At 57.8% G+C, this 49,282-nt stretch carries 46 protein-coding genes and 1 riboswitch; of the genes, 29 read left to right on the forward strand and 17 right to left on the reverse strand.

The features are described from left to right. The 6 genes from Q0650_RS18545 to Q0650_RS18570 all read left to right on the forward strand — a co-directional run. Positions 1 to 630: glycosyltransferase family 2 protein (locus Q0650_RS18545; RefSeq protein WP_298821729.1), on the forward strand; the 630-nt coding region annotated here is incomplete at its 5' end. Between the two features lie 147 nt (positions 631 to 777). Continuing rightward, positions 778 to 2,058, forward strand: a complete 1,281-nt coding sequence (locus Q0650_RS18550) for a glycosyltransferase (protein ID WP_298821731.1) — start codon at positions 778 to 780, stop codon at positions 2,056 to 2,058. After that, the gene (locus Q0650_RS18555; protein ID WP_298821733.1) at positions 2,055 to 3,218 is read left to right on the forward strand and encodes a sugar MFS transporter; all 1,164 of its coding nucleotides are present in this window, start codon (positions 2,055 to 2,057) and stop codon (positions 3,216 to 3,218) included. Before Q0650_RS18550 ends, Q0650_RS18555 begins: the two co-directional genes overlap by 4 nt. A gap of 39 nt (positions 3,219 to 3,257) precedes the next feature. After that, positions 3,258 to 4,019 carry a LamB/YcsF family protein gene (locus Q0650_RS18560; protein ID WP_298821735.1) on the forward strand — a complete coding sequence of 254 codons (762 nt, stop codon included), beginning with the start codon at positions 3,258 to 3,260 and terminating at the stop codon, positions 4,017 to 4,019. Beyond that, the gene (gene pxpB / locus Q0650_RS18565) at positions 4,016 to 4,657 is read left to right on the forward strand and encodes a 5-oxoprolinase subunit PxpB (protein ID WP_298821736.1); all 642 of its coding nucleotides are present in this window, start codon (positions 4,016 to 4,018) and stop codon (positions 4,655 to 4,657) included. Before Q0650_RS18560 ends, pxpB begins: the two co-directional genes overlap by 4 nt. A gap of 54 nt (positions 4,658 to 4,711) precedes the next feature. Continuing rightward, positions 4,712 to 5,713: a biotin-dependent carboxyltransferase family protein gene (locus Q0650_RS18570; RefSeq protein WP_298821737.1), complete on the forward strand. Its 1,002-nt coding sequence runs from the start codon at positions 4,712 to 4,714 to the stop codon at positions 5,711 to 5,713. A 6-nt stretch (positions 5,714 to 5,719) separates the two neighbouring features. On the opposite strand, the gene Q0650_RS18575 is transcribed toward Q0650_RS18570, so the two are convergent. After that, positions 5,720 to 6,127, reverse strand: a complete 408-nt coding sequence (locus tag Q0650_RS18575) for a hypothetical protein (protein ID WP_298821740.1) — start codon at positions 6,125 to 6,127, stop codon at positions 5,720 to 5,722. Between the two features lie 217 nt (positions 6,128 to 6,344). Continuing rightward, the gene (locus Q0650_RS18580) at positions 6,345 to 9,491 is read right to left on the reverse strand and encodes a BTAD domain-containing putative transcriptional regulator (protein WP_298821742.1); all 3,147 of its coding nucleotides are present in this window, start codon (positions 9,489 to 9,491) and stop codon (positions 6,345 to 6,347) included. 196 nt (positions 9,492 to 9,687) lie between these two features. Here Q0650_RS18580 and Q0650_RS18585 point away from each other — a divergent pair, with 196 nt between their 5' ends. After that, positions 9,688 to 9,939 (forward strand): hypothetical protein, encoded by a 252-nt coding sequence (locus Q0650_RS18585; protein WP_298821744.1) that lies wholly within the window; start codon positions 9,688 to 9,690, stop codon positions 9,937 to 9,939. A gap of 26 nt (positions 9,940 to 9,965) precedes the next feature. On the opposite strand, the gene fabG is transcribed toward Q0650_RS18585, so the two are convergent. Further along, positions 9,966 to 10,709, reverse strand: a complete 744-nt coding sequence (fabG, locus tag Q0650_RS18590) for a 3-oxoacyl-[acyl-carrier-protein] reductase (protein WP_298821747.1) — start codon at positions 10,707 to 10,709, stop codon at positions 9,966 to 9,968. 98 nt (positions 10,710 to 10,807) lie between these two features. Further along, positions 10,808 to 11,995, reverse strand: a complete 1,188-nt coding sequence (locus tag Q0650_RS18595; protein WP_298821749.1) for an acetyl-CoA C-acyltransferase family protein — start codon at positions 11,993 to 11,995, stop codon at positions 10,808 to 10,810. A gap of 222 nt (positions 11,996 to 12,217) precedes the next feature. Here Q0650_RS18595 and Q0650_RS18600 point away from each other — a divergent pair, with 222 nt between their 5' ends. The 5 genes from Q0650_RS18600 to Q0650_RS18620 all read left to right on the forward strand — a co-directional run bounded on the left by Q0650_RS18600 (position 12,218) and on the right by Q0650_RS18620 (position 16,800). Continuing rightward, the gene (locus tag Q0650_RS18600; protein ID WP_298821751.1) at positions 12,218 to 12,766 is read left to right on the forward strand and encodes a GNAT family N-acetyltransferase; all 549 of its coding nucleotides are present in this window, start codon (positions 12,218 to 12,220) and stop codon (positions 12,764 to 12,766) included. Positions 12,767 to 12,916: 150 nt separating this feature from the next. Next, positions 12,917 to 13,022, forward strand: a riboswitch (SAM riboswitch). A gap of 75 nt (positions 13,023 to 13,097) precedes the next feature. Further along, positions 13,098 to 14,294, forward strand: a complete 1,197-nt coding sequence (locus tag Q0650_RS18605) for a PLP-dependent aspartate aminotransferase family protein (protein WP_298821753.1) — start codon at positions 13,098 to 13,100, stop codon at positions 14,292 to 14,294. 2 nt (positions 14,295 to 14,296) lie between these two features. Beyond that, the gene (locus Q0650_RS18610; RefSeq protein ID WP_298821755.1) at positions 14,297 to 15,226 is read left to right on the forward strand and encodes a methylenetetrahydrofolate reductase; all 930 of its coding nucleotides are present in this window, start codon (positions 14,297 to 14,299) and stop codon (positions 15,224 to 15,226) included. A gap of 442 nt (positions 15,227 to 15,668) precedes the next feature. After that, a complete protein-coding gene (gene map / locus Q0650_RS18615; RefSeq protein ID WP_298821757.1) occupies positions 15,669 to 16,445 on the forward strand; it encodes a type I methionyl aminopeptidase in 777 nt (258 codons plus the stop codon). Positions 16,446 to 16,536: 91 nt separating this feature from the next. Then, positions 16,537 to 16,800 (forward strand): hypothetical protein, encoded by a 264-nt coding sequence (locus Q0650_RS18620; RefSeq protein ID WP_298821759.1) that lies wholly within the window; start codon positions 16,537 to 16,539, stop codon positions 16,798 to 16,800. 72 nt (positions 16,801 to 16,872) lie between these two features. Here the strand turns inward: Q0650_RS18620 and Q0650_RS18625 are convergent, their stop codons facing one another. From Q0650_RS18625 to Q0650_RS18635, 3 genes are all read right to left on the reverse strand, one after another. Then, complete coding sequence (locus Q0650_RS18625; protein ID WP_298821761.1) at positions 16,873 to 17,316, reverse strand: hypothetical protein; 444 nt, start codon at positions 17,314 to 17,316, stop codon at positions 16,873 to 16,875. Further along, positions 17,313 to 18,662 (reverse strand): RNA-guided endonuclease TnpB family protein, encoded by a 1,350-nt coding sequence (locus Q0650_RS18630; RefSeq protein ID WP_298821762.1) that lies wholly within the window; start codon positions 18,660 to 18,662, stop codon positions 17,313 to 17,315. Before Q0650_RS18630 ends, Q0650_RS18625 begins: the two co-directional genes overlap by 4 nt. A gap of 103 nt (positions 18,663 to 18,765) precedes the next feature. After that, positions 18,766 to 18,996 carry a recombinase family protein gene (locus tag Q0650_RS18635; protein WP_298821764.1) on the reverse strand — a complete coding sequence of 77 codons (231 nt, stop codon included), beginning with the start codon at positions 18,994 to 18,996 and terminating at the stop codon, positions 18,766 to 18,768. A gap of 526 nt (positions 18,997 to 19,522) precedes the next feature. Between Q0650_RS18635 and Q0650_RS18640 the strand changes: the two genes are divergently transcribed. Together Q0650_RS18640 and Q0650_RS18645 are read left to right on the forward strand one after the other, a co-directional pair. Continuing rightward, positions 19,523 to 19,819 carry a YggT family protein gene (locus tag Q0650_RS18640; protein WP_298821766.1) on the forward strand — a complete coding sequence of 99 codons (297 nt, stop codon included), beginning with the start codon at positions 19,523 to 19,525 and terminating at the stop codon, positions 19,817 to 19,819. After that, positions 19,816 to 20,205, forward strand: coding sequence for a hypothetical protein (locus Q0650_RS18645; protein WP_298821768.1), 390 nt, complete (start codon positions 19,816 to 19,818; stop codon positions 20,203 to 20,205). The genes Q0650_RS18640 and Q0650_RS18645 overlap by 4 nt, the downstream gene beginning before the upstream one ends. Positions 20,206 to 20,262: 57 nt before the next feature. Here the strand turns inward: Q0650_RS18645 and Q0650_RS18650 are convergent, their stop codons facing one another. Continuing rightward, positions 20,263 to 20,673, reverse strand: coding sequence for an META domain-containing protein (locus tag Q0650_RS18650; protein ID WP_298821770.1), 411 nt, complete (start codon positions 20,671 to 20,673; stop codon positions 20,263 to 20,265). 170 nt (positions 20,674 to 20,843) lie between these two features. On the opposite strand from Q0650_RS18650, the gene csx15 reads away from it, so the two are divergent. From csx15 to Q0650_RS18665, 3 genes are all read left to right on the forward strand, one after another. After that, a complete protein-coding gene (csx15, locus tag Q0650_RS18655; protein WP_298821771.1) occupies positions 20,844 to 21,230 on the forward strand; it encodes a CRISPR-associated protein Csx15 in 387 nt (128 codons plus the stop codon). Between the two features lie 10 nt (positions 21,231 to 21,240). After that, positions 21,241 to 22,407: a cysteine desulfurase family protein gene (locus Q0650_RS18660; RefSeq protein WP_298821773.1), complete on the forward strand. Its 1,167-nt coding sequence runs from the start codon at positions 21,241 to 21,243 to the stop codon at positions 22,405 to 22,407. Between the two features lie 93 nt (positions 22,408 to 22,500). Further along, entirely contained in the window at positions 22,501 to 23,667 is a 1,167-nt protein-coding gene (locus Q0650_RS18665) for a C45 family peptidase (protein WP_298821775.1), read from the forward strand. 45 nt (positions 23,668 to 23,712) lie between these two features. Here Q0650_RS18665 and mutL read toward each other — a convergent pair whose 3' ends face one another. Both mutL and Q0650_RS18675 read right to left on the reverse strand, forming a co-directional pair. Further along, positions 23,713 to 25,566 carry a DNA mismatch repair endonuclease MutL gene (mutL, locus tag Q0650_RS18670; protein WP_298821777.1) on the reverse strand — a complete coding sequence of 618 codons (1,854 nt, stop codon included), beginning with the start codon at positions 25,564 to 25,566 and terminating at the stop codon, positions 23,713 to 23,715. Between the two features lie 82 nt (positions 25,567 to 25,648). Continuing rightward, positions 25,649 to 26,608, reverse strand: a complete 960-nt coding sequence (locus Q0650_RS18675) for a PP2C family serine/threonine-protein phosphatase (protein WP_298821779.1) — start codon at positions 26,606 to 26,608, stop codon at positions 25,649 to 25,651. Between the two features lie 230 nt (positions 26,609 to 26,838). Between Q0650_RS18675 and Q0650_RS18680 the strand changes: the two genes are divergently transcribed. Next, complete coding sequence (locus Q0650_RS18680; protein ID WP_298821781.1) at positions 26,839 to 28,515, forward strand: M14 family metallopeptidase; 1,677 nt, start codon at positions 26,839 to 26,841, stop codon at positions 28,513 to 28,515. Positions 28,516 to 28,784: 269 nt separating this feature from the next. On the opposite strand, the gene Q0650_RS18685 is transcribed toward Q0650_RS18680, so the two are convergent. The 6 genes from Q0650_RS18685 to Q0650_RS18710 form a co-directional block, all read right to left on the reverse strand. After that, the gene (locus Q0650_RS18685; protein ID WP_298821783.1) at positions 28,785 to 29,534 is read right to left on the reverse strand and encodes an E3 ubiquitin ligase family protein; all 750 of its coding nucleotides are present in this window, start codon (positions 29,532 to 29,534) and stop codon (positions 28,785 to 28,787) included. Positions 29,535 to 29,847: 313 nt separating this feature from the next. Beyond that, positions 29,848 to 30,081 carry a DUF2267 domain-containing protein gene (locus Q0650_RS18690; RefSeq protein ID WP_298821785.1) on the reverse strand — a complete coding sequence of 78 codons (234 nt, stop codon included), beginning with the start codon at positions 30,079 to 30,081 and terminating at the stop codon, positions 29,848 to 29,850. A 97-nt stretch (positions 30,082 to 30,178) separates the two neighbouring features. Continuing rightward, positions 30,179 to 30,946, reverse strand: a complete 768-nt coding sequence (locus Q0650_RS18695) for a hypothetical protein (RefSeq protein ID WP_298821787.1) — start codon at positions 30,944 to 30,946, stop codon at positions 30,179 to 30,181. 119 nt (positions 30,947 to 31,065) lie between these two features. Further along, entirely contained in the window at positions 31,066 to 32,418 is a 1,353-nt protein-coding gene (locus Q0650_RS18700) for an ABC transporter substrate-binding protein (RefSeq protein WP_298821789.1), read from the reverse strand. 190 nt (positions 32,419 to 32,608) lie between these two features. Then, entirely contained in the window at positions 32,609 to 33,469 is an 861-nt protein-coding gene (locus Q0650_RS18705) for a carbohydrate ABC transporter permease (protein WP_298821792.1), read from the reverse strand. A gap of 159 nt (positions 33,470 to 33,628) precedes the next feature. Continuing rightward, complete coding sequence (locus Q0650_RS18710; protein ID WP_298821794.1) at positions 33,629 to 34,549, reverse strand: carbohydrate ABC transporter permease; 921 nt, start codon at positions 34,547 to 34,549, stop codon at positions 33,629 to 33,631. A gap of 307 nt (positions 34,550 to 34,856) precedes the next feature. Between Q0650_RS18710 and Q0650_RS18715 the strand changes: the two genes are divergently transcribed. The 10 genes from Q0650_RS18715 (at position 34,857) to Q0650_RS18760 (ending at position 45,586) form a co-directional block, all read left to right on the forward strand. Then, a complete protein-coding gene (locus tag Q0650_RS18715; protein WP_298821796.1) occupies positions 34,857 to 35,951 on the forward strand; it encodes a substrate-binding domain-containing protein in 1,095 nt (364 codons plus the stop codon). Between the two features lie 40 nt (positions 35,952 to 35,991). Beyond that, a complete protein-coding gene (locus Q0650_RS18720; protein ID WP_298821798.1) occupies positions 35,992 to 37,632 on the forward strand; it encodes a VWA domain-containing protein in 1,641 nt (546 codons plus the stop codon). 185 nt (positions 37,633 to 37,817) lie between these two features. Next, positions 37,818 to 38,543, forward strand: coding sequence for a hypothetical protein (locus Q0650_RS18725; protein WP_298821800.1), 726 nt, complete (start codon positions 37,818 to 37,820; stop codon positions 38,541 to 38,543). Positions 38,544 to 38,652: 109 nt separating this feature from the next. Further along, the gene (locus Q0650_RS18730) at positions 38,653 to 40,080 is read left to right on the forward strand and encodes a cell wall metabolism sensor histidine kinase WalK (protein ID WP_298821802.1); all 1,428 of its coding nucleotides are present in this window, start codon (positions 38,653 to 38,655) and stop codon (positions 40,078 to 40,080) included. Positions 40,081 to 40,161: 81 nt separating this feature from the next. Beyond that, positions 40,162 to 40,521, forward strand: a complete 360-nt coding sequence (locus Q0650_RS18735) for a response regulator (protein WP_298821804.1) — start codon at positions 40,162 to 40,164, stop codon at positions 40,519 to 40,521. 99 nt (positions 40,522 to 40,620) lie between these two features. After that, positions 40,621 to 42,060: an ATP phosphoribosyltransferase regulatory subunit gene (gene hisZ, locus Q0650_RS18740; protein ID WP_298821806.1), complete on the forward strand. Its 1,440-nt coding sequence runs from the start codon at positions 40,621 to 40,623 to the stop codon at positions 42,058 to 42,060. Further along, on the forward strand, positions 42,057 to 42,743 hold the full coding sequence (locus tag Q0650_RS18745; RefSeq protein WP_298821809.1) for a creatininase family protein: 687 nt from the start codon (positions 42,057 to 42,059) through the stop codon (positions 42,741 to 42,743). Before hisZ ends, Q0650_RS18745 begins: the two co-directional genes overlap by 4 nt. Beyond that, positions 42,740 to 43,753 carry an ATP phosphoribosyltransferase gene (gene hisG / locus Q0650_RS18750; protein WP_298821811.1) on the forward strand — a complete coding sequence of 338 codons (1,014 nt, stop codon included), beginning with the start codon at positions 42,740 to 42,742 and terminating at the stop codon, positions 43,751 to 43,753. The genes Q0650_RS18745 and hisG overlap by 4 nt, the downstream gene beginning before the upstream one ends. Next, complete coding sequence (gene purM, locus Q0650_RS18755; protein WP_298821813.1) at positions 43,750 to 44,781, forward strand: phosphoribosylformylglycinamidine cyclo-ligase; 1,032 nt, start codon at positions 43,750 to 43,752, stop codon at positions 44,779 to 44,781. The genes hisG and purM overlap by 4 nt, the downstream gene beginning before the upstream one ends. A gap of 52 nt (positions 44,782 to 44,833) precedes the next feature. Beyond that, a complete protein-coding gene (locus Q0650_RS18760; protein WP_298821816.1) occupies positions 44,834 to 45,586 on the forward strand; it encodes a phosphoribosylaminoimidazolesuccinocarboxamide synthase in 753 nt (250 codons plus the stop codon). 141 nt (positions 45,587 to 45,727) lie between these two features. On the opposite strand, the gene Q0650_RS18765 is transcribed toward Q0650_RS18760, so the two are convergent. Next, the gene (locus Q0650_RS18765) at positions 45,728 to 47,680 is read right to left on the reverse strand and encodes a hypothetical protein (protein WP_298821818.1); all 1,953 of its coding nucleotides are present in this window, start codon (positions 47,678 to 47,680) and stop codon (positions 45,728 to 45,730) included. Between the two features lie 370 nt (positions 47,681 to 48,050). Between Q0650_RS18765 and Q0650_RS18770 the strand changes: the two genes are divergently transcribed. Continuing rightward, positions 48,051 to 49,282, forward strand: a 1,232-nt coding sequence (locus tag Q0650_RS18770) for a SulP family inorganic anion transporter (protein ID WP_298821820.1), incomplete at its 3' end; no start/stop codon positions are given.

The following is a 49,282-nucleotide window of genomic DNA, read 5'->3' on the forward strand; positions in this document are numbered from 1 at the left end:
ATCCTTGCTCAAGTCGAGACAGTTAACCTCGATAAAGAAATTATCATCGTTGATGATCATTCAACTGATGAAACGCCGGTCATTTTGGCCGATTTGCTCCGCTCGCGCCCATACCTCACTGTCATACGACATCCCCAAAACCGCGGGAAAGGCGCCGCAGTGCGGAGCGGCTTGGCCCACGCTCGCGGCGAGATTACCATCATTCAAGACGCCGATCTGGAGTACGATCCGCAAGACTATTACGAACTGGTCAAGCCGATTGCCAGCGGGCGGGTCGATGTCGTCTTCGGCAGCCGCTTCCTCGGTCGCCATACCGGGATGTACTTCTGGAATGCGCTCGGCAATAAGTTCCTCACGTTTTTGACCAATTTTCTCTTCAACTGCTGGATCTCCGATATGGAGACCTGCTACAAAGTAGTGCGCACCGATGTTTTGCGCAGCCTTCAGCTCGAGAGCAACGATTTCCGCATTGAGCCAGAGATCGCGGCAAAAGTGTTGCGACGTGGCTACCGCATCTATGAAGTGCCGGTGAGTTACCTGGGGCGAACATATGAAGAGGGCAAAAAGATGAAGCCTATCCAGGGCATCTATGCCATCTTTGCCCTCCTGAAGTATCGGTTCTGGATGTAATCCGATTGAACAATACTTGTGCAATCAGATAATTTGTGATACAACACTCAGGGAAGACGGGTAAAATACCCGTTACCATTCCGCGGAGGGGCGGGCAGCGCGGGATTTTTCCCGGCGCGCTCGCTCTTCATTCGTGATGAGGAACGCATGCGGATTGCAATGCTGAGTGTTCATAGTAGCCCGCTGGCCCGGCTCGGAAGTAAAGAGGCTGGCGGCATGAATGTCTACGTGCGCGAATTAGCCCGCGAGTTGGGGCAGCGTGGGATTCTCATTGACATTTTCACCCGTAGCCAGGATCGGACGACACCGACCGTGATACCTCTCGGGCGCGGTGTTCGCCTGGTCAGTCTGCACGCTGGTCCTGCCGCACCCTATGACAAGAATTTGCTCTTGACCTACCTGCCCGAATTTGTCAGCCGGGTGCGCTGTTTTGCCGATGGGGAAGATTTGAGTTACGATCTCATCCACAGCCACTACTGGCTCTCGGGTGAAGCAGCGTTGCGGCTGCGCCGGGTGTGGCGGGCGCCGATTGTGCAGATGTTTCATACGTTGGGCGCAATGAAGAATAGCGTGGCTCGCTCTGAAGAAGAAGTGGAAACCAGGCGACGAATTGTCATCGAGCGACGGTTGATGCGCGAGGTAGATGCGGTAGTGGCCGCTACTCCGCTCGACCGGGCACAGATGGTCTGGCACTATGGCGCTGATGCTAGCCGGATCAGGGTCATTCCGTGTGGGGTAGACTTACGTCGGTTTCAGCCGGGCGATCGGGCAGCGGCGCGCGCCGAATTGGGGCTGTCTGATGATACCATTCTGCTGGTTTGTGTTGGCCGCATCGAGCCACTCAAAGGCATGGATGCCTTGATTCGGGCAGCCGCGCGCCTCTTGAACCAATACCCTCACTGGCGCGATCGGTTGCAGGTGATGCTGATCGGCGGCGATGATGAACGACAATCGGCGCGCTGGAATAACGAACAACGTCGCCTCGATGCGCTGCGCCGCGAGCTGGGTATCGCAGCGCAGGTACGCTTCGTCGGCGCGCAGCCACAAGAGCGCTTGCCGCTGTACTATGTGGCCGCCGATGTTGTAGCCGCGCCATCGCATTACGAATCGTTTGGTCTGGCAGCGCTCGAAGCGCTGGCCTGTGGCGCCGCAGTGGTGGCGTCGAATGTCGGTGGATTGGCACTGACGATAGAGGATCGACGCAATGGTTTGCTGGTGCCACCTGACGATGATGCAACGCTGGCCGCGCAGATTGAGCGAATCCTGACCGATGCAGCGCTGGCCGCGCGGCTGCGATCGGCGGCAGTAGAGCGCGCGGCTGAATATGGCTGGCCGGCAATTGCCCGCCGTGTTGCCATCCTCTACGATGAATTGGTGGCAACAAATGCAGCAGTCTGGTCGGCACAGCGATTGGTGCGAGTATCGTGAGTAGAACACGAGCACTATTCATTGTTGGCGCACTCTATCTGGGCGTCGGCTGGATATTGTCAGCTATTGGACCAAGCCTGCCTGGGCTGGCAGCGCAGGTCGGCCACGAAGTAACCGACCTGGGCGCTATCTTTACCGCGTTTTCGCTCGGTGGAGTGCTGGCATCGATCGGCGTGGGAACTGCTATTGAGCGCTGGGGTATGCGAACCGTGATCGCGACCGGCGCAGGGCTGATGGGTAGCGGCATGCTGCTGACCGGATTTAGCCCTTTTTTGACTGGTATGCTGGCCGGAACCTTATTGGCCGGCTTTGGCTATGGCGGTATGCTGGCCGGTGGTAATCTCTTGATTGCGCGACTGTATCACGGCGCTGCCGGGGCAATCAATGCGCTTAACCTCTTTTTCAGCGTAGGGTCAATCGGCGGCCCGTTGCTGGTAGCGGCGATGATCGCCCTCATCAACCGCCCCCAAGCTGCCATCTGGTTCGGCGCAATGCTCATGCTGGCCCTGGTCTGGCCAACCATTCGCTTGCGCGAACCAATTCAGGCTCCAGTGGCGCAGATGGCAGGCGCGCCGCGCTGGCTGGCAGCAGTGATGTTTGGCTTGCTGATGTTTACCTACATCGGCACTGAGATCGGTATCGGCGGCTGGATCACATTAATCCTGGAGCGAGGCGCCGGCCTTGCTGCTCCGGTAGCTGCTCTCAGCACCAGTCTCTTTTGGGGAATGTTAACCATTGGTCGGCTGGCGGCAACTGTCTGGGGCGATCGGATTGGGCCGCTGCGCACGCTGTTACTGTGTATCAGCGGACTTGGATCGGGTGGTATCCTCTTGACGCTGGGATCACACCAGACAGAACTCGCCCTGGCAGCAGTGGCGCTGATGGGCCTGGCCTGTGGACCAATCTTCCCCACCACTATGTTGATGATCACCCACGCAGCCGGGCGCAGCGGCGCTGCGCTCAGCCTGGCCCTGACGATTGGCACCGGCGGCGGCCTGTTTCTGCCAGCACTGTTTGGGTTGTTGATCGGCTGGTTTGGCCCGGCAACTGGCTCGCTACTGGTCGTTGTTGACGCAAGTTTGATGCTGGTGATGCTCATCATAGCGCGCCGTGGTATGATGCGTTCGCCAGCATTCGCAGAATCCTCGGCAAGACCATAACATCGCTCCTATTGATACGAAAACGCAGGCAACAAACCGATGATCACGATCGATCTCAACTGTGATTGCGGCGAGAGCTACGGCGCGTTTCAGATCGGTGATGACGATGGCATCCTGCCCTTTGTTAGCTCGGCCAACGTGGCTTGTGGCGGTCACGCTGGCGATCCCCAGGTGATGCGCCGCACAGTGCGGCGCTGTCGTGAATTAGGGGTAGCAGTAGGCGCTCACCCCGGGTATCCCGATCTGCACGGATTTGGGCGACGGGTATTGCCGATGTCACCCTCTGAAATCGAAGATTGGGTACTGGGCCAGATCGGCGCACTCGCCGCCATCGCTCGCGCCGAAGGGGTTGAATTGCGCCATGTGAAACCGCATGGCGCGCTCTACAATGTGGCTGCGCGCGATACTGCCATTGCAACGGCGATTGCTCGCGCCGTTGCCGCATTTAGTCGCAACCTGGCTCTGGTTGGTCTGGCCGGCTCAGCACTGATCGCAGCCGGTATTGAAGCAGGGCTGCCGGTACTGGCCGAAGCCTTTGCCGATCGAGCCTATGAAGCCGATGGTCGGCTGCGAGATCGTCGCCATCCCGATGCGTTGATCGTTGAGCCAACAGCCTGCCTGACCCAAACGCTGAGTATCGTCCGGGATAGAGTGGTGATCGCTCAGGACGGCACTCCGGTGCCGTTGCAGGCCGATACTATCTGCCTGCACAGCGACACACCGGGAGCCGCAGCGCGCGCCGCCATTCTGCGACAAGGATTAACGGCAGCAGGCATTAGCGTGCGAGCGCCTGAACGATGAGCGGATGGATCGATCTAATGGGAGAAGCGGCCCTGCTGGTGCGCTGGCCGGCCACGATCGCCGCAGCCGGCGCACCGTTGGCAGCAATGGCTGTGTTGCAACGTGATCCATTGCCGGGTGTGATCGATCTGGTGCCGGCAATCGACTCGCTCCTGGTCTGTTTTGATCCGCTGACCACTGATTATGAGCGGCTCAGCGCCCGGCTAACCGAGCTGGCAAGACAACCGCCATTAGCTGCTTTGCCGGCAGGACGCGAGTTTGTCATCCCGGTGCGCTACGGTGGCGAAGATGGCCCCGATCTGGTAGAGGTGGCCGAACGAACAGGGCTTACCCCTGCCGAAGTGATCTCGCTCCACACTGCAACTGAGCAGCGGGTCATTATGATCGGTTTTGCCCCCGGCTACCCCTACCTGGGCTGGCTACCACCGCTGTTACATCTCCCCCGCCGCGCAACCCCACGAGTAGCGGTACCGGCTGGCTCGGTAGCTATTGCTGCCGGTATGACCGGGATCTATCCAACCACGCTACCCGGAGGCTGGCACCTGATTGGACGCACCACAGTGCAGTTGTTTGATCCAGCCGCCGATCCTCCAGCGCTGCTCCAGCCGGGAGATCGGGTGCGATTTGTCGCCTTGTAGAGCCAACCAGACATCGATGCACAGCAGCTATGACACTGGAATGGCGGGACACAAATGGGTTCACTACCAGAGACGGCTGTTATCGAAGTTATTGCCGGCGGTCCGCTGCTCACAATCCAAGACGGCGGACGGCTGACAGCGCGGCGCTACGGCGTACCGGTTGGGGGGGCGATGGATCGGTTTGCGCTGGCAGCGGCTAACCGATTGGTTGGCAACTCGTTAAACGCGCCGGCACTGGAGTTAACCGCTGGCGGTATTCAGCTCCGTTTTGGCGCGCGGATGACCATTGCGCTTACCGGCGCTGATGTACAGGCTCACCTCGATGGCACTCCTCTGGCGCCCTGGCAGAGTGTGCTTGTGCCGGCTGGCAGCACACTAAGCCTGCACGGACGACGCGGAATGTGGGGCGGACGGAACTATTTAGCGGTGGCAGGCGAACTGGCTGCTGAGTGGGCAATCGGGAGCGCCAGCACCTGTCTGGCCGGCGGTTTTGGCGGATATGAAGGGCGCGCCTTACGGAGCGGTGATCGAATTCCCGTCCGCCCACGCCTGGGCACGGTAGTGGAAGGAGTGCGCTGGTGGCCCGCGGATCGCCGTCCTTCGTACCGCGCGCAGCCGTGCCTGCGGGTACTGCCAGGACCACAACGCTCGGTACTACCTGAAGCATGGGAAAAACTACTGAGCGCAACCTTCCAGATCGATCAAGCTGCGAGTCGCCAGGGCTATCGATTGAGTGGCGCTCTCCTGCCAGCGCGCGACCTCTCGCTCCCATCATTTGGCGTCGTACCAGGAGCAATTCAGCTTCCTCCTGACGGACAGCCGATCTTGCTGATGGCCGATGCCCAAACGACCGGTGGCTATCCGGTCATTGCCGTCGTGATTGGGGCCGATCTGCCACTGGCCGCACAACTGTTACCCGGCGATCAACTCAGCTTCACCGAAACAGACCTGACAACCGCACAGGCGGCATTGGCCCAGCAGTCAGCATGGCTGACTACCGGGCCAGAAGACGACGAAGCTGACTGGTTACTATCGCAAGCCGGAGCCATTGGCTAACGACTGCTACACCATGCGCGCAAACATCGCAATCAGTACATTACTTAGCACTAATACCAGGATGATTCCCAACGCCACCGGCCCAGCCCAACGCTGAAGGCGAGCCAACGGATTGCGCACTCCGAAGAAGATATGACCAACAATAGCCGTCACCAGGCCTAAAAGGGGATGCAAAATAAAAGGGAAACTGAGGAAATAGGTGATACCGGCAAAGATCCCGGCCAACCAATAGATCAAACCTAGCGTCGCCTGAATATCGATCAGCACAGGGAAGACCCGCGTAACCAGATTTCGCGGCGCATTGGGTCGGTAGGTAAAAGCCAGATACACGGCTGCAACGACGATCAAAACCGACAACACCTCGCGACCAAAGATGGCATGAATTTGCCGAATAGTGGCAAAGATGGGATCCATAAAAGACAGCTCCGTGATGCAATTGCGTGAATGCGACGGCATTCAGGTCGGTCTGCAAGCAGGCAACATCCTGGGCAAAGTAGAACGATGTCGGAAACGTTGCCAGCTAGCGCGCGCGATCACCGATTCAACTCACGCTACGAACACATGATCGCTACCAGCCCAACCAGGCAAACTTCGCCCGGCAGTAGTATCGTACAAATCTTCACAATGGATGTCAAATCGCTTCATTCTGTCGAACGCGATGATAGAGAGCTTCAGTTTCGGGGAGCGGCTCGATCCCAAGTTCTTCACGCAGCGCCTGCACACAACGAGTATAAGCCCGCATTGCCTGTGAACGGCTACCGGCGCGAGCGTGAGCGCGCATCAAGAGCTGGTAAGCCTCTTCGTAGCAGCGATCGCGGCGCAAAACCTGCTCGGCAATCTGGATAGCCTCGTTATGGCGACCATCAGCGCTGAGCTGTTCCGCATACGAAATCGCAGTAGCAAGATAACGGGCCAGTAAGCGCTCACGCTCTTCGATCGTCCACGGATCGTAAAGTGACTCGGCGAGGTAATCACCACGGTAGAGTTGAAGGGCAGCCTGGGCACTACGCCGGGCAAAATCGGGGTCACCGGCAGTTTGGGCGCCACTTGCGCGCAGCTCGAACTCATCGACATCGATCCAGGCGCCAAACGAAGGGGCAAAGCTGTAGGCCAATCCCTGCCGACGAATAAAGAAGGGGGGCACGCGCGGCGGACGGTGCGGTTCGAGGGCCGCATTCAAGGTATTGAGGGTTACCTTAAACTGACGTTCGGCAGCCTCGAGATCGGCATCAGGCCAGAGCCAGGCACAAATCTGTTCCCGCTGCACCCAATTGCCGCGCATGGTCAGCAACAACTGGAAAAGCTGACGGGCCTTTTCGCGTTGCCACTCGCGGGCCTGAATCTCCTGATTACCGCGCCAGACGCGAAATGCGCCCAACATCTGCACCCGCAAGGTAAAACCGGGATGATAATCATCAACCGTATCATCCGCCGCGATGGAAGGAAAACCCTGCCGCAGGAGACGGATAGCCGTATCCCGATGAGCCGGCATCGTTCGCGCGCGCAACAAAAGCGGCACCAGCGCGGCAATATCGCGCGGACCAAACAGACTGGGACCAATCAAAACCTGCTCGTAGCCATGCTCAACTGCTTCCCGCATCACCTGATCGATCAGCGGGTCAACATTAGCGGTGCGTCCAGTGCGTAAAGCTGCCAACGCCCGCCACAGATGCACGAGGAATAGGCCGAAGGTATCGCGACCGGCTTGAAAGCGCTGTTCAGCCTGTTCGAGCCATTCGTGACCACGTGGATCGTCAGCGACGAGCGTTACACTCCCCAGGGCCAGCAACATCAAGGCAGCCACCCACTCATCACCGGCTGAGGCAGCCAGCAACAACCCTTCACGCGCATCGGCTTCAGCGCGAGCCAGATCACCGGCATGACCGTGGAGCAACGTCAAACCCAAATAGCCTTCGGCGCGCGTGCGCGGCACCGTCACCTGCTGCAACAGGCGCAGGCCACGGCTGTAATGTTGACGAGTCGTCTGATCATCCCCACGAGTAATAAGCTGATAGGCATGGCCGAGGCGCAATTCGGCGAGCGCCTCAGTCACCAGATTGCCGCTTTGTTGCGCTTCAAGCAGCATACGATGCGCAAAAGCCAGCGCTTGCGTACCCCCTCCGAGCATGGCGTTAATCAGCGCCAACAGTAACAATGGCTCGCGATGACCGGTAGCGCGAGTCAGCGGTTGTTCCGACCAGAGGCGTTCTTCGAGCATCTGACGAGCTTCACGCAAGCGACCGGAACGCAACAACAACCGTGGTCGCAGCGTTTCAGCATGGGTTATGTAGAGATGGTCGAGACCATGAGCGACAGCCAGCTTTCGCGCTGTCTGTTCGAGGCGCAAACCGATGTCAGCCCGGCCACGATTAGCCCAATTCTCAGCCTGCATCAACAACAACTCAATTCGTTCGGCAACGCAATGGCGCGGGAGCAGCTTTAGCGCCCGCCGCAACAGATCGGTCGCGGGTGCCGGTTGCACGGTATCGAGATAGATTGCAGCCTGACCCCGGAGACAGCGTGATTGACCGAGGCAATCATTTTGAGCCGCAAACGCCCGTTCGGCGCGTCGATACGCCGCTAATGCCGCTTCCAATCGATTGAGCTGATGGAGCGCAGCCGCCTGGATCTCAACCAGTTCGGGCTGCTCATCAGCCGGTAACACCAGGCGTCGCATCCAATCGAGCACCGCTTCGGCGCGCCGTTCGGCGAGTAGAGACCGGGCCAGCGGGAGAAACGTCGTGAAGGCGGCTGGATCGCCGGCGGCAATTTGATGGTACAGCGCGCTCTCGTGATCACCGCGACGCTGGAAGTAGGCTGCCGCCTGGCGGTGAAGCTGCGGCCATTCCGGATCGGCTGCTGCCCGCCGGGCTAACCAGGCAGCAATAATCGGTTGAAAACGCAGACCATGCTCACCAAATGGTTCGACAAAGAGGCGCCGACGGCGCAACTCTGCCATTAACGCTGACGGATCGAGCATCGGATCGAGCGCAGCGCAGAGATCAGGCTCAAGCCAGCGCAACCCAGCGCTGCGTTGCAAGCACCATCGCAGCGCTGCCGGCAGCGCTGCAAACACCTCTCGATCCAGATACTCATCAAGGGCCGGCGGAACATGTTCGCGCAATCCCAGAGCACTGCGCCAATCGGCAGCATCGAGTGCGATCCGCAGCGACAGCGCCCAGCCTGCGCTGAAAGCAAGTAATTCGTCGAAATCGTTTGGCAAAGTGCGTCCGGCCAGTTGCCAGAGGCTAACTGCTTCATCGGACGTAAATGCCAGCTCGCTCGCGTCGATCAGCACAGCCTCACCGCGCAGCCGCGCCGTGGCGAAAATTGGCGTATCAGGTTCACGTCGGCCTGACAACACGATATGCAAGCGCGGCGGTTGCGCGACGATGAGACGTTCGATCAGTGCGCGCAAATCGGTCTGCTCATCGATCAGATGAGCATCATCAATAATCAACAGCGTTTCATCATCGAGATCACTGGTGAGAGCATTGATCAAGCCATCAATCGTCGTCGGAGGACGATCAAACCGAAGTGGTGCTACTCGACTGAACGCTGCCGTCAGATGACGCAAGAGACGGGGAGGATCATCAGCAACATCAGCGCGACACCAGGCAGTCGGCCACCCCCCATGCACAGCCAGGGTCGCCAGCGCAACCGTCTTGCCACTGCCAGGTGGGGCGACCACGATGGTTAGGGGCACGTCGAGGGCCACCGCCAACCGTTGCTCGACCCGCACCCGACGCGCGCGATACAGGGGGGCAGGCGGAGGCATAAGACGGGGCCGTAACAGTGATTCGTTGTACTCGCCTGTAACCGCTTGTGATACCATGGAGATGGCAGAGATCACTTGATAGGGCAAGGGTTGTTATTGCCCTCGTTATTGCTGTCGCCTATTGTACACAGGGCCAGATACAATGTCGAACCACGAAGAACACGATCGCCAGCCATCATTTTCGCAGGGAACACAGGTGCCAGATCTAACCGACCCCATGTTTCAGTCATTGCGCGCATGGAACGAATTGCTTGCCGCCAGCACCGATATGGCTTTCGACATCGTGCTCAAAAACTGGGACTACAGTCGTAGCCTGCGTCATTCCACTGAGCAAGCGGTTGCCGACGCTATTCGCACACAACAACGTCTCAGTCAAGAGATGATGCAGGCGTGGCAAGGATATGTCGGCGATATTCAATCCATTATCAAGCGGATGCGTAAGCCATAACTGGCACGCTCATCGCAATGGACTGATCACATATAGACGCCGCCGTTCACATTAATCTGCTGGCCGGTGATGTAGTCACCATCGGCAGCCAGAAAGACGACTGCTTTCGCGATCTCCTCAGGCAACCCGAATCGTCCCATCGGGATACGGGCCTTAATCTGCTCTTGAATCTGCTCTGGCACTTTGGCGAGCATATCGGTCACTGTAAAGCCGGGGGCCAGCGCATTCACCGTAATATTGTGTTTAGCCAGCTCGAGTGCTGCCGTCTTGGTAAAAGCGATAATCCCACCCTTTGAGGCAGCATAATTGGCCTGACCAAAATTGCCCGCCTGTCCCACAAACGAGCTGATATTGATGATTCGCCCGTACCTTTGCTCGATCATATGCGGCATGACGGCTGTCGTACAGTAATAGACGCTATTGAGATTGTTCTGGATGACGGTGCTCCAATCCTCATCGGTAAGCTTGCGCAAGGTGCGATCGCGGGTAATACCGGCATTGTTGACAAGAATGTCGACTCGCCCCCAGCGATCGAGCACTTTCTGCACCATCGCGCGCGCTTCGTCAGACTGGCTGACATTAGCCTGTACCAGCATCGCTTCACCGCCTTTGGCGGTAATCGCATCAACCACCTCTTGCGCAGCAGCTATACTGCTGTTGTAGTTCACCGCCACTTTCGCCCCTTCAGCAGCCAGTGCCAGCGCAATTGCCCGCCCAATACCACGGGATGCGCCGGTGACGATGGCAACCCGGCCATCTAACTTACCCATATCTGCCTCCACCACCAACAGTACAAATGATATTTTCTCCCTTGAGCCGGCGATTACAGTTAAGATCGCCGGCTCATAACCCCACAATAGTAACACACCTACATGCGCTCAAAAATAGCAGCAATACCTTGCCCACCGCCAATACACATCGTTACCAGCGCATAGCGACCACCGATGCGGCGCAATTCATGGATCGCCTTCACCGTAAGAATGCAGCCGGTAGCGCCGATCGGGTGACCCAGCGAAATCCCACTACCATTAGGATTCACACGATCCATCGGCAAGTTTAGATCGCGGATCACAGCCAGGGCCTGAGCGGCAAAGGCTTCGTTTACTTCGAACAGATCGATGTCTTCGATCCGCAAACCGGTGCGATCGAGCAACCGACGCACTGCCGGCACTGGACCGATACCCATATACTTCGGCTCCACGGCCACATTACTGTAACCTACCAGACGGGCCAGCGGCTTATAGCCACGCCGTTCCGCCGTCGCCCGATCCATCAACACAACCGCAGCAGCGGCGTCATTAATGCTCGAAGCATTTCCGGCGGTCACCGAGCCATCTTTCAGGAACACGGGACGCAGCTTGGCCAGCTTCTCGATCGTGGTATCGCGGCGTACCCCCTCATCAACGGTGAATTGGGCCGTCCCTCCCTTCACCTTAATCTCAACCGGCACAATCTGATCGGCGAAACGCCCCTCATCGATTGCGCGCGCAGCCCGCATATGGCTCTCGTATGCCAGTTGATCCTGATCTTCGCGACTGACACCCCATTTGGCCGCTACATTCTCGGCAGTTACCCCCATGTGACAATCATCGAACGGATCGGTCAATGCGCCAACCATCATATCAACGACTTTCGTATCGTTCATACGAGCGCCAAAGCGCATTGCCGGCAGACTATAAGGGCCACGGCTCATACATTCAGCGCCGCCGGCCACAGCCGCATCAATATCACCTTGCAGAATATACTGGGCCGCCGAAACAATCGCCTGTAACCCGCTACCACACAGCCGGTTGAGCGTCAACGCTGGCGTTTCCACCGGCAAACCGCCACGCACTGCGGCGTAGCGCGCCATATACATGTCATGCGGCTCGGTATTGATGACATGCCCAAAAACGACATGGCCAATCTCTTCAGGCTGCACACCGGCCCTTGCCACCGCTTCGCGCGTGACAAGCGCTGCCAGCTCGGTTGGTGGTGTATCTTTGAGACTGCCGCCAAATGTGCCAATTGCCGTCCGCACGCCGCTCAGCACCACGACCTCGCGCTTTTCGCTCATAACGACCTCCTTGCGACGGATCGTCGGGCGACTCCGCCGGTTGTTTGCTGATCCAAGGAACGTGTACAATTATACCAGCTTCCATTACATTACGAAAAGCGAGTTTCTTATTTCAACAAGTTTCCCTTCAACGTAACCCATGTGTAACTACATGTGGTATATTTCACATACTTTATTAGGCGCTTGACCTGATCACTCGTCAACACACAGCAGGAGGCTGGCATGGCCCTACGCAGCGAAGCGATGAGCAATGTCGAATTAAGAGATGGCCGACAGGTCACAATCCGTCCACTCACCGAGAATGACCGGTCAGCGCTGGCCGATTTCGGTTTGAGTCTGCCAAAAGATGATCTGCTCTACCTCGAAGAAGATTTTACCAACCCCGATATTATTGCCCGTCTGGCGAATGCATCGCGCGCAGAAAACTGGCGCCAAATTGTCGCGATTGCCGCTGACGGATCAATCGTGGCTTACACCTCGGCCCGCCGGGTGCCAGGCTGGTCAAACCACGTCGCCGAGCTACGTCTGATCGTCAAACCAGGATGGCGACGCAGTGGATTGGGAATGCAGATGGCGCAGGCAATTGTGGAAGCAGCGCGCGATCTTGGCGCTCAAAAAGTGACGGTCGCAATGCTTGCGGCCCTTAAAGCCGGCCAGGCTATCTTTTCGCGACTTGGTTTTGCTGTCGAAGGGCAGTTGGCGCGCCATGCGATCGATCGCAACGGCGAATTGCATGATGTGGTTATTATGTCGGCCTTCCTGCGTGTGTGACAGCGATTCGGTAGATGACGTGAATCAGGGGCACAATTTGTGTGCCCCACCAGAATGTTGCCACTGCTGTTAGTTGTGATCCATCCATACCGATACTGATTGACAAGCATAGTAGCACCTGCTATACTCAGCCTCAATTGCAGAACGCTGCACTCATCCAGAGCGGTGGAGGGACCGGCCCGATGAAACCGCGCCAACCCGGCGGATACAGCCTGACGGGTGGCAACTCCGGCAGCAAGAAGCTGGCAGATGAGAGGAGAGCGGCGTCTTCTCGCCAACCGGCAGGAGCGCGTCACCTTGATCTCTCGTCGCCCCGATGAGAGGTTTTTTTATGACCATCACCCACAACCCAGGCCCAGGCACTGCCGCTGTCCACGCTGGCGAATCACGCCAGCGCGCATTTGACGCTATTACCACACCGATCGTGCAGAGCGCAACCTACACCTTTCGTGATAGCGCCGAATTGATCGCATTTCAAGTGGGAGAGGTTGAACGCGAAGAGTATGGTCGGTACGGGAATCCAACTGTGCGCGCGGTTGAAGCGCGCCTGGCTGCGCTCGAGTCTCCTGATGCGCCTGCCGCTGCTTTACTGTGCGCTTCCGGAATGAACGCGCTGACTACCGTGATGCTGGCGATGCTGCCCGGCGGTAGCCACGTGATCCTGACCGATGATGGTTATCGGCGCACACGCCAGTTTGTCAGCACGATGCTGTCGCGCCTCGGCGTAACGCACAGTGTAGTCGAAGCGGCGAATCCGGCTGCAATTGCGGCTGCAATCGAGCCAGGTCGCACGCGCCTGATCATTACCGAAGCGCCAACCAACCCCTACCTGCGCGTGATCGATCTGGCAGCGGTGGCGCGAATCGCGCGCGAACACCGGATTAAGACGGTGATCGATGCCACGTTTGCCACTCCTTACAATATGCGCCCGCTGGCATACGGGATCGATCTGGTTGTCCATAGCTGTAGCAAGTATCTGGCCGGCCATAACGATCTGCTGGCTGGAGTGATTATCGGTCGTCCGCCAATCATCAGTGCGCTCCGCGAGACGCAAGGCGTGCTGGGAGGGATTTGCGACCCGCATGCCGCCTACCTGCTGGGTCGTGGCCTCAAGACCCTGGCTTTGCGGATGGAACGCCATAACCAGAATGGGCAGGCAGTCGCCGAATTTCTGGCCCGCCATCCGCGGGTAGTCCGGGTGCATTATCCAGGATTGCCAGAACACCCCGATCACGCTATCGCCCGCGCCCAGATGCGCGGCTTTGGTGGAGTTGTCTCGTTTGAGGTGCAGGGCGATTTGCGTAGCGCAATGACGGTGGTTGACCGCTTGCGCCTGCCTTATATCGCCCCAAGCTTTGGCGGTGTGGAAAGCCTGGTTGAACAACCGGCTCTCATGAGTTACTATGAACTGAGTAGTGAAGAACGCCTGGCAGTTGGCATTCGCGATAACTTGATCCGGCTCTCGTGCGGGATCGAAGATGCCAGTGACCTGATCGCCGATCTGCAACAGGCGCTTGCCGAAGAATAGCTATGCACTCTACGTTACAACGCCGGTTGGCCGCCGGTCAGACGGTTGTGACCGGTGAAATTGCGCCGCCGAAGGGAGCGGCCCGCGCCCACCTTGAAACACTGGCTACAAATCTGCGCAATTATGTTGACGCTGTTAACCTGACCGATAACCAGCGTGGCATTGCCCGGATGTCGTCACTGGGTGGTAGCGTGATTGTCCAACAGCTCGGCATCGAGCCAATTATGCAAATGACGTGCCAGCATCGTAACCGGATCGCGCTCCAGGCTGATGCCCTCAGCGCGTCGGCGCTGGGTGTGCGCAATTTGCTGGCAATGACCGGTGATCATCCGCGGATCGGCGACCATCCCGAGGCCAAGAATGTCCTCGATCTCAATTCGTTCCAACTGATCCGTATGTTGCGTACCTTGCGCGATCAGGCATCTTTTCAATCTGGCACCCCCTTGAAGGAAGCGCCGCGCTTTTTCATCGGCAGTGTCGCCAATCCGAATGTTGAGCGAGCAGCGCGCCTGGAAAAAAAGATTGAAGCCGGCGCTGAGTTTGTTCAGACGCAATTGATTTTCGATGTAAACCGGTTTCGCCAATGGATGGCCGACGCGCGCGCTGCCGGTCTGCATCAACAGGCCTACATTCTGGTCGGCGTGATGATCCTCCGCCGTCCCAATTCGGCAATCTATCTGCGCGATCATCTCCCCGGTACGCTGATGCCCGATGCCGTCATCGAACGGATGCAGCGCGCAGCCGATAGCGAAGCTGAAGGAATTGCGCTGGCTGCCGAACTGGTGACCGAGCTGCTCAGCATTGAGGGTGTCGCCGGTGTACATCTGATGTCGGTTGATTGGACGAGGGCCATTCCGCGAGTTGTGGAACGAGCCGGCTTGCTGCCACGTCCACCAGCCCCGGCAAGCGATGAAGACAACTACCAGAGGTAAAAGACCATTGGCTCCACTTGATCAACCAATGGTTCCTTGCTGTCCGCGACACGCAGACAGCGACCGATAGCAGCGGAGCCGCGCGCCAGATGTATCCTGATCCATCCTGGATGGTCGCAATCACCAGGCGCAACACCGGTTCCCGTTCAGACGTATGATCTGACACGTGCAAAGTGGCATGACCGTCACTGACCTTCGCCCCGCCCAGACCGGCTAGCGCCGTATGATCTGACACGCGCAAAGTAGTATGACCGTCACTACTCTTCGCCACCGATGACTGCGATGATCTTTATGGTCAAAGTCGGACTGGCAACCGGCAACAGCGCGCGCTGATGTTGCGCCTCTCTGATCCTGACGAAAAATCTGCGCGCGCGTTGCTATCCATAACTCACTTTTATGCTATAACACAGGTAGTATCTTTTAGAATAAAGAGAGAATCTCGATGGCTATCATCCTTAAATCTCCGGCACAAATCGAACTGCTGCGCGCCGCCGGGCAACTGGTGCGGCAGACGTTCAACGTGCTGCGCGATCATGTTCGGCCTGGCGTGACCACGGCTGAACTCGATGCAATTGCAGAGGAATTTATCCGGGCCCACGGAGCTGAACCGATCTACAAAGGCTACGTCCCCGCCGGTCGGCGCAACTACATCCCACCCTTCCCCGGCACAATCTGCGCTTCAATCAACGATGTGATCTGTCACGGTATTCCGAGCAAGCGCGATCGATTACGGCAAGGTGATATTGTCGGGATCGATATCGGCCTGCGCCTCAACGGTTGGGTCGGCGATGCCTGCGAGACCTTCCCGGTCGGCGAGGTCGATGATGAGACGTATCGTCTGCTTGAGGTAACCCGCCGATGTCTGGAGCTTGGCATTGAGCAGGCCCAGGTGGGCAATCCGCTGCGCGCGATCGGGGCGGCGATCCAGCGCTATGCGGAAGCGAATGGTTTTTCGGTGGTGCGTGAGTATACCGGTCACGGGTTGGGCCGTAATTTGCACGAAGAGCCAACTATTTTGCACTACGACGACCCGGCTCAGACGCGCAAGATCGTGGCCGGCATGGTGTTTACCATCGAGCCGATGATTAACGCCGGCAAAGCGACAACAAAGGTTGATCGCGATGGATGGACGGTGCGCACCGCCGATGGCAAGCGATCAGCGCAGTTTGAGCATACCCTGGCGATCACTGAAGAAGGGCCGATTATTTTGACCGCCTGATCTGGCATACCGAAGCTGGCTTCGGCGGCGAGCGCATGCCTGAACGTAAGCCAGCTACTGATTGTTGGGCTTCAGATGAGGGAGACGCCGCATGACGCTTGAAGAAGAACTGATAGCAGCGCTGGTAGCCAACGATCTGGCGCGAGCAAAAGCGCTCGCGACCGAGCTGCACGCGCGCGGTCTTGACCGCGCTGCCATCGAGCAGGCTCTGGCAGCGCAACCGCACCTCGAAGAGCAGCTTTGGGCAATCTTAAACGAGATTATCCCCATCTCACGACGGGCGCTGAAGCGGCGGGCAATCCGCGCTGCCGAAGAACGCGATTGGAGCGATTGGCAAGAGGGGCGCAGATGGTAGTTGCAGGGGGGATGAAGCAATAATGAGCGCTACCAGCTCGTTCCGGCTTGCGTTGTTGGCGTTACGCCGGTTTCAATATACCCGGTAAAGCACAATCGTTTGCGGACCGCTGCTATCACGGAGCATAATCTCAACCTGATCAGGCCGCACAAGGCCGCGCGAAAGCGGGTCGTAACCGGGAACACCTTCAATATAATAGTAGTAGATTTGACCTTCGTAGCGGAAACCACGCACATTGCTGGAGCGAATAGTTACGCCCGGCTTCACTTCAATCAGCGGATCAAGAATAGCACCGCTGAGGCGACCTTGAATCTCGCGGGTCAGCAACGTTAGATCGGGTTTGGCAGCCAGTGGCGTGCGAGGTTGGGCAGAGCTGAGTAACCACCCTGCCACGCTCAGAAGTAAGCACAATTCGACGCCTAACATGATCGTAAAGAGTCCAAACCGTCGGGATTGACATAACCCTTTGAAAGTGACACGCTGCGCTGCGCTTATCGACGCCACCGGCTTGATCATGCTTTTCTGCTATGAAAATCGCGCGCAAAAGTGCGCACCTTTTCTTCCTGCCCCGATTCCGTAATAGAATTGTACCTGACAGGCGTCACTTGCCCGACTGCGACAAAGACCCCCTCTGTCGCAGCGCCGCCATCGCTGGACGGACTCGCCTCGGGTAGGGTCGTTGCGGTTACCAGCCGTTCAAGGTTGCGCGCCGCATTGATGTCGCGATCATGATGCGTGCCACAGTGTGGGCACGTCCAGGCGCGGTCGCTCAACGTCAGCGCGTCGTTGTTCCAACCACAGACCGAACACAGGCGCGAGCTGGGGTACCAGCGATCAGCAATGACAACGTGGGTACCGTAGCGCTTGGCCTTGTATGCGATCTGGCGGCGGAATTCGTACAAACCCACATCGGCAATGGCGCGAGCCAGCCTGCGGTTGCCCATCATACCCCGCACATTAAGGTTTTCCAGCACCACCGCTTGGTTTTCGCGGCAAATGTTGGTTGTGAGCTTATGTAAGAAATCCGCTCGGAGATTGGCTACACGGGCGTGTGTCCTGGCCACTATCGCAGCAGACTTCTGCCGGTTGTTCGAGACCGGTAGCCTGGCGCCTTTGGGGATGGGCTGGTTGGGCTTCCATCCCACCTGCACGTTTGCAGATGTGAGCTTTCGACTCAAACGCCGAGTGCGAATCTGGATGCGCCGCAGCGCCCGTTTGAACGGCTTGGGCGCCTCAATTACCTCGCCAGTGGAAAGGGTTGCAATGGCCTTGACGCCAAGGTCTATACCAATGACACCATCGCCACTGCGCTTGCGGTAAAAGTCACAGTCTTTGACTTCGACTTGGATTGCTACATACCAGCGATCGGCGGTTCGGGAAACGGTTGCGCCCAACACTTTGCCCTCAAAGCGCAACGTTTCGGCCATCTTGATCCACCCCACCTTGGGCAGCCGAATAGCCTTGCCCTCGACGCGGAACTTGTCGTTGGCGACGTAGAAACTATCACGGCAGCGGCCCTTTTTCTTGAACTTGGGCGCATGCGCCGGTTTGCCGGCCTTGATATCTTTGAAGAACGTATCCCATGCCTGGGCCAGATGCGCAAATGGCTGCGCGTGCGCATCTCGGTGAATGGTTTTGAGCCATGGCTTGCCATCAGCATCCAGCCATGCAGGATCACGGTACTTGATGGCGTTGAATTGCCTTTTGAGCGCCATCGCGTTGGGCCTCATCCCCGCCGCGTGCTGCCGGTTCCACTCGGACAGCGCCCAGTTCCAGACGCGGCGCGCAGTGCCACAAGCGCGCTTGAAGTACTTCGCCTGCTCAGGCGTGGGGCAAAGAGCAATTCTGTGCGTCAGGTGCATGGTGCGTCACCGCCGGTTGCGTCCTGCCTTAAGGCTTCATTGAGTCTTGTGCAGTCGTTCCTCAACCCATCCAGTCGAGACGAGAAGCAGCATGCGATCGCCATTAGGTCTTGCACCAGTTCTTGCTTAAGCAAGAAAAGCGGGTCAGCCGATCCCGCTGCGCCAGAATGAGCGTTTTGACCTCTGCTCGGCCAATCGCATCAATGAGTTCCAGAAGACGCTGACGCCTGACGTCCAGGCCGCCGCCCACTTCTTCGATAAACTCGACGTTTGCGCGACCCTTAGCCACCACGAATTCTTCCAGCACCCGGCGCTGATTGGCCAGATTGGGCATTTACGCAGCGCTTGAGACCCGGTAATACGCCACGATTCGCGTGGGTTCTGGTTTGTTGCGGCGCAGCCGCAGGAACTCGCGCCATTGCGATTCGGTGTAGAGCCACCGATTGCTGTCGGTGCGCGCACACGGGAACGGACGACTTTCGCGCTTCCAGCGCTACAGAGTCTTGACCGTCACACCCAGAAGTTTCGCGGTCTTGCCTGCGCTCATTATCGCGCGTTCCATAGGCACTATTATGCACTAAAAAGCACTTTTGTCAAGACTAGACTCAAGCTCTCCGCGCCAGAGTCTGTCATGGTGTTGCTGGCTAGCGAAACGTTCATGTTCACTACGAGTAGATAGCAGTGTAACAAAATTGCATTACCATTGCCATAGGTCTATGGTCACATCTCAATGAGAAATTTCCACGAATCTGAGACAAGGTTCATTGGCTCGCTTTTGCCGGTGATACACCTTTGATTACAACGTGTGCGTTTACAATAGAGAAGACGACTCATTCCGCCAATGAGTTCCAGGAACAACTATGCAGATTAACATGACTGGTATGCTACGTGAAGGTATCGCACTGTTGGGCGGCGCGCTGTGTGGCTTGCTGGTGGCGCGTCTGGTATTGAAGGTACTGGCTGCGCGCCCTGATAGTCCGGCAGTGATGTGGCTCTACAGCTTAACCGAGCCACTGGTTATGCCTCTGGCAATGATTGACCGCGATCAGCCGCGTTTTGGAGCAGTGCTGGAACTGAGCACGCTGGCGACGCTGATCGTGCTGCTCAGCCTGACTGCACTGGCCTGGGCATGGCTGGGAAGGAAGAATCTTGCATGACTGAACAGCTTGTTACTATCCTTGGCTGGTTCCTCGCTCTGATGGTGATCAGCCTGACTCTGGCTACTATCGTGCTCTGGTGGATCTGGCGCCGTATTCGTAGCCTAAATGTGCCGTCCGATGCCGGTTTCTTCACCACAATGCATTACATTCCAATCGCCCTACCGATTGCGCTCGACCTGCTCGATTTAGGATTGGACATCCTGGCAGCGCCGGTGAGCTGGCTCATCCTCGACCGCCTTGGGTTGCGTGGCTTGCGCAATAAAGCTGCGGTAGAAGCGCTGATCCCGTTGACCCAACCCATTCCGGTTTTTACCATCGGCTGGCTGATTGCCCGGTTAACAGGTCTGGGAAAAGATGTGCCGGAGGGAACGCCAGCGCCATGACACGTTTCCCGGAGTGCGACTGCGCAGCCAGATTGAGCGATAGCGCGATGCAGCTTGTCATACCGCTTGAAAGCGCAAGACGACTGCCCCTTGATCATCCACCAGTGAAAGGACGCCGGCGTTCACCTCATAGTGAGTAGCGGCTTGCAACGCTTGATGGAATGCTATCTCTTGCGCGCCAATCGGATCAGAGCAGGCAATAAATGTGGTGATTAGGTCGCTGATCGCAATGGTTGCCCCATCGAGGCGATAGCTACCACCATAGGTATTACAACCAGAAAAGCCGCTCAAGCGATCAGACGTTGTGAAGATTATCGTTATCGACTGCTGGCCGGTCAGGGGTGGCTGGCCGTTGATTTCGATAAGCTGCCACCGATTCCGCATCAGATCGGCGACCGGATCGGGGCTGCCACAGGCCGCGATCAGGATCAGCACCCAAAAGAGGATTGCAAGACGGTATAGCATCATCTCTTACTCCGGATAAGGCAGCACGAGCTGACAGATGCGCCACTGCCCTGACATCAGGATTTGATATCAAGACGGCGCGCGCCACATGGCATTTCCCCGCTGATTGCCAGCGCCATGGCGCACACTCTGTATTACAATAAACAAAGAGAATATCTGATAAAGGTTTGCGTATGATCATTCTCAATTATGCCCACCCCATCACCGCTGCCCAACAAGAGCAGATCGTGGCATTAACCGGGCAGACGATTGAACGACTGATCGATATTCCCAGCCAGATTGATCAGCAGCAGCCCCTTGGCCCACAAATCGTGGCCCTCGCTGACGCTGCCGGTCTGTCGCCACAGCAGTGGCAAAGTGAGGCGATTCTGGTCAATCTGCCGGCGCTTAACTTCAGCGCGGCGGCCTTGCTCGCCGAATTGCATGGACGGATGGGCTATTTTCCCCCGGTTTTGCGCCTGCGCCCGATTGCCGGCTCGCTACCGCCGCGATTTGAAATTGCCGAAATTCTGAATCTACAAGTATTGCGCGACGAGGCGCGCACTCGCCGCGCTCAGTAGAGAACAGCTTATGACAGATCGCCTGATTTACCTCGACCATGCAGCGACTACACCGCTCGATCCGCGTGTTCTGGAAGCGATGATGCCATTCCTGACCGGCATGAGCGGGAATGCATCGAGCATTCATCAGGTCGGACGAGCGGCATTGCAGGCACTCGACGATGCGCGTGAACAGGTGGCGCTGGTATTGGGCTGCCAGCCGAAAGAAATTATTTTCACGAGTGGCGGCAGCGAGAGCATTAATCTGGCCATCAAGGGCGTGGCGATGGCCCTCCGCGCTCAGGATAAAACCCACCTGATTAGCAGTACGATTGAGCATCACGCCGTTTTGCACGCGCTTGATTACCTGAAAGAATACGAAGGATTTGAGGTTACGCTCCTTGCAGTAGACCGCAGCGGACGGGTGAATCCGGCGGATCTGCGCGCGGCAATCCGCCCCGAAACAGCGCTGGTTTCGGTGATGTATGCCAACAATGAGACCGGCGTTATTCAACCGATTGCCGAACTGGCTGCGATCTGCCATGAATCTGGAGTGCTCTTTCACACCGATGCGGTGCAAGCGCCCGGTCAGTTATCGCTCGATGTACAGGCGTTAGGGGTTGATCTGCTCAGCCTGACCGCGCACAAGTTTTATGGGCCGCAAGGGGTTGGAATCCTCTATCTACGGCGTGGAGCGGCGCTGGTGCCGCAGATCAACGGCGGCGCTCAAGAGCGGCGACGGCGCGCCGGTACCGAGAATATTGCCGGTATCGTCGGGCTGGCCAAAGCATTGACAATTGCCGAGAGCGAGCGGATTGCTCATGTAACTCGCTTGCGCGCGCTGAGCGAACGTCTGATCGATAGTGTGCTTGCTCGCATTCCACAATCGTGGCTGAATGGCGATCGTGTTCATCGCCTGCCGGCTATCGTCAATCTTGGCTTTGCCTGCATCGAAACCGAAAGTCTCCTGCTTTTGCTCGATCAGCGTGGCATCTGCGCCAGTTCGGGCAGCGCCTGTACCTCTGGCTCGCTCGAACCGTCACACGTCCTGCTGGCGATGGGGTTATCACCCGATGAAGCGAATGGTTCAATCCGCTTTTCATTGGGGCGCCAGACAACAGAAGCGCAGATTGAAACATTGCTCGACATCTTGCCCGACCTGGTCGCTCAATTACGGACGGTCACGCCGTGCGTGTAAACGTCCGGTCTAACCAGGATTCAGCTACAATGGCCGTAACCCGATCGCAGCAGCAATAGTTCCAGATTTGGCAAAGAGAGGAGTGTCCCGGCTATGTTTCCATTGGTCGCGATTGCCGGCGAACCGTTTGAGCGGGGTCAGCAGTACGGCGCAGCCACAGCAGCGCTGGTACGGCATAGTATTGCCAGCTACGCCCGCCTGTTTGCATATCGACGCGGGTTAGACTGGTCAGCGGCGCAACGCGAAGCGCTGGCCTACGAGCCGCTGTTGCGTGAGATTGCGCCCGATCTGCTGGACGAGATGCGGGGAATCGCAGTTGGCGCCGGTCGCGAACTGGCCGAGATTATTGCGCTCAATGTGCGCACCGAGTTGCTGGCCGGAGTTGGGGTTGGCGTGCATCATCCGGAAGCAGCGGCAGCGCTGGCTCGCAATCGTGAGGCCGGTGTGCCAGAACATCCTGCAAAGCCGACTTCCGTCGGCAATACTGCTGGTGATGGTGGTGAATGCACCACTGCCGCTGCCGCTCCACCGGCAACGGCGAATAATAGGGTCTGGCTGGCGCAAACCTGGGACTGGCAAGGCGATCAGCGCGCAGCATGCGTGTTGTTGCGGATCGAAAGCCCAAACGCGCCACCAATTCTGACGCTCACCGAAGCTGGTATGGTGGCTAAAATCGGGCTGAATGGGGCTGGGGTGGCAGTCGGCTTGAATCTGCTCCGATCGCGGGCTGACGGTCAACGGCAGGGAATGCCGGTGCATATCCTGTTGCGCCAGATGTTGCAAAGCGATAGCGTGACTGCGGCGCGCCAACTGGCCGAGCGTTTGCCGGCCAGCGCTTCATCGTGTATCACCCTGGCCGACGCCCGCGGCGCATTGCTGGCGCTTGAGATCACTCCAGGCGGCGTAGCCGAATTACCGGCGCGCGAGGGGTTGCTGGCCCACGCCAACCATTGCCTCGATGCCGCTACCGCTACCGGCGAGTGCCCAATAGAGCCAACCTCCACCTCACGCGAGCGTTATGGACGCGCATGGGAATTGCTTGCTGCCGCTGCCGGACAGATCGATCTCGCCGTATTGCAGGCAATCCTGCGCGATCACGAAGGCGCGCCGCGCTGTATCTGTCGTCATCCTGACCCACGGATTCACCCGGTTGATCGGAATGAGAGCGTGTGCGGCGTGATTATCGATCTGCAAACCGCCACGATCCATGTGGCGGCCAATGTGCCGTGTCTGGCACCCTTTACCCCGATCAAGCTGTGAACGGTGACACGCCGGGCAGGCTGGTCAGTTCGATCGGCCTGACAATCATCCACGCCGACCGAACTGTCGTTCGAGCTGAGCCGGCGTCATCAGGATCATCGTTGGACGACCGTGCGGGCAGGTGCGCGGACTGGCACACTGTTCGAGCTGAAGAAGCAACTGGCGCATCTCTTCGTGGGAGAGCGGTTGACCGGCCCGCACTGAGGTATGGCAGGCAAGCGTAATCAACATTGCCTCGCGCCATTCGAGCGGGCTACTACCGCCGCGACCGGCCAGCCGTTCGGCCATTTCGTGCAGCGCTGCCGAGAGTTCGTCAAGAGGCAAAGTTGCCGGAATAGCGCGCACCAGCACGCCGGTTCCCCACGGTTCAAGGCTGAACCCCCACTCAGCTAACCTGGCGGCATTACCCAACAACAACGCACTCGCTTCAGGATTTAGTTCAACCGCTTGTGGAATCAACAACTGCTGCGTTTCAACCGCGCGCTGTGCGTACTGGTTCATCAGCTTCTCGTAGGTAATCCGTTCGTGAGCGGCATGCTGATCGATCAGGTACATTCCCTCAGGCGCTTCAGCGACGATGTAGGTCAACCCAACCTGCCCGACAACGCGCAACGGCGGCAATGCCGACCCCGACGGCGCCGGCGAGGATGGCGGAGATGGCGGGGAACCCGGATCAGGCAACGGCCCGGCGGCTGGCGCCGGGGGAGATGGCAATGGTAGCGGCGTGGTGAGCTGAGCCGCTGGCGAGCCAACATCCCAGCGTGAGCGTTCGCGATCCCAGGCAGCGGCGCCTACCCCCCAGGCCGACGGTGCCGGTGACGACTCTTGACCGAGGCGACGCAGCTCGAAGCGACGTTGAGCCGTCACGGGATCTGGCGCATCCCAAACCGGAATGTCGGCACCACTGATCAGCGCATCGCGAATCGCCCGCCCCAGCACGCTATGGACGTGGGCTGCGTAGCGGAACTTTACTTCACTTTTTGTCGGATGCACATTCACATCGATGGCTGCCGGATGCACACGGAGATCGATGATCGCAATTGGAAAGCGGCCCTTCATCAGCATCGTGTGATAAGCATTTTCGACCACGGCGGCCAGCGCGCCACGCGGTTGCAGCACGCGCCGGTTGGCGAAGAAGGCCAGATAGTTGCGCGAGCTGCGCGTCAGATCGGGCGGCGAAATCAGACCGCGCGCGGCTACCCATAACTCATCGGCGCCGGCCTCAGCCTGCACCGGCAACAGCGCGCGCCCCACTTCGAGACCGTACAACTCAACAACAACGGCGCGCAGATCGCCATCGCCAGCAGTCTGGAACATCACCCGACCATCAATGACCAGAGTAAAGCTCACTTCGGGATAGGCCAGCGCATACTGCTGAACGATCGCGCTGATCGCACTCGTCTCAGAAGCTTCAGAACGAAGATACTCACGCCGCACCGGCGTGTTGTAGAAGAGGTTGCGCACCGTAATCGTTGTGCCAGCCGGGCATCCGCATGGCAGGCGCGATTGCACTTCACCACCGGCAATGCGCAATTCCACTCCTAGCTCTGCCGTAGCCACTCTGGTGACACAAATTACCTGCGCAACGCTGGCGATACTCGGCAATGCCTCACCGCGAAAGCCTAATGTGCGGATCGCCCACAAATCATCGGCGGAATTGAGCTTGCTGGTTGCGTGACGGGCAAAAGCCAGTTCCACTTCATCGGCGGGAATGCCGCAGCCGTCATCCTGGACGCGAATCTCGCGCAGCCCCCCACCACGTGCTTCGACCACAATCCGTTGCGCGCCGGCATCAAGCGCGTTTTCGACCAGCTCTTTCACTACCGAAGCAGGGCGTTCAACTACCTCGCCAGCAGCAATTTGAGCAGCAATGGTTTCATCGAGCAGACGAATGGGCATAGCGCATTACGGTCTTTGTGGAAGCGCCGGCCATCAGCGCCGACACATACCAAAACAAATGTTCCTGCTTATTATACCATCATTACGGCGTTGCCGCCGGCGATGGAGTCATCGCTTGCGTTGGCGTCTCGGTAGTTGCAATCGTTGGCGAACTGAGCAGGGGAGGTGTTGTAGGACGATTGGTTACCAGCCCAAACACACCTACGCTAATCAATAGCACCAGTACCAGCGTTGCCAGTGCCAGCCCGACCCGTGATAGTGGTTTAAGCGTTGGTGGTTGTCCGGTCGTTGGTGAAGCATCCTTGATTGTAGAGGTTGCACTCTCGCTGACGGTTGGCTCAAGACCATCAACCTGCGCGATCACAACAGTGATATTGTCAGGCCCACCGCGAGCATTTGCTTCTTCGACCAAACGATGGGCCGCCACGTCGAGCGGATGCATGCTGGCAATCGCCGCAATCTCCTCATCGCTAAGCAGGCCATGCATACCGTCGGTTGAGAGCACGATGGTATCGCCGGGCAACAGCGGCTCGCGAAAGAGATCAACTTCGACGTGAGCGAGATGACCGATAGCGCGAGTAATTATATTGCGGATCGTTGAATTGCGCGCCTCTTCGGCGGTTATTAAGCCGGCAGCCACCTGATCGCCGATCAGGGAATGATCGTGGGTGAGCTGGCGAATCTGGCCTTCGCGCACCAGATATGCCCGACTATCGCCAACGTTAGCGATGTAGAGGGTATTGTGCCAGAAGAAGACGGCCACGGCTGTCGTGCCCATACTGCCGCGACCCTCGTCGTAGACGCGCTGATTCGCCGCGCTGAAGGCGTGGCTCAGACCTGCTGCCGGGTCATCACCGGGCTTAAACGTTGACAGGATGGTATCGACTGCCAGTTTGCTGGCAACTTCGCCGGCCAGATGGCCTCCCATACCATCGCAGACAACCAGTAACGTTCCTTGCCCAATCTCGGCGCTGCCGTAAGCATCTTGATTAATTTCGCGCCGCTTCCCGGTATCTGTTCGGGCACTATAACGCACTCGCATGGCCGACCTCATTGCCTTCCTTTTGTTTTCAGCAGTATACCACAGTGCGAGTGCCGTCATCTCATCGGAGCTGACTCACGCTTGCTGCTACGCAGGAGGAGATAATCAGGGCCGCGTTATGCCCGCAGCATGTGGACATCAGGCAAAGACACCGGCAGGCAGTCCGACAATTCTCAATTTCGTGGTACTATGATGGCAAAGGAATGTTTGACAAAGCAAGGATTTGCGCAATGCCGGCAATCGATTTCACCCGTTACTACCGTCCACACGAAGTCGAAGCAGCGTTGAAGAGCTGGGTCGAAGAATACCCGCAGCTCTGCGCGCTGCGCAGTATTGGCGCCAGTTACGAAGGCCGCCCGATCTGGTTGATGACCCTCACCAATCAGGCTACCGGCGCCGACGATGAGAAACCGGCCTTCTGGCTCGATGCCAACATTCACGCCACCGAAGTGACCGGTTGTATGGGCGCGTTGCACGTGATTCAAACTGTTCTGGAAGGGTACGGTCGCGATGCCAATATTACCGCGCTGCTCGATGAGCGAGCGCTGTATATTGTGCCCTGCCTCAACCCTGATGGAATGGAACAGGCTCTGACCTCACCGGTCTACGTGCGCTCGGGCACACGCCGCTATCCCTTCACCGATGACCGGGATGGACTCTACCCCGCCGACATCGACGGCGATGGGTTGATCTTGCAGATGCGTGTCGTCGATCCTGATGGCGGGTGGAAGGTGAGCGAACGCGATCCAAGGCTTATGCGCCCGCGCGCTCCGGATGAGCGCGGCGGCACCTATTACCGCGTCTACACTGAGGGCTATATCCGCAACTACAACGGCTATGAAGTCAAGATTGCGCCGCCGGCACAGGGGCTTGACTTCAACCGGAACTTTCCCTACATCTGGGCGCCGGAGGGTGTGCAGCGCGGCGCCGGGCCATACCCAACCTCAGAGCCGGAAATCCGGGCGGCGGTCGAATTCCTCACATCGCATCTCAATGTGAGCAGCGCCATCTCGTATCACACCTATTCAGGCGCGATCCTGCGCCCCTATTCCGACAAACCCGATGACCAGCTCCCGATTGATGATTTGTGGACGTACAAGGAGCTGGGGCGACGTGGCGAGGAGATTACCGGCTACAAGCACGTCTCAGTCTTCCACGGTTTCCGCTACCATCCGCGTGAGGTGATGCGCGGCGCGTTTGATGACTGGGCGTATGAGCAGCTCGGTATCTACGCCTTTACGGTGGAATTATGGGATATGATCGGCGAGGCCGGGATCAAAGATCGCGACTTCATCGAATGGTTCCGCGACCATCCCGAAGAGGATGATCTCAAGCTGTTGCGCTGGAACGATGAACAGCTCGCCGGCGCCGGTTTCGTCAACTGGCGACCGTTCGATCATCCGCAACTGGGGAAGGTCGAGATCGGTGGCTGGATCGAGCGGCGCACCTTCGGCAATCCGCCGGAGAAATTCTTATTGCGCACCCTTGAGCCAAATACGCGCTTCGTGCTGGCGCTGGCTCAAACCGGGCCGCGGCTGGAATTGCGCCATGTTAAGGCCGAACCACTCGGTGGCGATCTCTATCAGTTGCAGGCCGTCGTCGCTAACAGCGGCTACCTGCCCACATATGGCAGCCGCAAAGCGCAGGAGGTGAAGGCTGTACAACCGATCGAAGTCACGGTGAGCCTGCCTGATGGTGGCGAATTGGTGACCGGCGAGCAACGGCAAGAGATCGGTCAGCTCGAAGGACGGGCGAATAAGCGGGCATTGTGGGGCGGCAGTTTCCCCACCGACAACCTGCGTCGCTTGATGTGGACAATCCGTGTCCCGGCGGGGAGCAAGGTCACGATTACTGCTCGCTCGCAGCGGGCCGGTGTCGCGCGGGCAACTGTCGTGGCGGGGGAATAAGTCGCATGTGGAGGCGCGGCGAAGAACTGCGCGATGCGCTGCGGACAGAATTTGCATGAGCCGTGTGTGGGGAGGCGCGGCAATGCCGCGCCTATAACATTTGGGTAGCTCCGGCGCAATATATTCGTTCCCTACTGGACACGCAGACTGCTGCATTCCAGTTTCATGAACAGAGCGCAGCTCTGGTGAACAGAGTAAGCCAGTGGCAGTACAGGCAGGCTACCAGGCACGCTGTGCTGCCTGCCGCAGATGGTTCGCAACCGGCAACATTAGCCTGCCAGCATCCCCAATACTACCAGGCCCAAGCCAATCACGCCACTAACGAGCGCAGCAATATTCAAATTTCTCGCCCAGACAGCCGCTGAAGCTGCCAGCTCCTGCTCGCTCTTGCGACTGATCATGAAAGGTTGTTTGCGGTTGGTTGGGTGATGGGCAATTGCCACCTGCCCGTCATGATCGATCGCCGTGCCGAGCACAAACACCCGCGTCCCCACTTCCAACCCGCGCTCGTATTCGCGACGACCGAGCGCGCGCGTTGCGCCCGTCCACGCTTGTGGCGTCTCGACGAAGCGATTGCCGGTTTCGATCAGATCAAAGGAGGCATCATCGGGCAATACCAGCACGTGTCCGTGCTGATCACGCACGGCAAAGGGCACCCGATGCTCGTTCTGGGCAAGCTGCTCGCTGCGCCGCTCGACACGGCTGGAAGTGCGTCCACCTTCTTGTGTTGTAATCCGTTCCTCGTATTCACGATTGATAGTATGGACGTAAGCCACCAGTGCTCGACCGGATACCGGACCGGTGAGCGGCGCCGCACACTCTACAATACCTTCAACCTCACAAGGCTGAGCCAGTCCACTCGCGCCTAACGCCGCTGTAATTCGCTGGTGAATGGCGGTCAGAGTTGCAGTATCGCAGGTATCAACGGCGTTGAGCGCGCGCAACTTATTGGTATTCGCCCGCGCGACGAAGAAAAAAATTACAGCCAGTCCGATCAAAAGGATGCCGCCGATAATCATTGAATTTACCTTAAACAACAAGCACTACAACCGTTTAATAGCGACAGTAGTGATAAAAAAGCAAGTTGCGCCACACGCATGTCACGCGACGATCACCATAAAGTTGGCGCAACCTGCCGGAACGCACAACGTTCGCTTCTTACCCGGCTATGCTCTGCGGGCCACTACGCGCAACCTGAACGTTCAGAAGATCGGCCAGGACGAAACCGCTAGCAACGCTACCCCATCTGTTCGAGCGCAACCTGCCACAGATCATGCCTGACACCGGGATATATGGATTACCAACGGCTTTGCTCATCTGCTCCGTCAGATTTTAATCTTCCTTCTTGCCACCAAACAGGCCACCCAGCAAGGTCTTGGCCGCATCGATCTGCTCGCCCAGCGCGCCAATATCACCTTTCAGAACCTGATCGAGCTGCGCCGCGACCGGTTCAGGCAGCTTCTCTTTCAAAAAGCCGACTACTACATCGACGGCCTGTTGGGCCTGTTCAGCGCTAACCCCCGTCTTTTCCCGAATCAACTCAACCAGTGTCTTACCTGTACTCATACCAGCTTACTCCTTCGTAATATGCCATGACAACCATTGCGCGACACAGGTCAGTATATCACGTGAGACAAGACAGCGTAGACAATAACATCACTTTCTACGACCGCCCGGTGCGAAAAAAGGTGACCATATCGAGCATCCCGTACAAACTGGCGCTGGTAAAAGTGATGCTTGTCTCGGCGGTATGGCGCAATACCAACGCTTCCCATGCGGGCAACTCAGCTTCGGCAGCGATTGCCAGCTCCGGGTCGGCGAAATACCCCAGCGTTACGTGCGGCGTGTATGGTTCGTAAGCGGCAATGCCAAACCGACTGCGAAAGGTTTCATTCCAGGCCCTGCGCAGTTCGGTCAGCATGGTAAACGTATGAAATGTTGCCGGCGTTGGCGTCAAGATGGCCACCAAAGCAGACTGCTGCGCTATCACCAGCCGATTGACGGTGAAAGACACCTGCCAGCCGCGGCGACGAATCAGCGGCGAGCCGGCAATCGTGCCGCTGATCAGATTGCCGTGGCTCAGAGCGCCGGGAATGTCGAGCAGGAGATCATCTACGCGCTGACGCACATGCGGAAAGGCCTGCGCAACATTGCCATCATTCGGTCCATCCCACAACGTCACGTGATAGGTTGCCGGCGGCAAGGCGCAAAACAGATACCGGCGCAGCAGCAGATCAGTATCGAGCGCGCACATCGCGGCGCGCAGGCCACGGTAGAGGGTATATTCCGGGATGGCATCGAGCGCGCAATCAAGCCGCAGCCACGGCCCATCACGACGCAGCCCAACGTTGTTGAAGAGAATAGTTAATCCCCGATAAGTGGCCCAGCGCGGCGCGAAACCGGCGATTTTGGGGTTGGCAATGGTCAGCATGGTGACCAGACCATTCTTTGCTGCCCACCATTGCAGAGACGCGCAGGCACAAGCAAGGCAGCAGAGCACTTATGCAACCGTGCCACCGACCTGGCATCTCTGCAACGGTGAGCCTGTGATCAACCCTCGCGCGCCTTCAGATCTTCGAGGATCGGCTGCGCACCCTGCGCCAGTTCATCATTCACCGCCGCAAAGACTGCGCTTGGCGCTTCCCCGTTGACGATGATCCGCTCTAACCCCTTCCCGATAATCTGATCGCCGTTGCGCACGAAGACGCGCGCGGCATCCTGGGCGCGGGTCTGGGGCAACTGATCGACCGCCGTCTTGAAGTTGGGGTTTTGATTGAAGAACTCAACCATCTCGGGCGTCTGCTTGGTGCTGATGCGCACCGGCATGTAACCGGTGCTGCGCGCCCACACCCCGGCATTAACCGTACTGGTTGCAAAGGCGATATACTTCATCGCCGCCAGTTGCTTTTCAGCCGGCGACCGGCTGACCACTGCCAGACCGGCGCCACCGGTAGGACAGCCGAAGTTGGTCTCGCGAGGCAAGAAACCAACCCCAACCGGGAAGGTGGCACTGGACTGAATCCCGGCCAGCGCACCAGTTGAGGCCATCATCGAGGCAATGGCGCCACCGAGAAAATCCTGATTCAAATTATTGCTCATCACTGCCCACTTGTCTTTTACCACCGTATCCTGGTAGAACTGAGCCGCGCGCAGTGTATTAGGATCGGTCATGGTCATCGTGAAATCGGGCAGTGAGTACTGTCCGCCAAACTGCCAGACCACACCCTGGAAGAGCCATGCGATGTAGCTGGCGCCATTGGGATGACCAAATGCAGCCCGGCTACCATCACTCTTGACCAGCTTCGGCACCCACTCGCTAAACTCGGCCCAGGTTTCAGGTGCCCGGTCGGGCAAGCCGGCTTCGGCCCAGATGTCCTTGTTGTAGTAGAAGAGCGGCGTGCTGCGAGCAAACGGGATCCAGTAGTGAACGCCTTTGCGCACGCCCTCGTTGAGCAACACCGGCTCGTAGTCGGCGAAGTCGAGATTGACCTGCTTTGCCAGATCATCCAGCGCCGAAATAGCGCCGGCCAGATAAAAGCCAAACCACCAGACATCCGAGAGCAAGATAACATCAGGAGTCGTATTTGCCTGCAACGCCGCAGTAAACTTCTGCGCCGTCTCTTCGTAGCTGCCCTGGAATTGATACTCGACCTCAACCTCGTTTTGCGACTCGTTGAACGACTTGACCATCGCCTGCTCGGCCTCACCCAGGTTACCACTGAATGAGCCCCAGTAGGTAATCTTAACCTTCGAACCGGGCTGGCTGACAACCGCCGGCGCAGTCGTCGCCTGCGTCTCCTGGCTACCCTGGCCAGCGGGACTGCCACAAGCCGCCAGCAATGCCGCTCCACCCCCTGCCATCATCAGGCGTAACATCTCACGCCGGGTCAAAGTCCGCTTCATGATCTCTCCCTCAGGTTATTGACTACGGAACCAGCTCGAACGCCAGGCGTTCAGATCTATGCATACGGCCCACTGCCGTGATGCCCTGGAATGAAGCGGCAGCACGCGACGCTACCGCGATGCAATCGCGCAATGATCCCTATACACGCCGCAATACTCCCCTTTCAGCGTGACAACCATTGCGTTACGCTTAACCCTTTACCGCGCCGGCGGTCATACCTTCGACGATAGCGCGTTGGGCGAGCAAGAAAGCGATCAGCACCGGCACGATCAGAAAGAGCGAACCGGCCATGACCACACCCCAATTGGACAGACCTTCACTATTGCGCAGCCAGAAGACACCGATCGGCAGAGTGCGCATATCGGTGGTATTGGTGACGATTAACGGCCAGAGGAAGTCGTTCCACTTGCTGACGATCGACAAGAGCGCCATCGTAACGATAGCCGGCTGCGCAATCGGCATAACAACACTGAAGAGGATGCGCAGATGGCCAGCTCCATCGACCTTTGCCGCCTCAAGAATTTCGCGCGGCACGGACAGAAACGCCTGTCGCAAAAGGAAGGTACCGTAGGCGATAGCAGCTCCTGGAATGATGATGCCCTGATAGGTATTGATCCAGCCGAGACGAGCAACAGTAAGATAATTCGGCACAATAGTGATCTCAACCGGCACCATCAACGCTGCCAGTAGCAAAAGGAAGACCAGATCTTTGCGCGGGAAGCGCAGATAGGCCAGCGCATACGCCGAGAAGAGGGCCAGGATCACCTCAGCCGCCGCGCCGAGAAAGGTGGTGATAAAGCTATTGAGATAGTAGCGACCGAACGGCGCTGCCTGCCATGCTGCCGGGAAGTTCGCCAGGGTAGGGTTGGCCGGCCACCACGTTACCGGCAACGAATAGATCTCGCGCGTCTCTTTGAATGCAGACATCACCGTCCAGTAAACCGGCAAACCGATAACCAGCACAACGAAGAGCATTGCCACATAACCGGCGATACGCCAGGCCAGCAACGAGAATGGGAGTGATTGCCGTCGCGTTGCTGCAGGCGCCATTCTCTGTTCTATCTCATTGGTGACATCCATACAATCTGTATCACTCTCATGCTTGCGCGCAGCGAATGGCAGTTTCCTCTCAAGACGACGCCAATCTCTGAGCGCCCAAACAACAACACAGGGTTTCTCCACATCGCGCAATCTACATTTGCGCTACGCTTATCCATAGGTCACCTGGCGCTCAACATAACGAATTTGAATCATCGTCAGCGCCAGCATTATCAGGAAGAGCACAATCGCGACGACACCAGCCTTACCGGCATCATACGAGACGAAACCCAACTCGTAGAGATGAAAGACAAGGGTTGTCGTCGCGCTCGCCGGACCGCCATTGGTCAAGACGCGAATGATGTCGAAAGACTGAAAGCAGGTGAGAATACTGGTTACCGACAGAAAGAAAGCGACTGGCGAGAGACCGGGCAGAGTAACGTGCCAGAACCGATCCCAGGCGCCAGCGCCATCAACGCGAGCCGCGTCATACAACTCACGTGGAATGTTTTGCAGGCCGGCGAGGTAAATCACCACAGCGTAGCCAATGTTCTTCCATACGTACACGATGATCACTGCCGGCATCGCCCAAAACGAATCGATCAGCCAATTCGGTGAGTCGAGACCGAAGAACCCCAGCAACTGGTCGATCAAGCCATAGCGCGGGTCAAAGATGTAGCTCCACACGACAGCCACTACCGCGCCTGAGATCACCACCGGTGCAAAAACCACTGCGCGCGCCGTATTGCGAAATTGCAGCGGCTGATTGAGCAGGAGTGCCAGCATCAACCCGATAATAAGTGTCAGGCCGACCGACCAGACGGTAAATGTAGCCGTTTGCCAGATGATGTTCCAGAATTGGGGATCACTAAAGGCGGAGATATAGTTCTGCAACCCGACAAAGGGCATTGCAGGGCGCAAAAAATCCCAGCGCACCATGCTGAGATAGGCGTTGTAGAGTAATGGCCAGTAGGTGAAAACGCTGAACAGAAACAGATTAGGGCCAATGAACAGGACGAAGAGCAACCATTCACGATGCTCGCGCCGCGATGTTTTCGGATGGTAATCCTGATGAGGCGTATACGTGGCCATAGTGACTCACAATTGCGTACTCTTCATTAATGTCACTATGGTAGTGCGCTTTGATTAATCGTTCATCATTAATTTATTAAGTAATAGTTAAGAAATTCCTATTTCATTGTTAAACCATCCACAGCCGCAAATCGCGGGCAAAGCTGTGGCCAGAACGGGCGAATGATGCAGACCAACTGCAACGATTCGGCGATGATAGACGTAATCTTTGCGTGAATGGGATAATTTTAGCTATACAGTGGCACTGATAGAGTGCTACTATATAACTCAGATAGCTCTCAACCGTCCAGATCATGAAGACATTTGTATGCTGACAATTTCGCGCATAGTTGCCGCCAGCTACATCTTCGCAACCATCGTCCTGGCAGTCATCACCGTCGTCTATGGCCCGATCGGATGGGCGCCGTTGCCTTTGCCGACTGCTGCGCCACCGATTCGGATTGACCTGGCGATAAGTTCAGAAAAGGAGGATTGGATCCGCAGCGCCATCGAACGCTTCGCCCTGACCAACCCAACTGTCAATGGCCGGGCAATTGAGGTCAGGGTGCGCATAGCGGGTTCGCGCGAGCTGATCGAGCTGATCGAGCGAGGGAGCTATCAGCCAACGGCAGTCAGCCCGGCCAGCGTATTGCAACTGAACGAACTGCGCCAGTGGCGGCCAGAATTCCTGACCGAACCGGCTCAATCACTGGTACTCTCGCCGATCGTGGTATTGGTGCGCGAGTCGGCAGCAACGGACAGTGTTGTCGATCCATGGCGGGCAATCCAGGACAATAATCTTAAGGTTAAAATCGGTATCTCTGCGCCGACCCGAAGCAATGGTGGTCTGCAAACTATTCTGCTCCTGGCAGCGCAGTACCACCGAAGCGACAATCTAACCCGCGAACAGGCGCGCGATCCCGCGCTACAAGACTGGCTGGCAAACCTCGATCGCCGCGTCGTCCAGTGGCCGGCCAGCACTGGCATGCTCACGACCGACTTCATCATTCGGCCCGGCGTCTACGACATCATCACTACATATGAAAATCTGGCCTTACAGTCATTTCGGCAAGGTGAGGGACGCGGATTGCGCATCCGCATACACTATCCACCGATCACCACCGTTAGCGATCATCCCTACACTATCCTGAACGCGCCATGGGTCGATAGCGCCGAGCGTGAAGCTGCGCGTCTGCTGGGCAATTTTCTGCTTAGCCCCGATGAGCAGCGGATTGCGATGCGCCAGTATGGGTTTCGTCCGGCCAATCCGCAAGTGACCGTCAATCTTACCGACGCGGAATCGCTCTTTGGCCGTTACGCTGACCGCGGCCTGCAAATCGACCTGGCTGCGCAACTCGCCACTCCCACGCCTGATGTGGTCACCGAACTGTTGAATACGTGGCGAAGCGCAACAGGGCAATGAATGCATTCCACTCGAGTGAACAACCGGAGAGGAGTTATCGATGCTGACGCGACCATTTAAACTGATCACTTCACTCGTGTTGCTCATCACCCTGCTCAGTGGCTGCGGCGATTTCGGCGCGCTATTGAGCGGTGGTGACGCTAATGCAATCACGATCAGTATCGCTTATAGTCCGGAAAAAGATAAATGGCTGACCGAACAGATTGCCCGGTTCAACGAACAGCGCATCACGGTCAATGACCGTCGCGTGCAGGTCGAAGGGATCAATAAGTCGTCGGGCGCGGCGCGCACCGAAATCAAGAAGGGGACGCTCCAGGTTACCGTCTGGAGTCCATCGGCCAGCACCTGGCTCGAAGTGCTCAAGCAAGAGAGCGGCAATCAAAACATCGCCATTTCGAATAAGCCACTGGTATTGACGCCGGTCGTGATTGCGATGTGGAAGCCAATGGCCGAGGCGATGGGATGGCCAAACCGGCCAATCGGCTGGAAAGACATTCTCGACCTGACCAACGATCCGCAAGGATGGGGACGCTTTGGTCGCCCGGAATGGGGACGCTTCTCGTGGGGACACACCGATCCCGAAATCAGTACGACTGCGCTCAGCACGCTCATCGCTGAGTTCTACGCCGCCACCGGCAAGCAAGATGGGTTGACGGTGGCTGATGTGCAGAGCGAGCAGGCCACGCGCTTCATCCGTGAATTGGGGCGCAGCATCAAACACTACGGGTACAACACCCTGGTCTTTAGCGAGAACATGAAGAAATTCGGCATGAGCTACATCTCGGCCTTCCCGATGGAAGAGATTACGCTCATCGACTTCAACAAATTCGACCCGCCGCCGACGCCCCTGGTAGCGATCTATCCGGCAGAAGGCACCTTCTGGCACGACAACCCATTCATCATCATGGCGAGCGCCACGGCTGAAGAACAAGAGGCTGCCGAGCGTTTCTACGAATTCCTGCTCACCGAAGAGAGCCAACGCGCCGCAATGTCATATGGCTTCCGTCCGGCTAACCCCAACGTGCCGCTTACCGATCCGATCAGCCCGGCGTTTGGCGCTGATCCGCAAGGCGTGCAAACAGTGCTAGAGGTGCCATCGGCAGAAGTCATTGTTGCAGTCAAAAACTCTTGGGCGCTCAATCGCAAACGCGCCGACATTCTGCTGGTCGTTGACACCTCTGGTTCGATGGAAGGTGATAAGCTAGCGATGGTAAAAGCCGGGATCGAGACCTTCTTAATGCGCATTATGCCCGAAGATCGGGTTGGAATGATTACGTTTGATTCAACAGCTCGACTGGTGGTGCCGATGGCGCCGCTAAGCGACAACCGAATTGATTTACAGGTTGCAGTGCAAGAGATGCGCGCTGTCGGACGCACGGCCCTGTTTGACGCACTCGCGCTGGGTAAACAGACGCTGGATGAACTGCCACCTTTAGAAGAGGATCGCATTCGCGCGATTGTGTTACTCTCGGATGGAGCAGACAATCAGAGCCGGTTGTCTCTCGCCGAGGTGCGCAATCTCTTCGAAGAGAGTGGTATCAGTATCTTCCCGGTCGCCTACGGCAGCGACGCTGATCGGCAAGTGCTTGATGCGATTGCCGAATTTGCCCGAACTATCGTTGTAGTCGGCGACACCGGCGATATTGCGCAGATCTTTGAAAATCTGAGTCGGTACTTTTAAGTCGCTGCGCCGGCAGGGGATGAAGCAGGACAGCTTCCCATCATGACGCTCGCCCTTGCCGGCGCCAGGTATCGAACATCAGACGGCTTACGTCAAGTCAGTCATCGCTCGATCTGACAACAATTTGGTTTGGGCTGCGTGATATAATGGCGTTAGCAACAATTGCGTCAGGAGCAACAACTGATATGGCCATTCTGCGCACTGCCGCTCTGCAACCAATCAATATCCTGGCACTGGTTGCCGCAATCTTCGGCGGAGTGACTCTGACCATCTGGTGGCTACCGCTGGGAGTAGGAGTGTATGCGATAGCGGTATGGCTGGCCGCCCGCGATCCGCTCTTGACCGCGCCGCCGCCGCTACCGCGCCCGCGTATTACCAGCTCGAGATTACGTGCCATCATTACAGAGATTGAGCGATCGCAACGCGAAGTAGAACGAACTGCCCGCGCAGCTCAAGGCCCAATTGCCGGCCTGCTCAGCAACATCGTCACTCAGACTCGCGATCTAGTCATGGAAGCCTACTTCCTGGCCGATAAAGGACAGATGATCGAACGTTATCTGGCCAACAGCAACGAGGAACGCCTCTCGCAGCAAATTCAGCAACTTGACTGGCAGATCAGCGCCACGATTGACACCTTTACCCGCCAGCAACTTGAAGAGCGGCGACAGTCGTTGCAGGCGCAACGCCAGCACATTTACGACCTCGCAAACCACCTTAATCGGATCCAGGCCCAGTTAGCAAACATCGATGCCAGCCTGGACACGACGCTCGCCGAAATTGTGCGACTCCGCGCTGCCGACGCTGTAGCGATGGCATCGACCAGCGGCGCAGTGCAACAACGTCTCGCCGATCTGCGCAGCGATATGGAGGTGTTCCGCAAAGTGCTCGACACCGCAATGACCGGCATTTAGCCAGACAGAAACTGATCTGAATTTCATCATTCTTCAATGAACGATCAGGAAGATTCTGGTATCATAATGAACAACCCTACCGGCAGCACTCGATAAAGGAAGTTGGCTCATGGTTGCGCGCTCACTCATCCCGGCCCGCACTCCGGTCGCAACACCTGATGAAGGACTCGTCGCCGATCTCTTGCCGCCGATGCTCGTGCTTTTGGCCACGCTATCGGGTGGCGCGATCGGAATCTTGTTGCTCAATCGCTGGCACTATAATCTCTGGCCATATGCAATCGTTCTGCTGCTCTTACTCGCGGTAGCCATCAGTGACCGGCTGCGCCGAAAAGGCAATCTCCCCGCCGCCAGCATCGTCATCGTTGCGGCGCTTACCATCTTACCGATGTTGAGCTGCGCCGCCTTCGGCTTCACCAACAATATGTTTGTCTATCTGAGCGTGCTGGGAGTGATTGCTGCCGGCATCATGGTGTCGTCGCGCGCGCCGTTTCAGGCTGTTCAGGCTGCAATTCTCACCTATCTCATTCTGCTGGTGGCCGCCGACTGGATCGGCCAACCGCGCCCAACCTGGTTTGAAGCAATCGGCCAAATTTTGTTCCAGAGCGTTCTCTTGCTTGGCGTGGCCACACTCAGTTGGGCCGCCGCTTACGTTGTGCGCGGCACTATCAGTTGGGCCATCGATACAGCGCAAAAGTCGGAACGGCGCGAGCAATTGTTGCGCGAGACCCAGGCTAACCTCGAACGTGCTTTGCTTGAGCGTGACTTGCTCAACGAGCAGCTCTACCGCGCGACTCTTGAATTGGAAGAGGCGCGCGCTGCCGCCGAGGCAGCATACCGCTCAAAAGCCAACTTTATGGCAACAATGTCGCACGAGTTACGCACGCCGCTCAACATTATTATCGGGTTTAGCACAGCCATGCTAGAACATCCCGAAATGTACGGCGACGCGCGTATTGATGAACAGGTTCTGCAAGACATTGCCGAGATTCGGCGCAGCGGTCAGCATCTGCTCAGTATCATCAACGACATTCTCGACCTGGCGAAGGTCGAAGCCGGGAAACTCGAACTCAATAAGACAAATCTGGCCCTGCCACCGTTGCTCGAAGAAGCAATGCGTCACGCGCAGGCCCTGGTCAACAATCGACCAATTCAACTGCGGCGCGAGTTTCCCGATTCGCTACCAACAGTGCTGGCTGATGAAGTGCGGGTCAGACAGGTTCTGCTCAATCTCGTTTCAAATGCCAGCAAATTCACCCATGCAGGCGAAATTGCTGTTGGCGCGCGGGCTGACAGCAATCAGATCGTGATCTGGGTGCTTGACACCGGCATTGGCATTGCGCCGGCTGACCAGGAGCGTATCTTCCAGCAATTCGAGCAGGTTGAGAATGCCGACACTCGCCAGCACGCCGGCACCGGTCTTGGCCTTTCGATCTGCCGCTGGCTGATTGAATTGCACGGTGGACGGATGTGGCTGGAGAGTGAACTGGGCAAAGGAAGTATCTTCTTCTTCTCATTGCCACGCGCGCGCGCAGGGTAAAAGGCGCGCGAAAGAAACTGGTCAATGTAGTCCACGCTTCACAACCGGCAATGGCGCAGATAAGCAAAGGAGCGCAGAACGATGGCCAAAATCCTCCTTGTCGACGATGTCTACACGGCTCGTTCCATGTTTGAGCGTGTGCTCCGCCACGTTGGACGGCACGAGGTGCTCTCGGTAGGTAGTGGCGCTGAAGCCCTGGCCAAAGTCCATGAATTCGCTCCTGATGTGATCGTGCTCGACATCAGTATGGCCGATCGCGATGGCTTTATGGTATTGCGCGATCTGCGCGCCCAAGGGATCACCTGCCCGATCATTGCGCATACTGCCCGCACTGAAAGGACGCCGGGCGAATTTGTAGCCCAGGGTTTTGATGCTTACGTGCCCAAAACGGGCAACCTGACCAATCTGCTCAATACCGTGCGCGATCTGGTCGGGCGGTAACAGACGCATGCGCGAGTGAGCCATCGCGCTGCCACATGATGCAGGCCCTGATCAATCGGTTACAATATAGCTGGTGGAACATTGACCGCAGGAGGCATTGTGACCGTTGATCTGGTACGTGGCATGCGTGATGTCACCCCGGCTGAGTATGCAATCAGTCGGCACGTGCAAGCTATCTTAGAACGGGTGATAGCCGGCTATGGCTACCAGATGCTCGATACGCCGATCATCGAGCACCGTGATCTGTATTTGCGCAAACTGGGTGAAGAGCTGGTCGGAAAAGTTTACGAATTCAGCTTTGGCGGGCGCGACCTGGCGCTGCGCCCTGAGTGGACGGCATCGGTGCTCCGGACTTACGTGGCCGGGATGCAAGATCAACCGTTGCCGCTCCGGCTGAGCTATACCGGGCCGGTCTTTCGTTACGAACGTCCGCAACGCCACACCTATCGGCAATTTACCCAGATCGGCGGCGAACTTATCGGCGGGTTGCCACCGCGCGCAGATGCCGAAGTAATAGCCCTCGCCTGCGCCGGTTTGAACGCCGCAGGTATCAGCGAATACACTGTTCGGATCGGTCATATTGGATTGGCGCGCGAATTGCTCAGTCGCTTCGATCTGCCAGAGCGCACGCACGGCCTGCTGGTGTGGAGCCTGGAGCGATTGCGGGCCGAAGGGATCGCGCCGGTACGCGAACGAGTGCTGGCCAATCTTGGCACGCCGCCGGAAGGTCTTGAATTGCCGCCTGGCCTGGATGACGCCCAGGCAGCGCTCTGGCTGGAACGGATCCTGGCCGCAATGCGCATCGATCTGCGCGCGGGTACGCGCAGCCCGGCAGAAGTCATTCAGCGGTTGCTGCGCACGCTGCGGCGGGCCGACGAACAGCCATTGGTTGAGGCGGCACTCACCCAACTGGCCCAACTGGCTGCGATCAATGGCGCGCCAGCGCAAGCGTTACCGGCTTTAACCACCCTGTTCGGCGCCGATTCGCCCGCGTTTCGCGAACTGCAGGCTATCCTTGCTTTACTCTCTGCTCACGGCGTACATGCCGGGCAGGTGGTGTTCGATGGCGCGCTGGGACGTGGCCTTCATTATTACACTGGCTTGATTTTCGAGATTTACGATCAGGACGGCAATCAGCTCTGTGGAGGCGGACGCTACGACGACCTGGTCAGCGCGCTTGGCGGTCGCCAATCCATTCCCGCCGTTGGTTTCGCTTACGGATTGGAACGAGTGGTTGCTGCCGCCGCAGTGCCTGAAATGCCAGCACCAACAACCATTCTCGTGGTGGCAGTAAGTGACGATGACTATCCATATGCGCTCACCGTTGCCGAGCGCCTCCGCGCCAGCGGATGGATCGTAGCGCTTGACGCGCGTGGACGCAGTGTAAAAGACAATTTGCGCGATGCAACTCGACGCAGCTATGCGGCAGTTGTCATTGTCGGCGCTGCCGAACGAGCTGGCGAGTATGTTGTCTGGCGCGATCTGGCGACACGCACTGAACGGCGGATCGCGCTCGCCGATTTGGGGGGAAGGCAATGAACACTACGCCGGCATGGGGTCGTTTTGTTGAGTTGCGATTAGCTCAACAGCAACAGATTATCTCCCAACACCCGATTGGCTGGTTGCCGTGGGCATCGCTAACGTCGCGAGGAGCGCATTTACCGCGCGGCGCTACCGGTCTGATTGCGGAAGCGGTCGTTACCGGCGCCGCTCGTCGTGTCGGTGGCATCATCTTTCCGTTGCTGTGGTACGACCGCGACATCAATAATCCCATCTTTCATCAGTTTCTGGCCGCACAGTTGAAGAGCATCGCTGCGCAAGGCTTTCAGATGGCGGTAGTGATCGGGATAGCAGACACGGCACCTGTTGATCTGGGGCTGATCGAGATTGCTGAAACGGCTATCGCGCAGCACCGTCTGCTGACGCTGGCCGTCTCACCGTTGGAACTGGTTGACGAAACGATGCAGGATCGCGGCGCATTGTGGGAAACATCGATCTTGCTGGCTATTCGTCCCGATCTAGTTGATCTCAGTCAGCTCAGTTCCGACAATGGTCACAACGCGCGCGACCTGGCCAGCCCATCGCTAGGCCAGCAGGCTCTCACCCTGGCAAGTGAACAACTGGCGAAGGCGGTTCAAGAAGTCTACAGGCATCAGAACGCGACAGCGGTCGCCGCGCTCTATCAGCAGCGTCGCGCCCGTTATCACAAAACAACGCTATGACTCTTCGTTTTGCGATCCCTTCGAAAGGCTCTGGCTACGATGCGACCATCGCATTGCTTGAGAGTTGCGGTCTTCGGGTCACCCGCGCCAATCCCCGCCAGTACACCGCTGTGCTGCGTGGATTGCCCGATACCGAGGTGCTATTGCATCGGCCAGCCGACATTGTGACCAAGGTCGCCGAGGGCGCCATCGATTTAGGCGTCACCGGCTACGATCTCTTGCACGAACTGCACGGTGATGACGATGATGATGTCTTGATCGTGATCGATGACCTGGGCTTCTGGCGGGTGGAACTAGTCTTCGCCGTGCCACAGAGCTGGATCGATGTCACGTCGTGGGCCGATCTCGCCGATCTGGCAGTCGAGTTTCAGAGCCGCGGTCGCCGGCTGCGCATCGCCACCAAATATCCCAATACGGTGCGCCGGTTCTGCTACGAGCATGGCATCAATGTCTTTGAACTGGTCGAGTCGCAGGGCGCGACCGAGGCAGCGCCAGGCCTTGGCTACGCTGACATCATTGCCGACATCACCGAGACCGGCACTGCCATTCGCGAAAATCAGTTAAAGATTGTCGGTGGACCGATCATTCGCTCACAGGCAGTCTTGATCGGATCGCGCCGCTCACTGCGCGGTCAGCCGGCCCGCCTCGAGGTAGTGCGCCAGCTTTGCGAATTGATCGAAGCTCGCCGCCGTGGCCGTCTCTTCTACTCACTCACGGCCAACCTGCCCGGCGCATCGGTCGAAGAGGTGGGACGAAAAGTGACCGCTCGCCACGAATTAGCCGGTCTGCAAGGGCCAACTATTGCGCCAGTGTGGAGCAAATTTATCAGCGAGAGCGGCTGGTACGCGGTCAATGTCGTTGTGCCACAAGAGGAATTGTTGCCGGCAATCGACTATCTGCGCAGCATTGGCGCCAGCAGCGTCACAACTGTGCAGGTACAACACGTCTTCCGGGCCGAGAGCGAGGCCTTCGCGCGACTGAGCGCGCGCCTTGACGAGGAGCAACTATGAACCAGTACAGTGCAGCCGGAGTTGATATTGCCGCAGCGACGCGGGCGAAAGAATTGATGGCGGCAGCAGTGCGCAGTACCCACGGCCCTGCCGTGTTAGCCGGAATGGGAGCATTTGGCGGCTGTTTTGATGCCGCGCTGGCGCTGGCCGGAATGCAAGCGCCGGTGCTGGTGAGCAGTACTGATGGGGTTGGCACCAAAACGCTGGTTGCCGCGGCGCTCGGTCGCTACGATACCGTCGGGCAGGATCTGGTCAACCACGCGGTAAATGACATTCTGGTGCAGGGCGCGCGGCCACTCTTCTTTCTCGACTATATTGCTGTCGCCAGACTCGATCCGACGCAGGTGGCAGCAATAGTCGCCGGCGTCGCCGAAGGATGTCGCGCCGCCGGATGTGCGCTGATCGGCGGTGAAACAGCCGAGATGCCCGATGTCTACGCGCCGGGAGCCTTTGACCTGGCCGGCACCATCGTGGGAGTCGTCGAGCGGGCCGAGATGTTGCCACGCGCCGATATTGCGCCGGGTGATGTGATTCTGGCTTTGCCCAGCACTGGTCTGCATACCAACGGCTACTCACTGGCCCGCCGGATCGTAGCCCAACATTTTGCTACCGACGGTTATTACGCGCGTCCGGCGATCCTGAATGGCCAAACCATTGGCGAGGCGCTGCTGGCCATTCATCGCTGTTATCTGCCCGAAGTGACCGCGTTGCGCGCTCACGTGACGGTGAAAGCCCTCTGTCACATCACCGGCGGCGGCATCTATGACAATCTCCCGCGAGTGTTACCGGCAGGTATGGGGGCAGCCATCATACGCGGTCGGTGGACAATCCCACCGATCTGCCAATTACTGGTTGAGATCAGCGGCTTGAGTGAGCGCGAAGCCTATCACACACTCAATATGGGATTGGGGATGCTGGTCATTATTCCGGCCAATGCAGCAAAAGCGGCGCAGGAGATTGTTCCAGAGGCGCAGCCGGTTGGTTTCGTGACTGCAACCCCGGAAGTAACGCTCGTCGATCCTGCGTAAGTTACCACGCTGGCTAACCAACCGTGGATACTGAACAGAAAGCGAGGGGGCGATGGAATTCGGACCTATCCTGGCTGAAGGGAAAACGAAGATCGTATACGCCCACCCCACCAATCCCGATCAGGTGATTTTACGCCACAAAGATGGCATCACTGCCGGCGACGGCGCGCGTCGCAGCGTTATCGAGGGGAAGGGAGCGCTTGCCGGCCAGACCACGGCGAACGTCTTTCGCTTACTCAACCGCGCCGGTATCGCCACCCACTTCATTGCCGCGCCCGAACCGACCCTGACCGTTGCCCGACGTTGCGCCATGATCCCGCTGGAGGTGGTGATGCGCCGGTTGCCGGCTGGATCGTACCTGCGTCGCCACCCTGAAGCGGCTGGACAGCGCTTTGAGCCGGTGCTGGTTGAATTCTTTCTCAAAGATGATGCTCGTCATGACCCGCAAGTCACCCCGGCAGAGATTGTTGAAATGGGTATTGCCACTCCTACCGAAGTCGAGCAGATGACCGATACCGGACGCGCGGTCTTTTCGATACTGGAAGCGGCATGGGCAAAACTTGATGTAACTCTAGTCGATCTCAAGATCGAGTTCGGTCGCGCGGGCGACGGAGCATTGCTGGTCGCCGACGTGATCGACAACGACTCATGGCGGATCTGGCCGGGTGGCGATCCCAATCGGATGCTCGATAAACAGGTTTATCGCAACGCTCAGGTGGTTGACGAAACGCTGTTGGCCGATGTCTATCAGCGTTATGCGCTGGTAGCCGAACTGACCGGTCGCTGGGAGAACGATCACAACTGAGCCGGTCACAGAGTACACCGACAACATTGCTGGCTATGCGACAGGCAGGGGCGACGCATGCGTCGCCCCTATTTTGTGGCGTAGCGGCGGCATCGCCCGATCAAACCAGGACAGCGCCACCGCCAACATCAATCGCCGGCGCTACGACACAGGGATCACGATCATGCGCGGCGCAATTGTCAAGGTCAGCGTCGTTGACAAGGGCAACTCAGCTCCTACTGCATCATAAATGGCACGCGCGTTTGCCGGCACGGGAAAGACCCGTTCCACCCCATCGACACTCCAGACCACAATCACTTCAGCATCGGTCGCGCGGAAATGGTACCCTTCCAGACCGTTCATCGCCACCGGTCGCAGGTAACGCGCCGCCCCAAGCTGCTGGCGAGCGAACTGAAAAGCGCGAAAAGCCGGGATCGGTTCTTGCCGATCATCAAGCAAACCACCCTCTTGCCAGCCGGGGCCGTTGAGCGTATACCAGTGCGCCATAAGGAGATCGGCAGCAATCGCGCGAGCGTAGAGACGGAGCACAGCATCGGCTTTGGCCGCTTCAAACCCGTTGGGGCGGCAGGTCGGCGAGCTGCGATAACACAGCAACCCACCCTCATTCATGATCAGCGGTTTGGCATAGCCATAGCGAGCCAGGGTTGCGCGCAGGTAGTCAGCCTTGCCAAGCGTTGCGCCGCCCTGTTCGCGCCATCTCGGATGTTCGCGATCAGGGTCGCGATTACGCTGAAAATAGCCATAAGCGTGATAGGCAACCAGATCGAAATAGTCGCCACCGCCAGCGCGCAGAACCCCTTCAAAAAATTTCCCGGCCTGGCAGGATCCGTCTCCCGTGTGATCGGGATTGCAGTCGAGCAGCAGACCGCCGAGAATAACCTGCGCTTGCGGATCGGCGGATTTGATAGCGGGATAGGCCACCTTCAACATGGCAGCAAACGCAGCCCCGCCATACCCATCGCTATCGGTCTCATCGCCCCAACAGCCAAATGGCGCATTGCCGGCAACGAGCTGAAATGGGGCGTCAGGTTCATTGCCCAATTCCCAGAACTTGACGTTGTACGGCGGTTGACTGTAGCGAGCGACCAGATCGGAGAGAAAGGCAGCAAACGCCGGCAGCGCTTCAGCGCGGATCGGACCACACGGTTTGTCAGGTTGAGCCTGCGCCCAAGATGGCGCGCCACGCACAATCACCATTGGCGCCGCGCCAGCGGCGCTGATGGCGCGCAGTTCAGCTTCGACTTGTCGCAACGCGGCCCAGTCGCGCGCGCCGGGCGTTGACTCGACCTCTTGCCATAGAATGCCGTTGTAGCGCACCCAATCAGCGCCGATCTCCGCCAACTGCGCCGCCGTTGCCAGCACCGTGCCCCGGTTGATTTCGACGCCAAATACAGACCGTGATCCCCGCAGATCGGGAAACGGCTGTGGCGATACATAGAGTTCACGTCCGAGCAGACCAAGCAACACCCGTGAGCGAGCCGGATTTTGCGGATGCCACTCGAAGCGCGCCCGCTCGAACCACTGCGTCAACACCAGATCACCGTTGGCGTTCCGCTCCATCTGCGGCGCAGTAAGTGGATAGCCGAACAACGCAAGCGATTGAGCGTAGCGACTCAAACCGGGAATGCGTAAGCCGTTGTTCAACCAGTAGGAGCGGAATCCATTGCCCGGCTCTTGATCGCAGACATTGTGACCGGTTTCGGGAAACCAGAGACAACCAGGTTGCGGACCGGTATCAGGCGGATCGGCAAACGGATCGCGACCGGCGCGAGCCAGTGCTTCAGCCCCCATCCGTCCAATCTGAATCCGGTAGGCCGGCGGATTGTTTGGGTGCAACTCCAAACGGTTTCGTTCTGTCCACTGCACAGTGAGCGGGCGACCCGCTTCGCCAACAAATTGCTCGAGTGGCCCAATCGGATAACCGAAGACGGGCAGGCCACCATTATCACGCCAATAAGCAACAAATGACGGATGCAGGCAATCATCGATTAGCGGCACGTCGGGAAAGCACATGGGCGCGGTTGGCTGAGCAATGACCGGCAGGGGCAACAGCAAAAGCGCTAGCGTCGCCATCAGCAGCAAAAGCTGTTTCATTAATCTGACCCTCTAGCTTTGAAGCAGAACACCGAGAACGTTACGAAACAAGATGCAAATGTATCGAACCGGTGACATCATATCAGCGACATCACTGACGCAAATTGCGAGATGCAGAAACGATCTAAAAGCATATAACGTTATCGCCGAAACCAGATTATTAAAGTATTAAGCGGGTGAGATAGCGGATTAAACCCACATTCTGTAACCCAGATACGTGAACATAGCGGTATCATATAGCCAGTCTACACGAATCATCAATTCAATATGGATACCACTGCTCCAGGATACAAGTGCTACAATCGCATTATAACCTAACGACTGACGGTCGGCGAACTCAACTCGGAAGGTCTTTTTCAGCGGTATCAGTATGCACGACTACCTTCGATCCACTATCACGCTCTTTGCGCAACCCATTCGGCTGGCGCGCAGTATTACGCCCGAGACGCTACGCGCCGACATTCTCGCCGGATTAACGGTCGGACTGGTCTTGTTGCCGCAGTCGCTGGCTTTTGCCATCCTCGGCGGCCTGCCACCAGTTGTCGGGCTCTACAGCGCGCTCACTGCCACGATTGTCGGCGCGTTGTGGGGTTCGTCAAGTCACCTCAATAGTGGCCCAACCAACACTGCTGCGCTCATCACACTCTCGGTCATTGCGCCGTTTGCCACTGTTGGCAGCGCCGAATTTGTTACTGCTGCCAGTCTGGTGGCGGTCATGGCCGGGATCATCCGGTTAATTATGGGCATTGCGCAACTGGGCATGCTGATCAACTTCGTCTCAGACGCAGTCGCAGTTGGGTTTACCGCTGGAGCAGGCATTCTGATTCTCTCCAACCAGATCGGGCCAATACTTCGCATCGATATCCCACCCGGCGCCGGGCTGCTGACAACGTTGACCGAAACAGCCAGTAAGATCAATCAGATTCACTGGCCATCGCTGACGATTGGGATCGCAACGATTGGATTGATCTTGTTATCGCCACGCCTTACCCGCAAAATTCCGGCGGTTCTCATCAGCATCGTCGTCGTATCGCCAATCGTCTGGTTGCTCAATCTGAAAGCGCAGGGGGTACGGGTGATGGGGCCGGTTCCGCCGGGTTTGCCACCGCTGGCCGATTTACCAGTGTGGGATTTTGAGCTGATCGGCCATCTTGCCAACGGCGCATTGGCGATAGCGATCATCGGCCTGGTGGAAGCGGTCGCTATTGCGCGCGCGATTGCCGGTTACACCGGTCAGCGGATCGATAGCAACCAGGAATTCGTCGGGCAAGGACTGGCTAATATCGTATCAGGCATCTTTTCCGGGATGCCATGTTCCAGCTCATTCAACCGCTCGGCACTGGCTTATCAATCCGGCGGCAAGACTGCGCTCACAGCGGTTATCTCTGGAATAACCGTGTTTCTGGCAACGACCGTGATAGGGCCTTTCCTGGCAGAAGTGCCGCGCGCAGCGCTGGCCGGAGCGCTCGCAGTAACGGCATGGAGCATGGTTGATCAGCGCAATATAGCGCGCATCTGGCGCGGATCGCGCGGCGAAGCGGTCATTATGTTCACGACGCTGGCGCTGACCCTCACCCTGCCGCTGCAATTCGCCATCCTGAT

This window comes from uncultured Chloroflexus sp. (assembly GCF_937129525.1).
GTDB lineage: Bacteria > Chloroflexota > Chloroflexia > Chloroflexales > Chloroflexaceae > Chloroflexus.

What these genes read in the sequence shown, in the direction of transcription:
- Q0650_RS18720 (WP_298821798.1), top strand. Translation starts at nt 35,992, where the DNA reads ATGCTGACGCGACCATTTAAACTGATCACTTCACTCGTGTTGCTCATC.
- Q0650_RS18690 (WP_298821785.1), bottom strand. Translation starts at nt 30,081, where the DNA reads ATGAGTACAGGTAAGACACTGGTTGAGTTGATTCGGGAAAAGACGGGG.
- Q0650_RS18665 (WP_298821775.1), top strand. Translation starts at nt 22,501, where the DNA reads ATGTTTCCATTGGTCGCGATTGCCGGCGAACCGTTTGAGCGGGGTCAG.
- hisG (WP_298821811.1), top strand. Translation starts at nt 42,740, where the DNA reads ATGACTCTTCGTTTTGCGATCCCTTCGAAAGGCTCTGGCTACGATGCG.
- Q0650_RS18610 (WP_298821755.1), top strand. Translation starts at nt 14,297, where the DNA reads ATGCACTCTACGTTACAACGCCGGTTGGCCGCCGGTCAGACGGTTGTG.
- Q0650_RS18695 (WP_298821787.1), bottom strand. Translation starts at nt 30,946, where the DNA reads ATGCTGACCATTGCCAACCCCAAAATCGCCGGTTTCGCGCCGCGCTGG.
- map (WP_298821757.1), top strand. Translation starts at nt 15,669, where the DNA reads ATGGCTATCATCCTTAAATCTCCGGCACAAATCGAACTGCTGCGCGCC.
- Q0650_RS18705 (WP_298821792.1), bottom strand. Translation starts at nt 33,469, where the DNA reads ATGGCGCCTGCAGCAACGCGACGGCAATCACTCCCATTCTCGTTGCTG.
- Q0650_RS18765 (WP_298821818.1), bottom strand. Translation starts at nt 47,680, where the DNA reads ATGAAACAGCTTTTGCTGCTGATGGCGACGCTAGCGCTTTTGCTGTTG.
- pxpB (WP_298821736.1), top strand. Translation starts at nt 4,016, where the DNA reads ATGAGCGGATGGATCGATCTAATGGGAGAAGCGGCCCTGCTGGTGCGC.
- Q0650_RS18745 (WP_298821809.1), top strand. Translation starts at nt 42,057, where the DNA reads ATGAACACTACGCCGGCATGGGGTCGTTTTGTTGAGTTGCGATTAGCT.
- Q0650_RS18685 (WP_298821783.1), bottom strand. Translation starts at nt 29,534, where the DNA reads ATGATTATCGGCGGCATCCTTTTGATCGGACTGGCTGTAATTTTTTTC.
- Q0650_RS18580 (WP_298821742.1), bottom strand. Translation starts at nt 9,491, where the DNA reads ATGCCTCCGCCTGCCCCCCTGTATCGCGCGCGTCGGGTGCGGGTCGAG.
- Q0650_RS18680 (WP_298821781.1), top strand. Translation starts at nt 26,839, where the DNA reads ATGCCGGCAATCGATTTCACCCGTTACTACCGTCCACACGAAGTCGAA.
- Q0650_RS18725 (WP_298821800.1), top strand. Translation starts at nt 37,818, where the DNA reads ATGGCCATTCTGCGCACTGCCGCTCTGCAACCAATCAATATCCTGGCA.
- Q0650_RS18625 (WP_298821761.1), bottom strand. Translation starts at nt 17,316, where the DNA reads ATGATCAAGCCGGTGGCGTCGATAAGCGCAGCGCAGCGTGTCACTTTC.
- Q0650_RS18595 (WP_298821749.1), bottom strand. Translation starts at nt 11,995, where the DNA reads ATGAGCGAAAAGCGCGAGGTCGTGGTGCTGAGCGGCGTGCGGACGGCA.
- Q0650_RS18605 (WP_298821753.1), top strand. Translation starts at nt 13,098, where the DNA reads ATGACCATCACCCACAACCCAGGCCCAGGCACTGCCGCTGTCCACGCT.
- csx15 (WP_298821771.1), top strand. Translation starts at nt 20,844, where the DNA reads ATGATCATTCTCAATTATGCCCACCCCATCACCGCTGCCCAACAAGAG.
- Q0650_RS18575 (WP_298821740.1), bottom strand. Translation starts at nt 6,127, where the DNA reads ATGGATCCCATCTTTGCCACTATTCGGCAAATTCATGCCATCTTTGGT.
- fabG (WP_298821747.1), bottom strand. Translation starts at nt 10,709, where the DNA reads ATGGGTAAGTTAGATGGCCGGGTTGCCATCGTCACCGGCGCATCCCGT.
- Q0650_RS18650 (WP_298821770.1), bottom strand. Translation starts at nt 20,673, where the DNA reads ATGATGCTATACCGTCTTGCAATCCTCTTTTGGGTGCTGATCCTGATC.
- Q0650_RS18735 (WP_298821804.1), top strand. Translation starts at nt 40,162, where the DNA reads ATGGCCAAAATCCTCCTTGTCGACGATGTCTACACGGCTCGTTCCATG.
- Q0650_RS18730 (WP_298821802.1), top strand. Translation starts at nt 38,653, where the DNA reads ATGGTTGCGCGCTCACTCATCCCGGCCCGCACTCCGGTCGCAACACCT.
- Q0650_RS18660 (WP_298821773.1), top strand. Translation starts at nt 21,241, where the DNA reads ATGACAGATCGCCTGATTTACCTCGACCATGCAGCGACTACACCGCTC.
- Q0650_RS18645 (WP_298821768.1), top strand. Translation starts at nt 19,816, where the DNA reads ATGACTGAACAGCTTGTTACTATCCTTGGCTGGTTCCTCGCTCTGATG.
- Q0650_RS18550 (WP_298821731.1), top strand. Translation starts at nt 778, where the DNA reads ATGCGGATTGCAATGCTGAGTGTTCATAGTAGCCCGCTGGCCCGGCTC.
- mutL (WP_298821777.1), bottom strand. Translation starts at nt 25,566, where the DNA reads ATGCCCATTCGTCTGCTCGATGAAACCATTGCTGCTCAAATTGCTGCT.
- Q0650_RS18600 (WP_298821751.1), top strand. Translation starts at nt 12,218, where the DNA reads ATGGCCCTACGCAGCGAAGCGATGAGCAATGTCGAATTAAGAGATGGC.
- Q0650_RS18675 (WP_298821779.1), bottom strand. Translation starts at nt 26,608, where the DNA reads ATGCGAGTGCGTTATAGTGCCCGAACAGATACCGGGAAGCGGCGCGAA.
- Q0650_RS18560 (WP_298821735.1), top strand. Translation starts at nt 3,258, where the DNA reads ATGATCACGATCGATCTCAACTGTGATTGCGGCGAGAGCTACGGCGCG.
- Q0650_RS18710 (WP_298821794.1), bottom strand. Translation starts at nt 34,549, where the DNA reads ATGGCCACGTATACGCCTCATCAGGATTACCATCCGAAAACATCGCGG.
- Q0650_RS18635 (WP_298821764.1), bottom strand. Translation starts at nt 18,996, where the DNA reads ATGCCCAATCTGGCCAATCAGCGCCGGGTGCTGGAAGAATTCGTGGTG.
- Q0650_RS18640 (WP_298821766.1), top strand. Translation starts at nt 19,523, where the DNA reads ATGCAGATTAACATGACTGGTATGCTACGTGAAGGTATCGCACTGTTG.
- Q0650_RS18620 (WP_298821759.1), top strand. Translation starts at nt 16,537, where the DNA reads ATGACGCTTGAAGAAGAACTGATAGCAGCGCTGGTAGCCAACGATCTG.
- Q0650_RS18700 (WP_298821789.1), bottom strand. Translation starts at nt 32,418, where the DNA reads ATGAAGCGGACTTTGACCCGGCGTGAGATGTTACGCCTGATGATGGCA.
- Q0650_RS18715 (WP_298821796.1), top strand. Translation starts at nt 34,857, where the DNA reads ATGCTGACAATTTCGCGCATAGTTGCCGCCAGCTACATCTTCGCAACC.
- Q0650_RS18630 (WP_298821762.1), bottom strand. Translation starts at nt 18,662, where the DNA reads ATGCACCTGACGCACAGAATTGCTCTTTGCCCCACGCCTGAGCAGGCG.
- purM (WP_298821813.1), top strand. Translation starts at nt 43,750, where the DNA reads ATGAACCAGTACAGTGCAGCCGGAGTTGATATTGCCGCAGCGACGCGG.
- Q0650_RS18570 (WP_298821737.1), top strand. Translation starts at nt 4,712, where the DNA reads ATGGGTTCACTACCAGAGACGGCTGTTATCGAAGTTATTGCCGGCGGT.
- Q0650_RS18760 (WP_298821816.1), top strand. Translation starts at nt 44,834, where the DNA reads ATGGAATTCGGACCTATCCTGGCTGAAGGGAAAACGAAGATCGTATAC.